The organism is Wenyingzhuangia sp. 2_MG-2023, assembly GCF_030548295.1.
In the GTDB taxonomy this organism is placed as follows: domain Bacteria; phylum Bacteroidota; class Bacteroidia; order Flavobacteriales; family Flavobacteriaceae; genus Wenyingzhuangia.
The window spans coordinates 1-57254 of record NZ_JAUOSB010000009.1 but is presented as its reverse complement, the minus strand read 5'-3'; the positions used below and the strand labels follow the sequence as shown (position 1 = coordinate 57254).

Genomic DNA, 57254 nt, shown 5'->3' with positions numbered 1-57254 from the left:
AATTTTAAAAAGTTTGAAAGCAAGCTTCATGAAAATTTATTTTTTGCGGGTGAAATTTTAAATATTGATGCCGTAACAGGTGGTTTTAATTTTCAGAACGCTTGGACTGGTGGTTGGATTGTCTCTGAAGCAATTACTCAAAAACAATCGTAAAAGAATGGATGCTTATTTTGATGAACAGGTTTTTAAGAATCAAAACTACACAGAAAAGGAGTTTCCCAAAGGGGAATACGAGCAATGTACGTTTGTAAATATAGATTTTACAAATGCTTCGTTATCCAAAGCACTGTTTTTAGACTGTGAGTTTGTAGATTGTAATTTGAGTAATGCAAAGGTAAGAGATGCCTCTTTTCAGAATGTAACCTTTCAAAATTGCAAAATGTTGGGAATCCTTTTTCATGAATGCAATACGTTTGGTTTTTCTGTAGGTTTTGAAGGATGTCAGTTGAATCATTCTTCTTTTTATCAAGTAAAAATGAAAAACACTCGTTTTCAAGATACCAAATTGATAGGAGTAGATTTTTCTGAAGCCGATTTGACCAATGCTGTTTTTTCAGCTTGTGATTTTTCAACAGCTACTTTTGAACAAACATTGTTAGAGAAATCAGATTTTAGAACTTCTGAAAACTATGAATTTTCCCCAGAAAATAATTTTATCAAAGGAGCTAAATTTTCGTTGAATTCAGTTTCTGGTTTGCTAAAAGAATATCAAATTACAATTGATTAGAAATGTCTTCAAACACTTCACCCCTGTGAGGTTTTAAAGCATCTCTGTAGGTTTTCATGTCGGTTTCGTCAACTACAATAAAAGCTGTAGCCCACATTTCATTCACTTCAGAATGATCAATTAGGTGGTAATTTAGTTTTTCTGCTTCCGCAAATTCTTTCAGATGAATACAATGGTGTTTTGCGGTTCCTAAACCAGTAACACCTCTAAAATCCCAAATTAGTTTTAGTTTTCTCATAACGCAAATATAATTTATCAAACATCCAAATTGCAATAGATGTTCTTTAAATTTTTCAAGTAGACAACATAAAACTATATTTGTAGCAAATTGAAAACATGGATATGGAGCAAAGTTTTATTCCACAAAAAATAGAGATTTTTAAAGAGTCGGGTCAAGTTACTTGGCAAACACCTAGCAATATTGCTTTGGTAAAATATTGGGGTAAAAGAGAACCTCAGTTGCCAGAAAACACATCCATTAGTTTTACATTGTCCAACTGTTGTACTACAACTACGTTGCAATATAAAAAAAGAGAAAATAAGCAAGATGGTTTTGACTTTGATGTAATTTTTGAAGGAAAAAAGAACGAAGCTTTTAAGCCTAAAATAGAAACGTTTTTTAAGAGAATAGAAGTTTATGTTCCTTTTTTGAAAGACTATTACTTTACCATTGAATCTTCTAATTCTTTTCCTCACAGTAGTGGAATTGCTTCATCCGCAAGTGGAATGAGTGCCATTGCGATGTGTTTGATGAGTTTGGAAAAAGAATTAACTCCAGACTTAACAGAAGAATTTTTTTATCAAAAAGCTTCTTTTTTAGCTCGTTTAGGTTCTGGGAGCGCTTGTAGAAGTGTAAAGGGAGAGATGGTTGTATGGGGAGAACATCCTGAAATTAAAGGAAGTTCAGATTTGTATGGTGTTGAGTTTTTGGATGAGGTAGCTCCGGTTTTTAAAAATTACCAAGACACTATTTTGTTGGTAGATAAAGGTGAAAAACAAGTGAGTAGTACTGTTGGACACGGGTTGATGCATGGACATCCTTTTGCAACACAACGTTTTGCACAGGCTCAAGAAAATATCAGTAGTATAAAGAACATTTTTACAACAGGAGAAATTGATGCTTTTATTACTTTGGTAGAGAGTGAAGCATTGACATTGCATGCAATGATGATGACAAGCCAACCTTATTTTATATTGATGAAACCAAATACTTTAGAAGTAATCAATAAAGTATGGAAGTATAGAAAGGATACTGATAGCAAATTGTGTTTTACGTTAGATGCAGGAGCCAATGTTCATTTGCTGTATCCTGAAGCAGAAAAAGAAACCGTTCAACAATTTATTTCTAAAGAATTAGCGGTGTTTTGTAAAAATGGTGAGTTTATCCACGATCAGGTGGGAATGGGAGCTAAAATGTTAGTTGACAAGCCGTAAATATTTCTATCTTTGCATTAGTTAAGATTATAAGCTTATGAAAGGACCTCTGTTTTATGCCAAAATACTGTTGTTTGGAGAATATGGAATTATCAAAGATTCCAAAGGCTTGGCCATTCCTTACAATTCATACAAAGGAGCTTTTAAACAAGCTGAAGTCTTAGAGGGAATTGCTTTAAAATCTAATGGATATTTAGCGGATTACTTAGCCTATTTAAAAGGATTAAAAACGGATATTGTTCGTTTTAATTTGGAGCAATTAGAGCAAGATATTGCTGATGGAATGTATTTTGATTCTAGCATTCCTCAAGGATATGGTGTAGGGAGTTCAGGTGCAATTGTTGCTGCTGTGTATGATAAATACGCTCAAGACAAAATCACAGTTTTAGAAAACCTAACCAAAGAAAAACTTTTAAAATTAAAAACTGTTTTTGGATTGATGGAATCTTATTTCCATGGAACTAGTTCTGGTTTGGATCCATTAAATAGTTATTTAAGTTTGCCAATTTTAATTCAATCAAAAAATGATATAGAATCTGTAGGAATTCCCTACCAGCAAAATGGAAAAGGAGCTGTGTTTTTATTAGATTCTAAAATGATTGGAGAAACACAACCGATGGTGAACATTTTTATGGAGAAAATGAAAAATGAAGGTTTTCGTAAAATGTTAAGCAATGAGTTTGTTATTTATTCAGATGCTTGTGTTGATGATTTTTTACATGGAAACGCAAAATCTTTGTTTGGAAATGTGAAAAAATTATCTAAAGTAGTGTTGGAAAATTTCAAACCGATGATTCCAAATCAATTTCATTCTTTGTGGAAAAAAGGAATTGAATCTAATGACTACTATCTCAAACTTTGTGGTTCTGGTGGTGGAGGTTATATTTTAGGGTTTGCACCAGATTTTGAAAAAGCAAAAGCATCTTTAGTAGGTCATGAGTTAGAGTTGGTTTATAGATTCTAATAAAAATTGATAGCTATAGATGGCGGCAACAAAAAAGCATAAATTTTTAGGGTTGTTTTCTGTGGTAAGGGGTTACAATGTAATATTGTTAACCATTGCTCAGTATTTGTCAGCTGTTTTTGTGTTTGATGTTGAAGCTACGTTAAAAGAAACCTTGTTAGATTGGCATTTGCATTTGGTGGTGTTGGCAACTATTTGCGTGGTTTCTGCAGGCTATATTATCAATGACTTTTACGATGCAAATATTGATGCAATCAACAAGCCTGTAAAGACTAAAATTGGGAATTGGATCAGTCAAAAAACCAAGTTGCATACTTATTTTACATTAAATTTTATTGCATTTGTTCTGGGGATATTTGTTTCTTGGAAAGCAGCAGTTTTTTTTTCATCGTATATTTTTCTTATTTGGTTGTATTCTCATAAACTTCAAAAAGACCCAGTTGTTAGGGTTTTGGCAGTTACTATTTTAGATTTACTTCCGTTTTTTGTGATTTTTGTTTATTACGAGAATATTTCTGGATTGATTATTACACACGGAGTTTATTTGTATTTGTTGGTGGTTCTAAAAGAACTAATCAAAGATTTTGAAAGAGCAAAAGGAGCTGTTTTAATGAATAGAAAAACTTTGGTTTTAAGGTATGGAGAACGCAAAATAAAAAACAGTATTTGTGTTTTTTTAAGTTTGTTGAGTATTCCCACTTACTATTTGTTAAGCTTGCCAGAAGTAGGATTGATGAGGTATTATTTTTTCACAAGTTTTGTGTGGATTCCAGTATTTGTTTTTTTCCTTTTTAGAGCCAAACAGAATAGAGATTATTTCTTATTGCACAATTTAATTAGAATTGTGTTGGTAATAGGGGTGTTTAGTCTTTGTTTTATTGATACTTCGGTCTTGTTAATCAGAATCTTAAAAGAAGTTAGGATATAATATTTTATTGAAGATTGTTTCGTAATTTTGCTGCTCAATAATTATTTATAAAATGAATAAAAGTAATCACTCGTCGGGAAGACGACAACAAGCGCAAGGAGGTAAGGGAAAATCTTTTGGAACTTCTAAATTTTCTAAAAAGAATACGTTTTCAAAACCCAAAGAAGAGGCCGAAAAATCTTCGAAAAATGGAGCAAAACCATTTTCTAAAAAAAAGCCATACAATGTTAGTGGATCAGCACCTAAAAAAGCAGTTGTGCCTAGCAATCCTACGACTCAAACAGGAATTCGTTTGAACAAATATATTTCCAATGCAGGAATTTGTTCTCGTAGAGATGCAGATACCTATATTCAAACAGGAAGTGCGACTGTAAATGGTAAGATTATCACAGAAATGGGATATAGAGTTCAACCAACGGATGAGGTTCGTTTTGACAATGTATTGATCAATCCAGAGACCAAAAGATACGTGCTTTTGAACAAACCTAAGAATTACATCACTACAATGGAAGATGAGCGTGGTAGAAAAACGGTGATGGAAATTGTGAACAAAGCTTGTAAAGAACGTATTTACCCTGTAGGACGTTTGGATAGAGATACTACTGGTTTGTTATTGTTTACCAATGATGGTGAATTGGCAAAACAATTGACACATCCAAAACACAACAAACGTAAATTGTACCATGCTACTTTAGATAAAAAAATAGCATTGAAAGATTTACAAGCCATTGCTGAAGGGCCTGAAATTGAAGGTAAAAAAGTTTGGGTAGATGATGTTTCTTATGTACAAGGACAATCTAAGAATGAGGTAGGAATTGAAATTCACTCAGGACGTAATAGAATCGTTCGTAAGATTTTTGCTCATTTTGGTTATACTGTTGTAAAATTAGATAGAGTCATTTTTGCGGAATTGACCAAAAGAGATTTGCCAAGAGGTCATTACAGACATTTAACTGCTCAAGAAGTTATCAATCTTAAGAATAGTATTTAAAATTAAGAAAGGATAATTTTAGATACCCCCAAAATAGAAATTTCTATTTTGGGGGTATTTTTGTTTAAAAAGAAAAATCTCTAATAGTGTTTTCAAAAAGAGGAGATAATAGTTTTTTGTTTTTTTGAGTAGCTATTTTTTCAATAGCATACAAATGTCTCAAGTGATGAGTATCAGTTCCTACATAAGTATACATTCCTTTTTTTAAGAGTTGCATTGCTACTTTTGTAACTCCTTTTCCGTAATGATTGGCCAAGGCATATAGATTCAGTTGAAACAAACAACCAGCAGCTATTAATTTTTCATATTTAGAAAAATCATCATGATAATAAATATATCGTTCAGGATGAGCCAAAACAGGCTTGTAACCTTTTACCTGAATCTGAAAAATAATATCAGACAAGTTAAAAGGAGGGTTTAGAAACGACATTTCTACAAGTAGGTAGTTGTCCTTTAGAGGGATGATGTCGTTTTTCATTAATAAATTGTAAAAATAATCATCCATCATGTATTCTGCCGAAGCATAAAGTTGAATAGAATCCATTCCTTTTGCTTTCAATTCAGCCTTTAATAAGGCTTCTTTTTCTTTGATAGTGGTAGAACTATTTTCCCAAACACCTCCTAAAACGTGTGGAGTTGTTCTAAAATTAGAAATTCCTAAGGCCTGCATTTTCTGAATGATTTCTATAGAGGTTTCAATATTTTTGGCTCCATCATCTATTCCTGGTAGTAAGTGTGAGTGAATGTCTACAAATCCAGGAGGAAAAAGCTCAGAAGGTTTTATTTTTTTATCGAAAAAACTCATAAAGAAAAATTTGTTTGAAATTCAAAATTACAGAATTTTCTGCCTAAGTAAAATTTAGTCAAGGGTTATTGTTAATTAAAAATTAAATAAAACCAATACTTAATTAATCGAAGTTAGTATATTTGCCTTCAGCCAAAATTTATAACGATGGAATACTTGGATTTTGAATTGCCGATAAAGGAGTTAGAAGAACAATTACAAAAATGCGCTACAATTGGTGAGGAAAGTGAAGTAGATGTAACAAATACATGCAAAGAGATTGAAGATAAAATCATCAATCTTAAAAAAGATATTTACGGAAATTTAACGCCTTGGCAAAGAGTTCAGTTGTCAAGACATCCTAATAGACCTTATACATTAGATTATATCAAAGCATTGGCGGGTGATACTTTTATGGAGTTGCATGGTGACAGAACTGTAAAAGATGACAAAGCGATTGTTGGTGGTTTAGGTAAAATTGGAGATCAGAGTTTTATGTTTATAGGACAGCAAAAAGGTATCAATACTAAAATGCGTCAATACAGAAACTTTGGAATGGCCAATCCAGAAGGATATCGTAAAGCACTACGTTTGATGCGTATGGCTGAGAAGTTTGGGATTCCTGTTGTAACGTTTGTAGATACTCCTGGAGCATATCCTGGTTTGGAAGCTGAAGAACGTGGTCAAGGAGAAGCTATTGCTCGTAATATTTTTGAAATGTGTGTGTTAAAAACACCTATTATCACAGTTATTATTGGAGAAGGAGCTTCTGGAGGAGCCTTAGGGATTGGAGTTGGAGATAGAGTGTTAATGATGGAAAATTCTTGGTACTCTGTAATTTCTCCTGAAAACTGTTCGTCTATTTTATGGAGATCTTGGGAATACAAAGAGAAAGCAGCAGCAGCTTTAAAATTGACTTCTAAAGATATGAGTGCTTTAAAATTGGTTGATGGAGTAATTCCAGAACCTTTAGGGGGAGCGCATTCTGACAGAGAAACGACTTTTAATACTGTAAGAGAAACTATTTTAAATTCATTAAAAGAGTTATTGAGTAAAGAAGAAAGTATTATGGTAAATGAGCGTATTGAGAAATATGCAAACATGGGAGTTTACGAAGAGAATTAAAATAATTAGTTATATATATAAATCCCGAGTTTTTACTCGGGATTTTTTTTGCTTATTTTTTAGTGTCTATAGCAAAACTATTGTTTTCTATATGGCTAATTAGAAAATAGAAAAAGAGTGCATAAACCATTTGTGTAGCAGCCCAATCCCAGTTTTCTACCATACAAGAACCAAAAATTAGAATTATAATAATCAAAGCACCAGCTAGGGTTGCTCTAAAGGTTTGCCATCCTATAATTAACAAAAAACCAATAGCGAATTCTAGAAAAGGGAGTACACTTGCCCACGCATATACAGACCAATCGGGAAGAATACTTTTAGAAAAAGCATTGAGCATCCAGTCTCTAAAACTATTCAATTTTGGTAGTCTAACCAATCCGTGTGCTAAAAAATTAACACCCATAGTTATGCGTAATATTGCGTAGGCAGTTTGTTGATGTTTTTTCATTTTTGAGTAGTTTTTATAATTTGTTGAATGCGGTTTCTTAAATAAAAAAGATTGTCTTTTTCAAACCAATCGTTCTTTTTTAACCAAATATTATTTCTAGGAGAAGGATGTGGTAGTACGATGTACTTGGGTGTATATTCTTGGTAATTTTTTACAGTTTCGGTTAATGTTTTTTTAGCGTTGGTCAAGTAATAATTTTGAGCATAATGACCGATTAAAAGAATGAGTTCAACATTTTTTAGCTGTTCAAAAAGTAAAGAATGCCATGTAGGAGCACATTCTTTTCTAGGAGGTAAATCTCCTGTTTTTCCTTTTCCAGGGTAACAAAATCCCATAGGAATGATGGCGAAAATTTCGGAATCGTAAAAGGTTTTTTTGTCAATATCTAGCCAGTTTCTTAATCGTTCTCCACTTTTATCATCCCAAGGAATTCCCGTATTGTGAACAATGCTTCCAGGTGCTTGGCCAATGATGACAATTTTACTGTCTAAACTAGCTGTTAAAACAGGACGAACACCGTTGCTGAGGTAAGGTGAACATAATGTGCATTTGTGGATTTTTTCTAGTAAATCTTTCATAGGGGAAAATAAAAATTTAAGATATGAAATTTTAAAATGTTGTTGATAAGTTGTGGATAGAATTTAAGCTTTCTAGACAGGTTCTTTTGTCAGAAGATGTATTTTTAAGAGTAACCATAAATGTGTAGTATATGCGTATAGAATATGATATTAAGTTAGGTTTTAAAGATGTAATGATTAGACCTAAAAGATCTACATTAAAAAGTAGGGCTCAAGTAGATTTGGAACGTGAGTTTAAGTTTTTACACAGCACAGCAACATGGAAAGGAGTTCCGGTTATGGCAGCAAATATGGATACTGTTGGTACTTTTGAAATGGCATTGGCTTTGTCTCAGCAAAAAATATTTACAGCAATACACAAACATTATTCTATAGAAGAATGGAAAGATTTTTTAGAAAGTTCTCCCAAAGATATTATTGAATACATTGCTGTTAGTACTGGCACAGGAAAGTTAGATGCTGAGAAATTAGAACATGTTTTGAAACTGAATGCTGATTTAAAATTTATTTGCATTGATGTTGCAAATGGATATTCTGAATATTTTGTAAATTTTGTACAAGAAACTAGAAATAAATATCCAGACAAAGTAATTATAGCAGGTAATGTAGTTACTGGGGAAATGGTAGAGGAGTTGTTGCTTTCTGGAGCTGATATCATCAAGGTAGGAATAGGTCCAGGTTCTGTATGTACCACAAGGGTGAAAACAGGAGTAGGTTATCCGCAATTGTCTGCAATTATAGAATGCGCAGATGCTGCTCATGGTTTAGGAGGGCAGATAATTAGTGACGGAGGTTGTGCTGTTCCAGGAGATGTAGCCAAAGCCTTTGGGGCAGGTGCAGATTTTGTAATGCTTGGTGGAATGCTGGCAGGTCATGATGAAAGTGGAGGGCAACTTGTTGAAAAAAACGGAGAAAAATATAAGGAGTTCTATGGGATGAGTTCTGAAAGAGCAATGGAGAAACATGTAGGCGGTGTTGCAGAGTACAGGGCAAGTGAAGGAAAAGCCGTTCAAGTTCCTTACAAAGGAGGAGTGTTAAAAACGGTTCAAGATATTTTAGGAGGAATTAGAAGTACCTGTACGTATGTAGGTGCTCAACGGTTGAAAGAATTGACCAAAAGAACAACTTTTATAAGAGTAGCGGAACAAGAAAATAGAGTTTATACCAAATAATTTGTAGTACAGTTTCGTTTTTTTTATTGAGAATTGAGATTTTTAGTCTTTTAAAATGTTGTAAATCATCTGATATTCTGCTCTTTGATAGCTTTGGTTTTATTTAATGGAAGTTTAACACAACTCTTGGTATTTGTACTAACTTCTGATAAAAAGATTTATATATTTGTTGGGTGAATGACATATGTTAATTGTGTTTTGAAAGCTTCTAATGAGACTGATGTTGTTACTGGTTGTAAATGTTTTTTAAGAGAAAAGTAAATTAAGAGAAATGAAATCTAGACAGGTTATATTGGGAATATTAATGATGATGATATCTCTATTTGTTTCTTCTCAAGAGAAAGACAAAGTAATGGTGCTTCAGAGCATACAGCAATCTTTAGATACAAAAGATCAAAGAGTGCTTTTGGGAATTCATTCCTTAATTGAAAAAAAGGAATATGTGAAAGCCAAAAAAAGAATGTCAGAATATATAGTAGGACATGAAAAAGATGCTCAAATTAATTGGCTATATGCTTATGTGTTACATTTAAATAAAAATTACACAGCTTCATCAGAATCTTATGAAAGAGCTATATTGTTATCATCTAAAGACAACAATATCAAATTGGACTATGCTAGAAAACTTTACGAAAGAGGAAAAATAAACAAAGCTGAAGATTTAATTTACGGATTGAAAAATTTAGATCCAGCATCAAAAGCAGAAGGTTTGGTGATGTTGGCAAATATCAATTATTGGCAAGGAGATATTAGCAATAGCAAGCGATTGATTAAAGACTTTAGAAGTGAATTTCCTAATTCTGACAAATTGGATGAATTGTCTGCAAAAATATCTAGGGAAACTGCTTTTTATATAAAAGCGAGTTATGAAATGCAAACAGATACACAGCCTTTAGAATATTCGGCTCAAAAGGCAGAAGCTGGAATTTATAAGTCTATGTATCTTAATCCTAAATTAGAAATAGAAAATTATAGCTTTACTCCCAGTGCTACAGCTTTGATAGCAAAAGTAAGCAACCAGTTTTATTTTTCGAGTATCGATTTGTCTGTAATAGCAGCATTGGGAACATATGGTAATACAGAGGGGAGTGGTTTTATAGGAGGAGTGACTGTAGCTAAAAAACTTCCGTTCAATACCAAAGTGACTCTTGGGTACAACATACATCCTGTACTAGGAACAATAGCTAGCACAACTACAAATATTACAGAAACTACTGTTTCTGGAGCTTTAGATTACAGCAATAAATTATTGCTAACAAACCTTACTTACAATCAACAATTGTTTGATAATAATACCATTAAAAATTTAGTTTTTTGGATCATAACACAACCCATAAAAATATCTAACGTAGCCATTCAATTTGGGTATAGTTTTGGTTATTCTGATTCTGAAAATGTCTTTTTTGTAGAAGATGAAGAAAATAGTACTAGTGATGCAATAGTAGGTATTTACGATCCTTATTTTACACCTAAAGAATTAGAATCAAATTCTTTTTTATTAAAGTTTAATTATCAGATGTTTCGCTTTTTGGAAATAGGAGGGGCAACCAATTATGCCGTAAAAGCGAAAGCATTAAGTCCTTATCTTTATTCTGATGGAACTTCTATAGTATTAGATTTTCCAGATGAAAAAACAATTTTTTATCCTTCAGAATCATCAGTCTTTATTAAATACGATATCAACGAAAAACTTTCTGTTAAAGGAACTTATACATATCAAGAAACGTTTTTTTATAGTAGAGATAATATAAACTTTGGAGTGAATTATAGATTTTAATGGATTCAAGATTGCGAAACGATTTATGGGAGTTTAAGGAAGCAAAAAAAGTAACTGGCTTAGATAAAGTTGTTTTTTTAGGACTGACATTTGCAGGTGTATTAAGTATTCTTAATCTAGCAGAGTGGTGGTTTAAAGGAGAGCATATTTCAAATCTATTTTTGTTTATTGTTTTGAGTCTTTTCTTTTGGTACGGAATCGTAAGAGTGGTGTTGATTTGGGTAAATTATCTACGAATTAAAAAACCAGATGAAGTTCCTGTTCCAGAAGAAAATATGAGTGTAGCTGTATACACAACTTCTGCTCCTGGAGAACCTTTATCAATGTTTGAAAACACGTTCAAAGCCTTACAGAATTTAAACTATCCACATACCACTTATTTGTTAGATAGTACTGAAGATATTGCATTTAGAAAGTTGGCAGAAGAGTATGGAGTTGTTTGGTTAGATTTGGCCAATTTGCCAGGAGCCAAAGCAGGAAAAATTAACGAAACATTAAAGAGAACAAAAGAAGAGTTTATTTTAATATTAGATCCTGATCACATTGTTTTTCCAAATTTTTTAGATCAAACCTTAGGCTTTTTTAAAGATAAAAGTATTGGTTTTGTACAAGTGAGTCAAGGTTATTACAATATGTATCGTTCTTTTACCGCAAAAGGAGCTGCAGAACAAACATATACTTTTTACGGACCTACACAAATGGGGTTGTATGGATATGGTGGTGCAGTAGCCATTGGTGCCAATTGCACATTTAGAAGAGAGGCTTTGGAAAGTATTGGAGGCCATGCTCAAGGTTTGGCAGAAGATTTACAAACATCAATAAGAATTCATGCAAAAGGATGGAAATCTGTCTACAATCCTGTTATTGTAAGTCGCGGTTTGGTTCCAGAAGATTTTGCTTCTTTTTGCAAACAACAATTAAAGTGGGCACGAGGTGTTTTTGAATTGTTGTTTGATGAAATGCCAAATGTCTTAAAGGATTTGACCTTTTGGCAAAAAATAACTTATTTGTCTATTGGAACTTACTATTTGTTTGGGGCCATTACTGCTTTTTTTATATTCATTCCTTTGCTGTTTTTTGTAACAAAGATTACTCCAGCTATTATGGATTTTACAGAGTTTTTTATACATGGATCCATTGTCTTGTTAATTGCAGTGTTGATTTATGCGTATGCCCAACGATTTTTATGTGATAGAAAAACAGAAAAAGGATTTCATTGGAGAGGTATGGTGTTAAAATATTCATGCTGGCCTGTATTTGCCTATGCATTTTATCTAACATTGATCAATAAAAAAATACCTTACATTCCTACAGCTAAAATTGCTGTTAAAGGTTTTATGAATCCCTTTGTAAAGCCATTATTGATGTATTGTGTCTTGTTTTTATTGATGCTAATTGGAGTTTATGTGGAAAGAAGGTATTATATTTCAGAAAGCGAACTGATATTTACAGCAGAAAGAACGTGGGCTATGATTGGTTTTTCAATGATTGCACTCGTACAATCTATTGGTGGAATAGGGGCGGCTTATCAGTCTATGTACATCAAAGCAGAGAATGCTTGGAACAGAATAAATATATCTTCGGATAAAAAAATAAATATTAAAAAGAAAAACTAAAATATATGAAAGTACTATTACTCGCAGGTGGATTTGGATCTCGTTTTAGTGAAGCCACAAACAAAATACCTAAACCAATGATTCCAATTGGTGGTGAACCCGTACTGTGGCACATTATGAAGTTGTATTCCACATATGGATTTCATGAATTTGTAGTGCTTTTAGGATATAAAGGACATGTGATTAAAGAATATTTTGCGAATTATTTTCTTCACAATAGTGATGTGACTATTGATTTGACGAATAATGAAATGAAAATATTGAACAATTCATCTGAACCTTGGAAAATAACGTTGCTAAACACAGGGTTACATAGCATGACAGGCGGTAGAGTTTTACAGGCAAAAGAAGTTGTTGGAGATGAAACTTTTATGCTTTCTTATGGAGATGGTGTTGGGAATATTGACATTCAAAAATTGGTGGATTTTCATAAAAGCCACGGTAAATCTGCAACCATGTCTACGTATCAACCAAGTGGACGTTTTGGAGGGGTTTCTATGGATGATGAAAGTGGAAACATTACTGAATTTATAGAAAAACCTAAAGGAGACGGACGATGGATCAATATTGGTTTTTTTGTTTGTGAACCTAAAGTGTTTGATTACATCACCAACGGATTTGAAACTATATGGGAAAACGAACCTTTGGAAAATTTAGCCAAAGACGGAGAACTGTTTGCTTATAAACACTATGGTTTTTGGAAACCTATGGATACTTTGAAAGACAATTTAGAGTTGAATGAAATGTGGAAGAAAAACGAAGCGTTATGGAAAATATGGTAAATTTTGAATCTCTTTTTGAAGGTGTATACAAAGGAAAAAATGTTCTTTTAACAGGTCACACAGGTTTTAAAGGATCTTGGTTGGCTCTTTGGTTAGAGCAAATGGGAGCTAATGTTTATGGATATTCTTTAAAAAACAAAGATGAAAAGAATCATTTAGATTTGTTGAGTTTAAATATTGTTGATAAGATTGGAGATATTAGAGATGCAGATGTTTTACAAAATTATTTTGATGAAGTACAACCAGACATTGTTTTTCATTTGGCAGCACAAGCTTTGGTAAGACCTTCTTATGAAGATCCGGTTGAGACTTTTTCTACCAATGTAATGGGAACTTTAAATGTGTACGAAGCATGTAGAAAAACACCTTCTGTAAAGGCAGTTGTAAATGTTACTAGTGACAAGTGTTATGAAAATAAAGAATGGAATTGGGGATATAGAGAAAATGAACCGATGGGGGGATACGATCCGTACAGTGCTTCTAAAGGTTGTTCAGAATTGTTAACATCATCGTATAGAAATTCTTATTTTAATAACAATGATTTTGGTAAGAAACATCAAGTTTTGTTAGGAAGTGGTCGTGCAGGAAATGTAATAGGTGGTGGTGATTGGGCTGTAGATAGATTGATTCCAGATATTGTGAAAGCAACGTCAATTGGTGATGCTGTGTTGATTAGAAATCCAAAAGCAACCAGACCTTGGCAACATGTTTTAGAGCCTTTAAGTGGTTATTTAACGTTGGGATGGAGGTTGTTAAAAGAAGACGTTTCTGTTGCAGAAGGATGGAATTTTGGTCCAGACAATCACAGCAATTTACAAGTTGGAGATATTGTAAAGTTGTCTCATGAATATTGGAACAACATTCAAGTGGAGTTTGGTAAAAATACGGATGAACATCATGAAGCAAATTTGTTAATGTTGGATTGTTCCAAAGCAAACAAAGTATTGAAATGGAAAGCTGTTTGGGGAATAGATAAAACCATTGATAAAACCATCAATTGGTACAAAGAGTATTACGAAAAAGATCAGATTTTGTCTTTTACAGATTTGACAGATTATGTATCGGATGCAAAGGCAGCAAAAATTTTATGGGCATTATAAGTTTAAAAAATAAAAGAGTTTTAGTAATAGGTGGTCATGGTTATTTAGGACGTTTTTTGGTAAACGCTTTAAAAACTAAGGAAGCTCAAGTGTTTGTAATGTCAAGAAATTGCACAGAAAGTGATACTGAATTTCCTGTAGACATCACCAATTACAATGAAACAAACCAAGTAATTCAAAAAATAAAACCTGATGTTGTCTATCATTTGGCTGCTAATATTAGTAGAGACAGAGATTTTTCTATTTTTCAGAAAATGGCAGAAATAAATGTGCAGGGGACTTTAAATGTATTGAAATCTTTGGAATCGTTGAACGCTCATTTTATTTTTACTTCGTCTAGTGAAGTTTACGGAAATAATGTGTCTCCTTTTCATGAAAATCAAATTCCCATGCCTGTTTCTCCTTATTCTTTGAGTAAGACTAATGCAGAAACTTTAATTCAGACGTATTGTAACAATCATGGTAAAAAATTTACCAATTTAAGAGTGTTTAATTTTTATGGAGAATACATGCCTGAAGAATTTTTCATTCCACAAATGATACAATCCTTAAAAAGAGGAGAAGATTTTCTGATGACTAAAGGAGAACAAGTTCGTGACTTTTTATACGTTGGAGATGTGGTGAATGCCTTGTTGATGACTGCTGAGAATACAGATTCTTATGGAGAAACAATGAATGTATGTAGCGGGCAAGGAACAAAGTTAAGTCAATTAGCAACAGCTGTAAATGCAACAATGAAGACCAAAGCTAAAATTATTTTAGGAGCAATTCCTTATAGAAATAATGAGGTTTGGGAAATGATTGGAGACAATTCAAAAATAAAACAAAGAATAGGTTTTGAGCCTACAACAAGTATAGAACAAGGTATAGAAGCCGTAATAAATCATTCTTAAGTATGTCAGTATTCAAAAAATTCTCTCGACTTTTTTACGTAATCATCGCTTTGGTATTGGGTTATTTTGTGGTTTATGGACTGGCTGCTATCAGCAAAAGATCCAAAGGACCCATAGGAGCATTGTTAGAGAATGCAAGTGATTTAGTTCAAAGCCTAGAACATAGAGTTATCTTAGAAGAAAGAGAAGTGCTAAGAGAAGATAAATTGACATGGTTTGAAAATCAAAGAAAAAATAAAGATTCTTTGATCAATTCTAAAATCATACTTTTTGGTGCTTCAGATGATAGTCAAAGAGAATCGTATGAGAATATTTTTAAGTTAGAAGATTCTTTAGCATTAACATTCCCCATCATTCATATTTACAAAGCTTGGGGAGAAAAGCCAGAGCACAAGTTTCCTGAAAATGAAATTGATGCCATTTATAGAATTGGTTCTATTCCAATGATAACTTGGGAGCCTTGGTTGAATAAATTTACACAAGAAAATTTTCCAAAAATTGATGAAGTAGATCAGAGAGATAAGCATGGAATGACAACAATTGCAAATGGATATTATGATTCTTTCTTGAAGGAATGGGCTAATGACGTTAAAAAAGTAGAACATCCTGTTTATTTAAGATTAGGGCATGAGATGAATGACCCTTATCGTTATCCGTGGGGACCTCAAAATAGCGATCCGTCTGAATACATTGATGCATGGAAGCATGTACATGATGTATTTGATAAAGAAGGAGTGAAAAATGTAATTTGGGTTTGGAGTCCGCATTTGGCTTATGGAAAATTTAAAGAATACTATCCTGGAGACGAGTATGTAGATGTAGTAGCAACAGGAGCATTGAATTACGGTACTAGTACAGGATGGAGTAAATGGTGGTCTTTCAAACAGATTTTTGGTAATTTTTACAAAGATTTGGCCTTTTTTAACAAGCCAATTATGATTGCAGAGTTTGGTTCTTTAAAACCAGGTGGAAATAGAGCAGAATGGTTTGGTGATGCATTTCATGATTTTCATGAAAAATATCCGTTGGTTAATACCATTGTGTTTTTCCATTATTCTAACGATGGAACCACTACCTACAAATCTGTAAGTTGGTATATTAGAGAAGATGAAGAAGTAACCAATGAAATAAAAAAACAATTGAAAAGTTGGGATGCCAAGATCAAGCAACCAGATATTCAATAAAACAAAAAGAGCAACCATGTGGGTTGCTCTTTTTGTTTGTGTGGCTAAAGTCTATTTGATTTGAGATAAAAAAACAAATAACTTTAGTTTTTTATTTTACACAATCTTGGTTGTAAAAACCTCCTTTGTTTTCTTTACGATCTATAGAAGATTGAATGATAAGATATGCATTGGTAATCAAGTTTCTCAATTCACAAATAGGAGCAGAAAGTTTTGCCGTTCGGTACAATTCTTTGTTTTCTTGGTACAATATTTCCAATCTGTTGGCAGCTTTCTGTAAACGGATGTCTGAGCGTACGATCCCGACGTAATTACTCATTATTTTCTGAATGTCTCTTCTATCGTGTGTAATTAAAATATGTTCTTTATTTTGAGAAGTGTTGGTGTCATCCCATGCAGGAATATCATTTCTAAACGTTAATTTGTCTAAAATAGATGAAGCATGTACAGAACTTCTATGTGCATACACAACAGCTTCTATCAATGAATTTGAAGCAAGTCTATTGGCACCGTGTAATCCTGTTCTAGAACATTCTCCACAAGCATACAAGTTTTCAATAGAGGTTTGTCCATTTTTATCCACTGCAATTCCTCCACAAATATAATGAGCAGCTGGGGTGATGGGAATGTAGTCCTTATGAACATCAATTCCTAAAGATTTACATTTTTGAGTGATGTTGGGAAAGTGATTCAAAAAGTGATCTGGATCAATATGCGTACAGTCTAAGTACGCAAAATCTTCTCCTGTAATTTTTAATTCGGTGTCAATGGCTCTTGCAACAATGTCTCTTGGAGCTAATTCCAAACGATCGTCGTATTTTTCCATAAAACGCTCTCCGTTTACATTTCTAAGAATTCCTCCTTCACCTCTTACGGCTTCGGTAATTAAAAATGCGGGAGATTGTCCAGGTTCCTGATGCAAAGCAGTTGGGTGAAATTGAATGAATTCAATATCTTGAACTTTGGCTTTTGCTCTATATGCCATGGCAATTCCATCACCAGTTGCTATTTTAGGGTTTGTAGTTGTTCTATAAACTTGACCACTTCCACCAGCAGCTAGTAAAGTAATTTTAGCTTGTATCGTTTTTATTTCTTGGGTTATTTCATCCAAAACATAAGCACCATAACAAGTAATATGATCTCTATGAGTTACTGTTTTTTCGTGACCTTGAGCTCTTAAAATATGATGGTCTGTAATAAAATCTATTGTAAAATGATTTTCTAACAAAGTGATGTTCTCAGTGCCTTCTACCTTTTGAAGCAGTGCACGTGCAATTTCATAACCTGTAATGTCTTTATGGTGTAATATTCTGTTTTGAGAATGTCCACCTTCTCTTCCTAAGCTGTAATCACCTTTTGTAGTTTTGTCAAATTGTGCTCCCCAGGCAATCAATTCATCCAAACGTTCTGGGGCTTCTTCAACTACCATTCTAACTACTTCTTCGTCACACAAACCATCACCTGCTATTAAAGTATCTTGAATGTGTTGTTCAAAAGAATCTGTATTTGTATTGGTAACCGTAGCAATACCTCCTTGTGCATATTTGGTATTACTTTCTTCTTTTTCTGCTTTGGTTACAAGTGTTACGGAAGCATTTTTATGACGGCTAGCTACTTTTAAAGCGTAAGAAAGACCTGCAATTCCAGATCCAATTACTAAAAAATCAGTTTTTTTAATCATACAATTATTTAGAAAGCTCTAACATTCTTTCGATAGGAATTAATGCATCTGCAGCCAATTTTTCAGGTACTTCAATGGCTGGTAATTCATGTTCTAAGCACAAAAATAGTTTTTTCATGGTGTTCATTCTCATGTAAAAACATTCACTACAAGCACAAGTGTTGTCTTCTTCTGCAGGAGCAGGAATCAACGTTTTTTCAGGTACTTGTTTTATCATTTCGTGCAATATACCAGCTTCTGTAGCTACAATAAATTTATTGTTTTTACTTTCTCTAGCGTATTTTAACAATCCAGCTGTAGATCCAATATAACTAGCTGTTTTTAAAATATGTGATGGAGATTCGGGATGTGCTATAATTTCTGCATCTGGGTGATCTGCGGCAATATCTAACAATTTTTCAATAGAAAAAGCTTCGTGTACCATGCAAGCACCGTCCCACAAAACCATATTTCTACCTGTTTGTTTGTTTAAATAGTCTCCTAAGTTTTTATCAGGAGCAAAAATTATTTTCTGATCTATAGGAAACGAGTTGATGATTTTTACAGCATTGGATGATGTACAAACAATATCACTCATCGTTTTTATTTCTGCAGAACAGTTGATGTAGGTAACTACTTTGTGATCGGGATATTTTTCTTTGAATTTTTTAAAATCCTCAGGAGGACAAGAGTCCGCTAAAGAACAACCCGCTTTTAAATCGGGTAGCAAAACTTTTTTCTTTGGATTTAAAATTTTAGCAGTTTCTGCCATAAAATGCACTCCTGCAAACACAATGATATCGGCACTAGTTTTAGCAGCTTCTTGTGCCAATTGTAAACTATCTCCTACAAAATCAGCAATGTCTTGAATGGCTTCTTCTTGGTAGTAATGCGCTAAAATAACAGCATTTTTCTCTTTTTTCAATCGATTGATTTCAGCCACATAATCTGTCGCATCTTTTGTTTCGATATCTAAAAAACCTTTATTATTTAAGTTTTCTTTTGCTTGGGCTAAAGTATCCATAGGAATAATTTTAAGGTACAAATTTACAAAAAAAGAGCCTAAGTAGGCTCTTTTGATTTTATGTCGTTCTTATTTAGATAGATCTAACAGCATATTTCCAACCGAAAGTATCTTCTGCTTTCCCTGTTTGAATGTCTGTAATCATCTTTTTAATTTGAGATGCATAACCGTTTTCTAATGTAGGAAGTTTGTAATCTGTTCCCTTAAAGTTAAAACTTACAATAGGATTGATAACAGCTGCTGTTCCTGCTCCAAACATTTCTAACAATGCTCCGTTTTTTGCAGCTTCTTCAATTTCGTAAACAGATACGTTTCTAACTTCAACGTTGATTCCTTCTCTTTCTGCAATAGCAAGTACACTTTTACGAGTAATACCATCTAAAATTCTATCCGAAGTTGGTGCCGTAACTAAAGTATCGTTGATTCTAAAGAAAACGTTCATGGTTCCTGCTTCTTCTAAATTTTCGTGCGTACTAGAATCAGTCCAAACTACTTGTTGATATCCAGCTTCGTTTGCCAATTTTGTTGGGTAAAATTGTCCAGCGTAGTTTCCTGCACATTTTGCAAATCCTACACCTCCACTAGCAGATCTACTGTATTTATCAGCAAATAATACGCTTACTTTACCGCTGTAATATGCTTGAGCAGGAGACAATATAAACATAAATTTATATTTCTTTGCCGGTGAAGCAGATACTCCAGGTTCTGTAGCAATGATAAATGGACGGATGTACATAGAACTTCCTTCTGTGGTTTGAATCCATTCTTTATCAATGTTTAACAACAATTCCATCCCGTCAAAAAACAAGTCTTTAGGGAATGCTGGAATTGCCAAACGTTCAGAAGATTTATTCAAACGATTAAAGTTCTCTTCAGGTCTGAATAACCAGACGACGTTGTCTAATGATTTGTAGGCTTTCATACCTTCAAATACAGCTTGACCGTAGTGAAATACTTTAGCAGATGGATCTAGAGAAATGGGACCATAAGGCCTGATTTGTGCATTTGTCCATTTTCCATCTATATAATCACATTCAAACATGTGATCTGTAAAGTTTTCTCCAAACGATAAATTGCTAAAATCTACCTCATTGATCTTAGAGGTAGTAGACTTGTTAATCGTGATGTTCTGGTTGTTTATTCCCATGATTTCGTTTGTAAAAAATATATAATGTAGAGACAAAAGTAAATATAAAAATTGTAATCATTGCTATAAAAACACTTTTTAACAAACTATAATAATACCTATATTTGCCAAAACAAACGAACAGTTTTGAAAAGAAAAATTATCATAACTTCTGATGGGTCTACCACCATACATCTACCTAGCTGGAATGAGAGCTATCATTCCACCCATGGAGCTATTCAGGAGGCTTACCATGTATTTATAGAACATGGATACAAAGCAACAGAAAAAGATGATTTTTCTATTTTAGAAATTGGTTTTGGTACAGGCTTAAATGCTTTTATCACGTTGTTAGAGACAGCAAAAGACCAACGTAAGGTGGATTATGTAGGGATTGAGGCTTATCCTGTAAGAGAAGATGAATTGTTGGCATTGAATTATGTATCAGAATTGGATACCAGAAATATGTCACACAAATTTGAGGAAATGCATCTTACTCCGTGGAACAAACCACAGCAAGTTACGGGGAATTTTTCCTTAACCAAACGTCAGATGTTTTTTCACAACCTTCAAGATGTTGAAACTTATGATTTGATTTATTTTGATGCTTTTGGAGCAAGGGTACAACCTGAACTGTGGACAGAAGAAATTTTTGAGCTGATGTTCAAAGCATTAAAGCCAGAAGGTAAAATAGTAACATATGCTGCTAAAGGAAGCGTGCGTAGAGCAATGCAGACCGTAGGTTTTCAAATAGAAAGACTGCCTGGGCCTCCGGGTAAAAGAGAAATGTTAAGAGGAACTAAAAAATAATTCCATGACTGAGTTTTCAAGAACGAAAAGGAAAAAACCGAATCGAGTTAGAGTAATTGTACTTGTAGTTGTATTGTTTGTTGTCTTGTATTTGTTGAAAAATGCAGATACTTTGGTCTCTCAATTTTTTGGGAAGTAAAGACTTTGTTTGGAACTTAGAATCGAATTCTAATCTTTTACTTTTCACTACCTTCGTTATCATCCTTAAACCACAAGTATTGGCATTAGAAAGAATCATATTAGGAATAGATCCAGGAACCACTATTATGGGGTTTGGGGTAATCAAGGTTGTAGGTAAAAAAATGGAATTTGTTCAAATGAACGAATTGCTGTTGAGTAAATACAGGGATCCTTATGTAAAACTTAAATTGATTTTTGAACGTACCATTGAATTAATAGATACCTATCATCCTGATGAATTGGCTATTGAAGCTCCTTTTTACGGCAAAAACGTACAATCTATGCTGAAATTAGGAAGAGCACAAGGAGTTGCCATGGCTGCGGCTTTGTCTAGAGACATTCCTGTAACGGAATATTTGCCCAAAAAAATAAAAATGGCCATTACCGGAAACGGAAATGCAAGTAAAGAACAAGTGGCTTTAATGCTTAAAAGTTTGTTAGATTTAAAAACGCTGCCTAAAAATTTAGATGCTACTGATGGATTGGCTGCTGCTGTCTGCCACTATTTTAACAGCGGAGTAAAAGTAGGAGGAAAGAACTATACAGGTTGGGCAAGTTTTGTAAGTCAGAACGAAAGTAAAATTGTAAAATAAAATGGCAGGTTTGTATCTACACATTCCGTTTTGTAAAAAAGCGTGTCATTATTGTGATTTTCACTTTTCCACTTCGTTAAAACACAAAACTTCTTTTTTAACTGCTTTAGAGCAAGAAATTGTTTTAAGAGCTGATGAGTTTAAAAATATTATTGTTGAAACCATTTATTTTGGTGGAGGAACTCCAAGTATTTTAGAGGTTGATGAAATTAAATCCATCATTGCAATTATAAGAAGCCATTACGATGTTATTGTTTTGCCAGAAATTACCTTAGAAGCCAATCCAGATGATTTGTCTGATGAAAAAATAAAAGAATTAGCCACTACAGAAATTAATAGGTTGAGTATTGGTGTGCAATCTTTTGGTGATAAGGAATTGCAAATGATGAATAGAGCACACTCGGCACAAGAAGTAAAACAATCTTTAAAAACTGCTACTCAATATTTTGACAATATTACTATTGATTTGATGTACGGAATTCCAGGTTTGTCCGTAGAAGAATGGAAACAAAATATAAAAGAAGCTTTGAGTTTTGGAGTTGATCATATCTCTTCTTATGCTTTAACGGTGGAAGAAGGAACAGCATTGCATCATTTTATCAAAGAGGGAAAATATCCGGCTTTAGATGAAAATTTAGCAGCTTCTCATTTTGATGTTTTAGTGGCAGAACTACAACAGGCAGGCTTTGATCATTACGAAATTTCAAATTTTGGAAAACCTGATTTTTACTCTAAGCACAATACGTCTTATTGGTTGGGTAAATTTTATTTAGGGTTTGGACCATCTGCACATAGTTATAGAGGGAGTGTAAGGAGTTGGAATGTGGCGAATAATGTAAAATATATAAAAGCTTTATCGGAAAATAGATTGCCGTCAACTCAAGAAATTTTGTCTATAAAAGATCGATATAACGAATATATCATGACAGGTTTGCGAACTATATGGGGTGTTTCTTTTGCTAAAGTTGAACAAGATTTTGGTGTTGAAACATTGGCTGTTTTAAAAAATCAAATACTTCCTTTTTTAAAACAGGGAACATTAGAAATTGAAAAAAATCAGCTAAAAACCACTCAGAAAGGTAAGTTCTTAGCTGATGGAATTGCCTCTGAATTGTTTTGGGTTTAAAACAATAGATTTACTGTTTTTTACAAAGCAATTGTTTTTGCATTTAAAAAAGTCTTAAATCCGTCTTCTCCTAATTCCTTTCCGTATCCTGATTTTTTAATACCTCCAAAAGGATATTTTACATCAGATTTTACAATTTTATTGATACTTACATAGCCTGTTTCAATTTGAGCAGCCCAGTTTTTTGCTTTTAAAATATCACGTGACCAAATAGCAGTACCCAAACCATAGTCTGTGTTGTTAATATCTTTGAGCAAAGTGGTTTCGTCTTTGTAGGGAATCAAACAGATTACAGGTCCAAAAATCTCTTCTTTTAAAATTTCATTATCAGTGTTTAAAATCAAGATTGTAGGTTCAAAAAAAGGTGATTTTATGTTTCCTCCAGTTAATAGTTGAGCTCCTAAATCAACAGCTTTCTCTACTTGATCTTTTAGAATGGGTAAAAATTCTGCTTTAGAAATGGGACCCATAGTTGTTTTGAGATCTAAAGGGTTTCCTAAAATCAATTCATCAATTTTAGTTTTAAATACATCAACTACATCATTTAGCTTGCCGTGGGGAATAAAAATCCTTTTAGGAGCAATACATACTTGTCCTGCATTTGCCATTCTAGAATTAAAGGTGGCGGTTAGAGCTGTTTCAAAATCTGCATCGTTCAACAAAACACAAGCATCTGTACCTCCTAATTCTAATACAGATTTTTTTAAATACTTGCCTGCTAAACTTGCCACGGAACTACCAGCTTTGGCACTTCCGGTAACACAAACCCCTTGCACTACGGAATGCGCTACGATTTGTTCTACTTGGGCAATGTCTACAATTACGTTGGTAAAGACATGCTTTGGGAAACCTGCTTCTAAAAATAATTCTTGAAGAAATTCTCCACAACCAAAAGTGTTTGGGGCATGTTTTAAAATGCTTACATTTCCGGCCATAATGTTTGGGAATACAAATCGGAATACTTGCCAAAGAGGGAAATTCCATGGCATAATTCCAAAAACAGCACCTGTAGGTGTATAGTGAATATAAGTGTTTTCGTCTATGGTTACATCACTTAAAAAAGTTTCAAAATTCTGAGTAAAATAATCTATTAAAGTTTTGCATTTTTCTACTTCTGCAATAGCTTCTTTAATAGGTTTTCCCATTTCAGTACTCACTAATGTGGCCAAAGCTTCTTTTTCGTTGATCAATAATTGACCAAGTTTTAAACCTAATTTCTGTTTCTTTGAATTTGATGTTTGTTTCCATTGGTCGTAACTATGATTGATGAAATTAAGTTCTAATTCCAATTCTTTATTTGATAAGAAAGAATATTGATTTATCTTGTCTTGATTGTATGGATTGATGGTAAAACTCATAAAAATCTTAGTTTTAATTGTAAACTTACAAAATAGAATAAGATCTCTTGTCCGGTTTTATAAGGAACTATAAATTTAAATAAAATATGAATATAGAAGATTTAAGAATGTATTGTCTTTTAAAATTACACGTTACAGAAAGTTTTCCTTTTGATGAATCTACGTTGGTTTTTAAAGTGGTTGATAAAATGTTTGCATTGACAGGGTTGGATAAACTACCGCATGCTGTAAATTTAAAATGCGATCCAGAACAAGCTTTAGTATTAAGAGAAAATTACAATGCAGTGGCTCCAGGATATCATATGAGCAAAAAACATTGGAATACCATTTTGTTAGAAGATGATATGTCTAGTCATGATTTAAAAAAGTGGGTAGATCATTCTTACGATTTGGTTGTGGCTAGTTTTTCTAAGAAGAAACAGAAGGAATTAGGGTTTGTAAAGTAGTTAAATAACAGATGTTTAGAATTCTAAAGTGTTTTTTTGATTAACTTTGCACCTCTATTTTTAAAAGATTACGAAGATGTTTTGGTACAATGAAGAAATAAATAGGCTAGAAAAAGAAAAAAAAGCGTTGACTTACGTTCCTGAAATGGTTTTTTACGGAAGTTCATCGTTTAATTTGTGGGATGATTTGACAGTCTTCTTCAAAGAATACAAGCCGATTAATTTGGCTTTTGGAGGTTCTACCATGGCAGCATGTTCATGGTTTTATAAAAATAATTTTGAAGGTTTGCATCCAAAAGCAATCATGATTTATGCTGGGGATAATGATTTAGGAGACGGAAGACACCCTGAGGAAGTGGTGTTGTTTTTTAAGACATTGTTAACACAGATTAGAGAAGATTATGGAAATATACCCGTTACATTTGTGTCTATAAAACCAAGTCCTAGTAGATGGTATTTGGCAGGAAGCATACGATACACAAATAGTAAAATAAAAGAATTGGCAGAGTCGGAAGAAAACCTTTATTTTATAGATATTTATGAAGCAATGTTGAATGAAAAAGGAGAACCAAATGGCGATTATTTTATAGAAGATGGTCTGCACTTGAATAAAAAAGGGTATCAGGTTTGGTTTAATATTATTTCTGCTCATTCAGAATCGTTCGCTACATTGCAAAATAGTTAAACGGTGTATAATATATAGCTATGAAAAGAGAATACCACAAGTGGTATAGTCCCAATTTAGAAAGAGATATGGAGTTGCTTGTCTTTGGACATGCTGGTGCCAAAGTTCTTTTTTTTCCGCCTAGAATGGGACGCTTTTATGATTATGAAAACTGGAGAGTGATTAAGGCTCTAGAAGAAAAAATTGAAAACGGTTATTTGCAGATTTATTGTTTAGACAGCATAGATACAGAAACTTTTTACAACAATTTTGTACATCCAGGACATAGAATATATAGACACAATCAGTATGAAAACTACATTCTGAGTGAGGTATTTCCTTTGATGGAAGAGTTGAATAACAATCCTAATATCATTTCTGCTGGATGTAGTTTGGGTTCCTATCACGCAGTAAATATTGCCATGAGACATCCTGAATTGTTTTGCAAAGTTGTGGGAATGAGTGGTCGTTATGATTTGACAATTTCCAAAGGTTACTATGGTGATTTACTTGAGGGTTACCATAATGACTATGTGTATTTTAACATGCCAAATCAATATTTGAAAAATGTAAATGATGAGGTTTTAATTGAAAATATTGCCAAGCTAGATATCATTTTAGCAGTAGGAAAAGAAGATTTATTTTTAGAAAGCAATTATCATTTACGAACTATTTTTGACGAAAAACAAATTCCATATCAGTTTTACGAGTGGGATGGAGAAGCACATAGAGCTAAATATTGGCGAAAAATGGTGGCAATTTATCTTTAGTTGCTAATTTTTGGAAGGTATTTTATCTTAAAATTGCACGATCTTGCAATAAAACAATATTCGTTAGCTTGTTCAAACAACAAAACTACTTTTTTTAAATTTTCTTCATATGTCTTGATGTTGGGTTGTAAAATAACCTCTTCAAATTGACCACTTCCATTTGCGTTTACTTTTAAAAAACCAATGGGTTCGTCTTGATAGGATTCAATTTTTATTTTCTCTTTGCTACACAAATAAAAAAAGGACATCATATGACAAGATGCCAAAGCCGATAATAAAAGTTCTTCGGGATTGTAAAGATTGGCATCTCCATGAAAAGTTGCATCCGCAGAACCTATAATAGCGGGCTTGTTTTCAAAACTTAATTGATAGGTTTTGCTATATCGATAGTTTTTATTCAAATCGATAGCACCTTGCCATAAGAGTCCTATTTTGTACTTGTGTGTGTTACGCATTTTTAGTGTATAGTTCCGTAAAGTGTTTGTAAAAATAAGGTATAGTTTCTATCCCTTTGTAAAAGTTAAACACTCCAAAATGCTCGTTAGGAGAGTGAATGGCATCGCTGTTAAGTCCAAACCCCATCAAAATAGCATGACTTTTAAAAACATCACTAAACAAAGAAACAATAGGGATACTTCCTCCTGAAGGTTGTGGAACCGGAGCTTTGTCAAAAGTTTCAGAATAGGCTTTGTGAGCAGCTTGGTAACCTATAGAGTCTAGTGGAGTTCTGTAAGCTTTTCCACCGTGATGTGGTTTTACTTTTACTTTTACAGATTTTGGAGCTAAGCTTAAAAAGTAATCTGTAAATAGTTGGGTAATCTTATCAGGATCTTGACCCGCTACCAATCGCATAGAAATTTTTGCAAAAGCTTTGGATGGCAATACTGTTTTGGCTCCTTCACCAATGTATCCTCCCCAAATTCCATTTACGTCCAAAGTAGGTCTAACAGAACTTCTTTCTAGCGTAGTGTATCCTTTTTCTCCCTCTTCTTTAGCTATGTTTAAGGCTTTGTTGTATTCAGTCTGATCAAAAGGAGCTTTGGCCATTTCAGATCTTTCTTCCGCAGACAATTCATAAACATCGTCGTAAAAACCAGGAATGGTAATGTGGTTGTTTTCGTCTTGTAATTTTGCAATCATTTGACTCAATATGTTGATAGGATTCGCTACAGCACCTCCAAAAAAACCTGAATGCAAATCTTTGTTGGGTCCTGTTACTTCTACTTCTACATAACTCAAACCTCTCAAGCCTGTAGTGATAGAAGGTTGTGTATTAGAGATCATTCCTGTGTCAGAAATTAAAATCACATCGTTTTTAAACAATTCAGCATGTTCCTTAATAAAAGGAGCAAGGCTTGGAGAGCCTATTTCTTCCTCTCCTTCAATCATAAATTTTACGTTACAAGGTAGTTGTTCTGTAGCAATTAAAAATTCCAGTGCTTTAATGTGCATAAACATTTGCCCTTTGTCATCGCAAGCACCTCTGGCAAAAATGGCTCCCTCAGGATGGATTTCAGTTTGTTTTACAATGGGCTCAAAAGGTGGAGTATCCCAAAGTTCTAAAGGATCCGAAGGTTGTACGTCATAATGTCCATAAACCAAAACGGTAGGAAGATTGCTGTCTATGATTTTGTCAGCATACACTACAGGATTACCTTGGGTTGTTAATTGCTGAATGTTTTCGCAACCTATTTTTTCTAATGCATCTGCAACGGCTTGTGCAGTTTGTAATATTTGTGGATTGTATTCTGAATCTGCACTAATAGATGGAATTTTTAACAATTCAAAAAGTTCATTTAAGAAACGATTTTCGTGTTGTTTTATGTAAGAATGTATGTTTTTCATGATGCTAATTAAATGGTAGTACTAAAATATAATATTTCTCTTTGCAAATTGCAAGTATTGTGTATATTTGCATTCGTTAAAGATTTTAACAGCGGGCGTGGTGGAATTGGTAGACACGCTAGACTTAGGATCTAGTGCCTCGCGGTGTGAGAGTTCGAGTCTCTCCGCCCGTACAAAAAAACTTCTGTGAAAACAGAAGTTTTTTTCGTTTATGGAGTTTATCCAGACATAAAAAAGCCTTCACAATTTGTAAAGGCTTTTTTTTATGTGTAAAGTGAAAATTATAAAAGTTGTTCTTTAACTTTTTTGAAAATGATTCCCATTTCTCCAGCAATTAATTTAGAGGTGTTTAGATAGGTTTCACTTTTATTTGTAGAGTTTTCTTCAGTTTTAGGGTCTGTATATGGCAAATGAAAACGTGAAGACGCTTCTAAAATAACAGGACAATTTTGTTCAGCATGATCACAAGTTGTAATGGCTATAAAAGGAGTTTCGTTAATAGGATGTTCAATAAGTTTAGAAAAACCTAAGACTTCCTTTTGAGAACCAAAATAATTTATAATATATTTTGAGTTTTTATGGCTGAATTCTTCTAAGCTAAATTTAAAACCACAAGCTTCTAATGCTTTTATGGTATTGTTGTGGAAAGAGGTTGTTTCGATACCACTAGAAAAACTATATCCAGTATGAATGTGGTAATGCTCCATGGCATAATAAGCCCATAATTGAGTAAGTTGACTTCTTCTAGAGTTGTGTGTGCAAATAAAATTTATATTTACAATTCCTGTTTTATTGATTGTCTCAGCAATTTTATTAGCAATATTTTGTATTAAAATTTCTCTTTGAATTCCTAACTTTGTGTTTTTTATTGCTTTTTCAAATACATCTTTAATGTTGTTTTTGGGGATAGTAGTCATCAGCGCTTTTTTTTCATGCTAAGAGACAAATATAATAGGATGTGTATGATCATATGTTAATATAAAATTAAGTAAAAATGAAACTTAAAATAGGTGACAAGGTATTGGTCAAGGACACAATTGTTAGAGGTAAAGTTGCAAACATTACAAAAGGAAAAATATTTGTTTTGGATGAAGATGGTTTTGAATTGCCTTACGATGAAAGTCAGTTGATTTTAGTAAATATTGAGCAGTCTAAATTGTCTATGTATACAGACATCAATAACAAAATGCTAAGGCAGAAAGAAAATTTGACAGAAGTACCTAAACGTAGTGCTAAAAAATCCAAACAAGAAAAGTATGGGGTGGTGATGGAGGTGGATTTGCATATAGAAAGATTGGTGAAATCTAAATCGGGAATGTCTAATGCAGATATTTTAAACAAACAATTGGATACTGCTAAACATAAAGTAGAATTTGCTCTCAAAAACAGAATTCCTAAAATTGTATTCATTCACGGCGTGGGGGAAGGTGTTTTGAAAGATGAATTGTATCGAATTTTTAACAGATACTCCCTGCGGTATGAGGAAGCATCTTATCAAAAATATGGTTTGGGAGCTACAGAGGTTAGTTTTTAAAACAAAAGAGTGAGAAATTGATTTGTGCAAAGCCTTTTTTCTACATCTCGACTCCATTTGATGATCCTAATAGTTGACTTTAGAGTATTAAACCTTGAGCTATTCTGACTCCGATTGATGAGCGTAATCGGAAACCTTGAAACTTGCCTAATATAATCATGTTCTAATGTAAATGGTCACTGAATGTAGTCCAAGTGTTGTATCTGTTTTTTGATGTTATGCTTCTAAAGATTGCATGTTTACCAAATTGTAATAGTTCCCTTTCAACGCTAATAAATCTTCGTGTTTTCCTTGTTCTATAATTTCTCCTTTTTTAAGCACTACAATCACATCTGCATTTTGAATGGTAGACAATCGATGGGCAATAACAATAGAAGTTCTATTTTCCATCATGTTTTCTAAGGCTTGTTGTACCAAGTGTTCAGATTCTGTATCCAAAGCAGAAGTAGCTTCGTCTAAAATCATAATTGGTGGATTTTTAAAAACGGCACGCGCAATAGCAATACGTTGTTTTTGACCTCCAGACAACAATCCGCCACTATCACCTACAGGGCTTTCGTATTTTAATGGCAAATCTTTAATGAACTCATGTGCATTGGCAACTTTAGCTGCTTGTATTACAACCTCATCTGTAGCGGTAGGAACTCCTAAAGCAATGTTGTTTTTGATAGTGTCATTAAAAAGTAAAGCTTCTTGAGCTACAATTCCCATTTGGGCTCTTAAAGACAAGGTATCTATGTTTTTAATGTCAATCCCATCAATAGTAATTTTTCCTTTGTTTACATCCCAAAAACGAGTAATTAAATTTGCTAAGGTAGATTTTCCACTACCAGATTGTCCAACCAAGGCTACTGTTTTTCCTTTCGGAATGGTCAATGAAAAGTTTTTCAGTACATATTCTTGATCGTATTTGAATGAGATATTATCAAACACAATTTCTTTTTCAAAACCAGTAATCTTAATTGCATTTTTCTGATCTGCCAAAGGATTGGTAGAGTCTAAAATTTCTATAACTCTTTCTCCTGCAGCATTCCCATTTCTAAGGTTGTTGTTTGCTTTTGAAATTGTTTTAGCAGGTGTTAGAATATTGTAAGAAAGAGCCATAAAAACAATGAAAGCACTAGAACTGATGGATTCTCCTGCTAAAACCATTCTTCCTCCAAACCACAACAAACAGGAGATGGTTGCAATTCCTAAAAATTCAGAAGTTGGACTAGACAAGGCAGCTCTTTTTCCCATCTTATTACTAAGCATTCTAACATTTTCACTCAGCTTGTGGTATTTTTGGGTGATAAAATCTTCGGCATTAAATGCTTTTATAATTTTTAATCCGGTGATAGATTCTTCAATACTGCTTAAAATTTCACCTCCTTGACTAAAGATTGATTTGGCTTGTTCTTTTATTTTTTTGGTAATACGAGAAATTACGAATCCAGAAACTGGAATAAAAGTGAACATAAATAAAGATAGTTCCCAACTCATGCTAAACATGATGATCAATGTGAAAACAATATTCAAGGGTTCTCTAATAAATACAATAACCAAATCTAAATAAGTGGAGTTTACAATACCAATATCGTTGGTAGCTCTGGCAATAACATCTCCTTTTCTTTTTTCGGAAAAGTAGGAAACTGGTAAGGAAATTATTTTTTCAAATACACGATCTCGGATGTCTTTAAGCACATTGTTTTTTAAAAAAGTCATGTACAGGTTTCCTAAATATCCAAATATGTTTTTTAGTAAAAAGACAAAAACAATAATGAATACAAGATACCCTAAAGTACTGTCTGTACCGTTTAGATTTGTGTTGTGGGTAACAAAGTAATTTAGATAATTTTCTAAATATTCTTTGTTCAAATGAAAAAGACCAGGGAATTCTGGTAATGTGGTTCTTTTTTTTGTTTCTCCAAACAACACGCTTAATGTTGGCATTAATGCAACATAGGACAATGCTGTAAAAAGTGCATAAAACACGTTAAATGTAATGGCAAAAAAACCTTGCCATTTGTATGGCAAGGCAAAGGATAAAAATCTTTTAAAGTTTTTCATTAAAAATTAGTTAAGGCTTAATTCCTTAATAACATCTTGTATTTTTTGATCTAATTGAGCTTCTACTTTTTCAGCATCTTCAATTTTACTTAAAGCACCTTTTACTCCAAAGTAAAATTTGATTTTTGGTTCTGTACCACTAGGTCTTACACAAACTTTAGTTCCGTCTTCTGTATGATAAATCAATACGTTAGATTTAGGAATGTCCATTGTAGTTTCTTCTCCAGTGATGATGTTTTTCTTGATGGAAGATTCATAATCACAAACGTATGCTACTTTAGAACCTAAAATTTCCTTCATAGGATTGTTACGGTATTCTACGAGCATTTGTTGGATTTGAGCAGCACCATCCATTCCTTTTTTAGTAATAGAAATTAACGACTCTTTGTAAAAACCATGCTTAACATAAATATCTAGCAATTGTTGGTACAACGTAGTTCCATTTGCTTTTGCATGAGCAGCCATTTCACAAGCTAATAAACAAGAGGTAACAGCATCTTTATCACGTACAAAGTCACCAATCATGTATCCAAAACTTTCTTCACCACCACCAATAAATTCCTTTTCAGGATAGTCGGCGATAGATTTACCAATCCATTTGAATCCTGTTAAGGTAATTACGGTTTCAATTCCGTAATAGTCTGCCAATACTTTTACCATTTCGCTTGAAACAATGGTAGTTGCGGTAAATTGATTTCCATTTAATTTTCCTGCAGCTTCTTTTTGTTTGATTAAGAAATCAGTCATTAAAATCATGGTTTGGTTACCATTCAACAACTTCATGTTTCCTTCTAAATCTCTAACAGCAATTCCTAAACGGTCACTATCAGGATCACATCCCATTAAAATATCAGCTCCAATTTTGTTAGACAATGCTGTAGCCATTGCCAATGCTTCTGGTTCTTCTGGGTTTGGGGACTTTACGGTAGGGAAATCACCATTTGGAACGGCTTGTTCTTCTACCAAAGTAACATCACTAAAACCTGCTTTCTCTAACACTTGAGGAACCGATTTTATAGACGTTCCGTGTAATGAAGTAAATACAACTTTTAAGGCAGATCTATCAATATCTCCAAAGGTTCCTTTGGCAACAGATATTTCGTTAAAAGCATTGTCAACGTCTTCTCCAATATAAGTTAACAAACTATCGTTCGCTTCAAATTTAATGGTATCAAAAGAAACTTTGTTTACTTCATTAATAATCAATCCATCATTTGGAGGAGTTACTTGGCAACCATCTGCACCGTAAACTTTGTATCCATTATATTCTGGTGGGTTGTGAGAAGCGGTTAGTACAATTCCTGTATCAGCTCCTAAATGACGAACAGCAAAAGACAATTCTGGAGTGGTTCTTAAATCATCAAATAGAAAAACTTTAATACCATTTGCTGTAAAAACGTCTGCTACAACTTTGGCAAACTCTTTACTGTTGTGACGACAATCGTAAGCAATAACAGCACTAATTTCTTTGTTAGCATTGTTAGCTATTAAAAAATTAGAAAGTCCTTGGGTTGCTTTTCCTAGTGTATATTTATTAATTCTGTTGGTTCCAGCTCCCATAACTCCACGCATTCCTCCCGTTCCAAATTCCATGTTTTTATAGAATCGGTCTGTTAATTCTTCTGGGTTATTGTCTATTAAATCTTGGATTTCTTTTTGAGTTTCTGCATCAAATGTAGAACTTAACCATTGCTTTGAAGCTTCAATAATTTCAGGAGTTACCATGTGTAATTAATAAGTTTAATTAATATTTTAGTTGATATAAATATAGAAAATCTAGTTTAGATTTCTTTTTCTATATAGTATAAATTGTTTGTTTTTCTGTTTTTTAATATCATCTCTCCAATAAAGCCTGCAATGAAGAGTTGAGTCCCTAAAATCATAGTGATTAAAGCGATGTAAAATAAAGGGTTATCTGTAATTAAGCTTGCTTTTTGATGGTGGTAAAATACGGTGATAAGTTTGTTAATACCAATGTATGCGGTGACAAAAAAACCAAAAACAAACATAAATGTTCCCATCAAACCAAAGAAATGCATAGGACGTTTGCCAAATTTTGACAAAAACCAAAGGGTAATCAAGTCTAAGAAGCCGTTGGTAAAACGATCGATTCCAAATTTAGTTTCTCCATATTTTCTGGCTTGGTGCTGAACGGCTTTTTCTCCAATATTTTTAAAACCAACATTTTTTGCAAGTATGGGAATGTAACGGTGCATTTCTCCAGTTACATCAACACTTTTAATGACTTGATTTTTATAAGCTTTTAATCCACAATTAAAATCATTTAGTTCAATTCCAGATGTTTTTCTAGCTGCCCAATTGAACAATTTAGAAGGAATGTTTTTTCTTATTTTAGAATCGTAACGTTTCTTTTTCCATCCGCTGACCAAATCATAGCCGTCTTCGGAAATCATTTTGTACATGTCAGGAATCTCTTCAGGACTATCTTGCAAATCAGCATCCATAGTTACAATAACATCACCTTGGGCTTTTTTAAACCCAGCATTCAAACCTTGCGATTTTCCAAAATTTTTCAGGAATTTAATTCCTTTTACATGTGGGTTTTCTAATTGCAAAGTGTTGATGACTTTCCAAGAATTGTCTGTGCTTCCGTCGTCAATAAATATAAGTTCGTAACTATAGTTGTTTTGTTCCATTACGGTTACAATCCACTGATGTAGCTCCCGTAAGGAACCTTCTTCATTTAATAATGGAATTACAATAGATAGTTGCATGTTTTTATTATTTATTTCGAACAAATATAGCAGTAATGATGGCAGTAATAAAGCCAATAAATAAATTGATGGCAATGCTAAACAAAATAGTTCCTGGTAAAAAAGCATTGTTTGCCAATTGTACAGCATTGTTTAAATCTTCAGTTTTGTCAAACTGACCAGAAGCTAACAAACGTTCTCTGTTGATTTGCTCAAATTTTGCCATGGTGTCTGGTTCTATGTTGTAAACAAACAAAAGCGTGTAAATAATGTAAACCAATGCGGTTAAAAACCCAACAATCAATCCTGGTTTGATGATTTCTCCAAAACTGTTAAAAGTGCCGTGTTTCTTTAAATAAACCAACGTGATAACAACTAATATGATAGGGATCAATAGTCCTAATAACGAAAAGAAAGAGGTTCTTTCTCCAATATAAGGGTTGGTGTTGGTTGCGTAATACAAGATCAACTCGTTTAAAACTAATAGAAAACCAGAAATCAATCCGAATTTTATAACTGGTTTTGTGCTGAAAAATGAATTCATGAGAACTATTTTTATTTAAAATTTATGGGCAAATATAGTTATTTATTAGGCTAAAGTACCTAGTTGCAACAAGATGAATTCTATGTTAAAAAATGATGTGTTAAATGTTGTGAGAATTGTAATAAGGTTGTAGATTTGCAGTCGGGTAAGTCCTACACAACTAGCTCCCTCGGAATTCCCCCAGGGCGGGAACGCAGCAAGGGTACTTGGTCGTAGCGGTGTGATGTAGTTCGCTTACCCTTTTTCAACGAAACATTAGTAAGTTTATTTATACAGAAATCCAGTCTTAACGACTGGATTTTGTGTTTTAGGTTAGTTTTGAAGAAAACAACCAATCAAATTTTTTAGGTGTTTCTTTGGAGATTAATAGTTTTTCTCGTGTGTACGGATGTTTAAATTCTAACGACTTCGCATGTAGAAACAAACCTTTTCCTGTAAGTATTTTTCCTTCTATACCATAAGTTGTGTCTCCTAGAATAGGATTTCCTATATGTGCACAATGAATTCTTAATTGATGTCTTCTTCCTGTTTTTGGTGATAGTTTTACCAAATTTAAAAAATCGTATTTTTCAGAAACAATAGTTTTTAGTACGTTATAGTTGGAGAGACTTTCTTTGTCATCAATAAATGTATCAATAGCTCCTTCTTGTTTTTCCATTGTACCTATGGTAACTGCTATGTAATTTTTCTGAATTTTTTTTTCTTCAAATAGCTTACCTAATATGGCAATGCTATCCGCAGTTTTGCCAATTAATAGAAGACCGCTGGTTGCAAAATCCAAACGATGTACTGGTTGAGGTTTTACAGCGTTGGGCAAGTTGCTTGGTTGTAAGTTAAAGGCTAGTGCATTGGTAACTGTTTTTGCTTTGTTCCCGCTAACTAAAAGTCCAGCAGGTTTGTAAATAACAGCCAAATAATCGTCTTCCCAAATAACATCAAGTTTTAGGTCAATGTTTTTTTTAGCAACAGTTTCATCCTCTATAAGTTCTATAGTTTCTCCACCGCAGATAAATTCTCCAGAAATTCCTCTGTGTTTGTTCACTAGAATCAAACCTTTTTTTAGAGCTTTTTTAATTCCTGCTTTGCTAGGTATGCTTTGGAATATACCCACAGCATAATCAGACAATCTTTTTGGGGTAGATAAGCTAGGAGGGATGTGTTTTTCTAAAATGTTCATTTATTTTTTTTAAAATGATGATTTGTCAAATGTCAAACAAATAGCTATTGACAATAAAGTGTTACTTTAGTCAGCGTTTTGTGGCAAAGGTAAACTATAACTAAGAATGAAGATTAAAGCGTTAAGAATAGAAAGTGTATTTGTTGTAATAGCGCTGTGTTACTTGTTGTTTCCTACCAATAATTCTTCTTTAGATGGGTATAGCTATGCGGCCAATATTAAATATGGAGAACATTTGTTTAGGCCACATCACTTGTTGTACAATGTTTTTATGTATGTTGTTCTAAAACCTTTTTATTTTTTCAATGCTAATCCCAACGTGTTATTGATTGCTAAATACGTCAATTCAATTTTGGTTTTAGGCACGTTGTTGGTGTTGAATTCAGTGTTTAAAAGATTGTGTTTAGCTAAAAAAGAAAGAAGTATTTTGATACTTGTTGTTGCGTTTAGTTATAATTTTTTGAGATTTGGTACGGAGAATGAAGCTTATATAGTACCGCTATTTTTTTCTATGTTGGCCAGTCTTTATTTTTTGATCTTTTCAGAAAAGCTAACCTATAAGGATGTTTTTATAAGTGGTTTTTTTGCAACCGTAGCGTGTTTGTTTCATCAAATACATTTTTTTTGGTGGTTAGGTTTGTTGCTTGGAGTGGCAGTAGGTTTTAAAAAAATAAAATACCTACTTCTATTTGGTTCGTCTGCAATACTTATTCCGATTGTTTATGCTATGGTGGTTTTTTACACAGAAGAAGCACTGACTGTAGCTAGTTTTCTAAGGTTTGTATTTCAAGATTATTACTTAGGAAGCGCAAAATCTGAAATGGGAATTATGAATTTTGTGATGCTTGTAATAAGTAGTATTAGAGCATTTATTCAAGTCCATCCTACTGTTTTATTTTTGATTAAAAAATCATATTGGTATTGTATTCCCTTGCTTTTAGGTGTGCTATTGTTGGTTTCTGTTGTTAGACGTATGATTCAGAAAAAAACATTTGTGAAACGAGAAAGAGTTCACAAGGTGTTTTTTTACACAACGTTAAGTGTTTTAGTTTTTCATTTCTTGTTTGCTTTTTATGCGGTGGGCAATGTTGAGTTTTTGGTGATGTTACCTATTTTAACAGTGATGACTTTGTTTTATTATTACAAGTTTCCTTATCAAATAGGTTGGTCAGTAGCTATTTTTTTAGGAGTGTGGAATTTTTTTTACGGCTTGTATCCCAATCACAACTATAATTACGACAATAATTTAGCATTGATAAATTTTATCAAAAAACATCCAGAAGCAATTTTTATTGTTAAGAATTTAGATGTTAGAGAACATTATTATTACGAAACAGGTATCAATAACTATGAGCATATTTTACGAAGTAAAGATGTAAAATCACCCAAAGAATGGGATGAACTTATCTTAGAAAATCAATTTGTTTATACCGATGTTTTAGACAAACCACAAATATTGTCGAGAGCAACACTCATGAAAAAAAATGATTTTAAAATAGATGTTTCAAAATATCAAACAGAAATAGTCTTAAAATACAATTCACTTTATGGAGTATCTTCTATTTGTAAAATAAGTAAGAAGTAATTGTTGGCTATCTGTCTCATAATCAACAATACAAAAAATATAGGGTATATCATTTATTTAGTAGTATCTTTGCTCCCTCGACAGAATCAACTAAAGTGTTGATTCTTAAATTTTATTTATGACATTTGAATCTTTAGGATTATCGGAGGCTATTGTAAAAGCCATCCAAAAAAAGGGATATACAAAACCATCTCCCATTCAGCTAAAAGCAATTCCACCCATTTTAGAAAGAAGAGATGTATTAGCATCTGCACAGACAGGAACAGGAAAAACAGCAGGATTTACCTTGCCATTGTTACATATTTTATCAACTCAAAATAAGTGGAAACGCAGGCCTTTAAGAGCCTTGGTGTTAACACCAACAAGAGAATTGGCTGCTCAGGTTTACGAAAACGTAAGAGAATATAGTGAGTTTTTAGACATGCGATCAGCAGTGATTTTTGGAGGAGTAAAACCAAAACCACAAATTACGACCTTAAAAAGAGGTGTAGATGTGTTGGTTGCTACACCAGGTAGATTGTTAGATTTGATAAGTCAAGATGCGTTGTCTTTGTCTAAAATTGAAGTTTTGGTGTTGGACGAAGCAGACCGTATGTTAGACATGGGGTTTTTAAGAGACATTAAAAAGATTTTAGCATTGATGCCGTCTGAACGTCAAAACTTATTGTTTTCTGCAACATTTTCAGAAGATATAAAGGCTTTGGCAAATACGTTTATGCACAATCCTATTTCTGTAGCTTCTGCACCACAAAATTCTACAGCACAAAAAGTGACACAAACTTTTTACAATGTAAACAAAGAAGACAAAGCAGAAGCGGTGATTGGAATGGTGAAAAAAGGAAACTGGAGTCAGGTTTTAATTTTTACAAGAACCAAGCACGGAGCAAATCGTTTGGCAGAAAAACTGGCAAAATCTGGAGTTACAGCTGCGGCTATTCACGGAAACAAAAGTCAAGCTGCTAGAACCAAAGCATTGGATGGATTTAAGAAAAATTCAGTAAGAGTATTGGTGGCTACAGATATTGCAGCTCGTGGTTTGGACATTCCTTTGTTGCCTCACGTTATCAATTATGAATTGCCAAATATTCCTGAAGATTATGTACACCGAATTGGTCGTACAGGTAGAGCAGGAGCTAGTGGAGAAGCTATTTCTCTAGTAAGCGGTGAAGAAGTTAAGTATGCAATTGATATTGAAAAATTGTTGAAATTAAAATTGCCTTTACAAAATTTAGAAGGTTATGCTTTTAAAGCTCCTACAGCAGATGAGCTAAAAGCTTTGAAAAAAGGTCCTTCTAGAACAAGTTCTCCCAAAGCAGCACAAAAGCCAAGAACTGCAAAAAAGAAAGTAAAAGCTGGAGAAGCTCCAAAATGGGTACAGAATAAAAAAAGTGCTGAATCTAAATTGGGAAGAAAAAGGAATTTTAGATAATCATTTTATTAATTAAGTGATAGGTTGTATCTTTGCACCTCAATTTTAGGATTATAGTTAATTTAAATTCAGTAACATGTCTGATATTACCATAAAAATTAAAGATAGAGAAGGAGTCGTTCATGAGTTGCAAGCTCCTACGGATATGGCAATGAACATCATGGAGCTTTGTAAAGCTTATGAGTTGCCTGTAGAAGGAACTTGTGGAGGTATGGCCATGTGTGCTTCTTGCCAGTGTTATGTGTTGTCGGATCATGAGTTGCCAGAAAAACAAGATGCAGAAGAAGATATGTTAGATCAGGCTTTTTATGTAGAAGACAATTCTCGTTTGGGATGTCAAATTCCAATTACAGAAGCGTTGGATGGATTGGAAATAGAATTAGCTCCAGAGTCTGAAGTGTAAATTTTACAATATAAAAGTATCAAAATCCTTCTTCGTACAGTAAGAAGGATTTTTTGTGTTATATAAGGAATGGTTGATTGTAAAATGCAATTTGTAATTGTATCTTTGCAAACCTTTAAATCAAGATGTTATGGTGAAAATTGGTGATATAGAATTGTGTGATTTTCCTTTGTTGTTAGCTCCTATGGAAGATGTAAGTGATCCTCCTTTTAGAGCCTTGTGTAAAGAACAAGGTGCTGACTTGGTATACACTGAGTTTATTTCTTCGGAAGGATTGATTCGTGATGCTGCAAAAAGTGTAAAGAAATTGGATATTTATGAAAAAGAACGTCCTGTAGGAATTCAGATTTTTGGAGCCAATTTAGAGTCTATGTTACGAACGGTAGAAATTGTAGAGCAATCGAAACCAGATATTATTGACATCAATTTTGGTTGTCCTGTAAAAAAAGTGGTCAGCAAAGGAGCTGGGGCTGGAATTTTAAAGGATATTGATTTGATGGTTTCTTTGACCAAAGCCATGGTAAAACACACGAATTTACCTATTACAGTAAAAACACGTTTGGGCTGGGATGAAAACTCTATCATGATAGAAGAAGTTGCAGAACGTTTGCAAGATGTAGGTTGTGCAGCCATTTCTATTCACGGACGTACACGTGCTCAAATGTACAAAGGAGATGCAGATTGGACGAGAATTGCAGCGGTAAAAAACAATCAGAGAATGCACATTCCTGTATTTGGAAACGGAGATGTAACCACACCAGAACGAGCCATAGAAATGCGTGACGATTACGGATTAGATGGTTGTATGATTGGTCGTGCAAGCATTGGTAATCCTTGGTTTTTTAAAGAAGTGAAACATTTTATGGCCACAGGTGAGCATTTACCTATTGCTTCTATTCAAGATAGAGTAGAGGTAGCACGTAGACATTTAGAAATGGAAATTGCTTGGAAAGAAAATGAAAGACAGGCTGTTATGGAGACTCGTAGACATTATGCCAACTATTTTAAAGGAATTCGTGATTTTAAAGATTACAGATCAAAATTAGTAACCGAAGATACTGCTCAGAGAGTGTACGATGTGATGAACGAAATTTTGGATAAATTTGGGAATGTAGAAAACTTGATGCAGAAGTAGTTTTTGTATTGGTTTTTAACGCAAAAGTTAGCAATGCAGTTTTATTGATGAGTACTAGATTTATTTTTACTAGTTGACAAATCTTTTGGAAATTCTACCACTAGCTAACAAACTAGCCAAGGCACCAAAAATAACAATGGTTAGGCAAACAACCCATACATTTTGCCATTCAAAAGAAACAGGATAGGCAATGGTAGGGGTTATCATAATAAGTTCGTATGTGATTTGTAAATAGATCAAAACAATTCCTAAAACCAAACCAATGCACATACCAACCACGTTTAATAAAAAGCCATAAAGGGCAAAAATACGTCTCACTTTTTTGAGCGTTGCCCCCATGTTTATAAGCGTTTTGATGTTGTTTTTCTTATCTACAATTACCATAATTATGGTTCCGCTAGTGTTAGATAGAACCATCATTACTACCAATAAAGAAACCAAGTAAGCAATTAGTTTTTCAGAATTTAATATTTTGTAAAATGAACTATTGATTTCTTCACTTTTTGCGATGTTGAAATCTGGAAGTTCCTTTTTTAGATAAGCAATTGTACGGTTTAGCTGAGTTGCTTTTACATCAATATAACTGATCTCATTGTCTTTTTTTCCAAGTAGTTCTTGGCTCAAAGAAAGTGGTATATAAGTGTATTTGCTGTCTTCTTGGTTGGGAGAAGTAACCACACCAATAACCTGAGGCAATATTGCACGAAAAGCATTTTTAGGATTGCTAATGTATCCTTTTCCTGCTTTTGGAACGTACGTATTTAGTCGGTCAGTATAAACGTTCAAATCCAATTGACGAGACAATCGGTAACTAACAACACACGTATTGGTGCTGTTGGGGGCAAACCATTCTCCTAGAATAATTAAAGAATCTACAGGAGTTACATAGTTAAATAGGCTGTCTACACCTTTTATATAAGCTATTTCTTCTTTATCGTCTTTCTTAAAAAAAGCACGTTCTTCAATAACTTTGGTATAAGTAATTTTATCCGGACTGTTGGTTAAAATAGCATTCAGTTTTGCATCTAAAAGAAACGTTTTTCCTTGTTTGGGACTAATTCTAATATCTGGAGTGTTGCTTTCTAAAACATCAAGACTAAAATCTTTGATTCCAGAAAACACAGAAAGTACAATGAACAAGGCCATGGTACCAGCAATAACTCCTAAACAAGCTAATAAAGTAACAATATTGATGATATTGTTACCGCTTTTAGATTTTAGATACCGTTTGGCTATATACAGCGGAAAATTCAAAAGATTATGATTTTTTTCTTTTTTCTAAAATTTCAGGATTGTGAATAGGATTTGTATCTTTTCCTTTCAACGAAGCATCAATATTCTCAATATAATCTAAGGTGTCATCTCCATAAAACAACAAGTTGGGCATGCGTCTCAATTGGTGTTTGGTACGTTGAGCCAGTTCGTGTCTAATTGCAACAGTATTTTCTGTAATCGCTTTAATGATTCCTTCTCTTTTGTCTGAAGGAAACACGCTTAAATAGGCTTTTGCTTGTCCTAAATCTGCAGTAACATTTACTTTAGATACAGATATAATCACACCACGCAAGCCATTTCTTGCATCAGCCTGTAAAATTTCAGCCAAGTCTTTTTGAATAACTCCAGCAATCTTCTTTTGTCTATTAGTTTCTTCCATGATGCAAAGATACAACAATTTAGTAGTGTTAAAAGAGAAATAAGTGTTGAGTATAAAGAAGTAAAGCAACAAAGAATTGAACGGTAGAAAAGCATGTCATGGCTTATGTTTGTTGACAAAACAGATGGAATTAAGATTCTGAAAATAGACAAATGAAGAGAAGTAAATTAACCAATGACAAATTTCAGTTTTTAATTTTTTGATAGTACCTTGCACAAACCAAAATGTGATATTATTTTATGTCAAAATCTTTTGAAAAGTATCAGAAAAGACGATTAAGAGCTTCTTATTTATCCGTAGTGTTGAGCATTACGTTGGTGTTGTTGTTGGTTGGTTTTTTGGGCTTAACGGTTTTGAAATACACAAAGTTGAGCGGTTATTTTAAAGAGAAAGTATCTATTACGTTGTTTTTAAAAAACAACATGAAAGGATCTGAAAAAACAGGGTTGGAAAAGTATTTGAAAGAAAAAGAATACGTTAAAAAAATTCACTTTGTTTCTAGAGATCAAGCCGCCAAAGAATTTAGCAAAGATATTGGAGAAGATTTTTTAACTTTTTTAGGAGACAATCCTTTAAAAAGTTATTTTGAATTGGGATTGAAAGCCGATTTTGTTAGTCCAGCTCAGCTAATCTACATTGCCAAAGAGTTAGAAAAAAATGCTTTTATAGAAGAGGTTTCTTACGATGCTCCTTTGGTAGATTTATTGACAAGAAATATAAAAACCATTGGTTTTTGGTTGCTTATTGGAGCTTCGGTATTGTCTTTCATTGCTATTTTGTTGTTAAACAGTTCTATCCGATTGTCTATCTATTCCAAAAGATTTACCATTAAAACCATGCAAATGGTGGGAGCTACCAAATCATTTATTAGAAAACCTTTTATTTGGGCAAGTGTTCGTTTGGGCTTGGTAGGAGCTTTTTTAGCGTCAGCAATGTTGTTAACATTTTGTTACAAAGTAGATAGTAAATTGCCAGCATTGGCTTTGTTAGAAGATATAGAAGTTTTGGCAATGGTAGTAAGCGGAGTATTTGCTGTAGCTTTTGTCATAACTGCTTTGAGTTCATTTTTTGCAACACAAAGATTTTTACGTTTAAAAACAGATCAACTTTATTTTTAATTTATGAAAGGAAAATTTGCACCAGATTTTTTGTTTGGGAAAAAGAATTACCAATTGATGATTGTTGGCTTATTAGTCATAGGAGTTGGTTTTATATTGATGTCTGGGGGAGGTTCTGAAGATCCAGAAGTTTTTAACGATGCAATGTATAATTTTAGAAGAATCAGAATTGCACCAGCTTTGGTGTTGATAGGATTTGGAATTGAAATTTGGGCTATTTTAACAAAACCAACTAAATAAATATGGGATTAATTCAAGCTATTATTTTAGCTATTATTGAAGGATTGACGGAGTACTTACCCGTTTCTTCAACAGGACACATGATCATTGCATCTTCGTTTATGCACATTGCCAATGACGATTTTACCAAATTGTTTACTATTGTCATTCAACTAGGGGCAATTTTATCTGTAGTAATTTTGTATTGGAAACGATTTTTTCAAACATTTGATTTTTACTTAAAATTATTAGTTGCCTTTATTCCTGCAGTAGTTTTAGGTTTGTTGCTAAATGATGTGATTGATTCGTTATTAGAAAGTCCTGTTACAGTGGCTATTTCATTAATTTTAGGAGGATTTATTTTGCTAAAAGTAGATGAATGGTTCAAAGAAAATGAAGTAGAAGATGAAGAAAATCCAGAAGCTCATACAGAAATTAGTTACATGACTGCTTTAAAAATTGGTTTCTTTCAGTGTTTGGCTATGATTCCAGGAACATCAAGAAGTGGAGCAAGTATCATTGGAGGTATGACTCAGAAATTAAATAGAAAAACAGCAGCAGAGTTTTCTTTCTTTTTAGCAGTACCAACCATGTTGGGGGCAACGGCTAAAAAAAGTTACGATTATTATAAGGCTGGATTTGAATTGACTGGAGATCAAATTAATTATTTGATTTTAGGAAATGTAATTGCTTTTGTTGTAGGATTGGTAGCGATCAAATCTTTTATTGATTTTTTGAGTAAAAAAGGATTTAAGGTCTTTGGATATTATAGAATTGTATTGGGAATTTCCTTATTGGTGATTCATTATTTTGTGTTTAGTTTGACAACTATTTAAGAATGAAAAGTCTAGAGGAGTATAAAGAAGGGCAGGTGTTGTTGATAGACAAACCTCTACATTGGACATCTTTTCAGGTGGTAAATAAGCTACGTTGGGTAATTAAACAACATTACGGAATTAAAAATATCAAAGTTGGTCATGCAGGAACCTTAGATCCTTTGGCTACGGGTTTGTTGATTTTATGTACAGGAAAGTTTACCAAAAAGATAGAAACCTATCAGGCACAACATAAAGAATATACAGGGACCATTACTTTGGGAGCCACAACTCCTAGTTACGATTTGGAAACTGAAATTGATGAAAATTTTCCAACAGAACATATCACCGAGAACATGATTCATGAAACCACAAAGCAATTTGTAGGTGAAATAGATCAAGTTCCTCCAATTTTTTCTGCTATTAAAAAAGAAGGAAAGAGATTGTATGAATTGGCAAGAGAAGGAAAGACTACAGAAATAAAATCTAGAAAAATTACCATTTCTGAATTTGAAATCACTCAAATAGATTTTCCAAACGTGCATTTTAGAGTAGCTTGTAGCAAAGGAACATACATTCGTTCTCTAGCTTTTGATTTTGGTAAATCGTTAAACTCAGGCTCTTATTTATCTGCTTTAAGAAGAACTAAAATTGGAGATTTTAATGTAGACAATGCAATGTCTGTAAATGAATTTTTACAAGATTTTGGCTTAGAAGAGTTAGAAGAAAATAAGTAGTAAAAATACTATATTTATAAAATAATGTCAGGGTTATTGGATTTTATTCAATAACCCTTTTTTTATTTTTAGGAGTTGGGTATTTTGGGCAAAAATTAATGCTATGAAAAAGAATGTTCTATTTGCTTTGACCTTTATCGGTTTGTCTTGTTCTTACGGGCAAGAGTTAAATGTTAAAAAAGTGAAAGAGAAAGTTGTTGTTGCTAAAAATATTAAAAAAGTATATTATGTTCTTAAATACAATACGGATAAGAGGCATGGTAGTTATGAGGAGTTTTTAGGCAAAAAGAAAGTTGTTAGCGGGAGCTATGATTTGGGCTTAAAAGATGGAGATTGGTTATATACGGACGGAACAGGAAAATATCTTCAGAAAGGTCGTTTTAATAAAGGATTAGAAGTAGGAGAGTGGGAATATAGAAATTTTAAAGGTTTCTACAAACGTGCTTTTTTTTCTAACAAAGGAAGATTGGATAGTGCATATTCATATGATGTTAACAAAGAATTGGTTTACAAGTATGTATTTGATCAAGAAAAAAACGAAGGAATTTCAGAAACCTATTTAACAGATGGTTTTAAAGAAGTAACAATTACAAAAGATTCTTTAAAAAGCGTTTCTATATATTATCCTAATAATCAATTGTTTTTTGAAAAGAAAAAGGCAGGAAGTAAATTGATATCAACTTCTAATTATTATAAGAAAAATGGAGATTTGTTTAGGAGTTCCAATTTTGTAGATGGTACGGGGATGGTTCTAAATTTTCATCTAGATAAATTAGTGTCTACAGGACAATTAGTAGGTTCAAGCTCTGTTACTTATAAAAATGGAGAGCCTTTAGGTGTGTACGTTAGTTATGACAAAAAGGGAACGTTTTTAGAAAGAGGAGTGTTGGTGAAAAGTATAAGAGTAGGGAAATGGATGCTTTGGTCTTCTCAAAAGAATCAATATGTTGAAAAAGATTATGGTCCTTACAATCCAAAGAAAAAAAAGACTTCCAAAAGGATGTCACTAAATAATGTCAGTGATGTTTCTTTTAAAGCAATACAAAATCCACCGTTGCTAATGAGTAATAATGATTACTCTGACAATTTACAAGATGCTAAAAAAAGTTTGGTGAAATGGTTAACAAGAACTTAATGTATAATTTAGATACTGGTAGTTTAGAACGTTACTGTGACAGTGATGATGGTGTTTGTAGAATTTATGCCATATTTACAATTAATGCTTATGGAGAGGTTTCTAATATAAAAGTTAGAGCTAAGCATAAAGAAATAGAATCTGAAGTAGCGAAGGTTTTGACAAAACTGCCAACATTTGTTCCGGCTTATCAAAATGGAAAAAATGTAAATTTAATTTTTCAACTGCCCATCGTGTTTAGAGTTAAAAAAAGAGACCCTTTTGCAGATCTAGATAAATCTTAAGCCTTTTAAATAATTAAAACATCCTACCGTACCAAGTGTCTTCTGCGGGTAATTCCCAGTCAGAATCTAGTTCTTCTTTGGTATTGATCAAATTGTCAAAAACAATAGTGTTGGTGTTTACACTCTTGTTTTTGATTAGTTTTTTAAACTCTTTTACATCTTTGTATTGTACAAACTCACCTTGTTTAAAACAGACGTTTAATTTGTCTAACAATTCAATGTCAAAATCTAACTGAAGTTTAAAAATAAAGCTAACAAGTTCATCAATAATATGAGTAGTAATGGGTTTGGTAGGATTGATAGCAATGATGATAAAACGCTGATATTTTATTTCGTAACCTGCTTCAATCTCATTTATCTCTGTCCATTGTTGTACAAAATCATCAACCCTTGTTTTTATTTGTTCCAATAATTCTGGGTAGAATTTTTTACTGCTAGGATATAAAAATATTTTAGCATTATTTTCAAGTTGATTAAAATCTACTAACATCTTTGGATTTGTTTGTCACAAAGATATTAGCAATCCATGAAATATTTATGATTATTTTTCTAAAATTAAATTCTCATTTTTGATTAAGACATTTAGTAAGAGCACATTTAAGTCGTTTAGAGTGTCTGCTCCTTTGTTTTTGTTGTACCAATTTTGCAATTCTTCTTTAAACTCAGGTGTTAAAGAACCGTGTTTGCTTTTGTAATTGTCTACCATTATTGTGGCAGAGCTAGGTCTTGGTCCCCAATCTGCTAGCACTTCATTTTTGTTGTTAATCATTATTAATTTAGGAATAGCAGCTCCTCCATTGGTTAAAAAGTGATCCATCAATTCCATATTTTCATCTCTATATGCAACTCTTAAATCAATATTTTTTGAGCTGTTTGCTATTTTGTGAATAAATGGTATTGTTTGAGCAGCATCTCCACACCAGGTCTCTGTCAAAAGAATCCACGTATAGTTTTGATTCAGTAATTTTAATGTTTTCAAAGTCAAGTCGTCTATTCTTTGAGTTTTGTTCAAACGTTTCATTCTTGCATAGTTCAATTTGGTGTAATTGGTCAAAAGATCAGACTGTATTTCTCCAGAACTTTTTTTGTTGGCTACCAAATTAGTTACTTGTTCCATGTACTCTTCGTATGTGAAAGAGTTTTGCAATGCGTTTTGAATTTTATCTTGTAAATTATCCATTGTTTATTTTGTGTGGTTTTTTAGACGATACTATTTTAGATACTTACATCTTGTTATCTTTGTGTCTATGAAAAAAATGGCTTTATATATTTTATTGACGGGGTTGTTGATTGCTTGTCAAGAATCAAAAGAAAAATCATCAGAAGAAGTTGTGGTGAATGATGATCGTAAATATTTCAATCCCAAAGATGAATTTATACAATTTGATACTTTGGTGACAGAAGGTACCGTTTATAAAGATTCTATTTCTAGTTGGAAAGGATATCAAAAAGTAAAAGAAACTTTAGAAAAGCTAAAGAAAAACACACCCAATGATGTTTTAAATATTTCTGATGAGTTGGTGGGAAATGTTGTGTTGATGCGAGATTCTATTACGGTAGATTTGTTGAAAATAAAGGGGATGAGAGCTAGAATACATACGTTATACAATCAATCTTTACGTTTGCAAGAAATGAAAGATATTCCAGCTATTACTGTTCCAGAAATTAAAAAACAGACACAAGGACTATTTGTGATTTTTAGAATGATCAATCGTAAAATAACTGCAATTTACCAACAGGTTGATTTTGAAAATGAATTGGAAAACGATGAGTTCTTCTTTTCTAAAATAGATTCTATAAGATAATTTGGCATTTAAGTATTGAAATCATTTAGAGCAGCGTATATTAAATTAGATTCATATCCTTTACGCAGTAAAAAATCAGCTACTTTTTTTTTCTTTTTGTAAAAATTAGATTCTTTTGTGTTTTCCCATTTTTGATGAACAAGTTTATAGAACATGTTTGTATATTCTTCTTCATCTATTTCTTTCAATGCAGTTTTGATGTTGTAGTCAGAAATGTTTCTGAATTTTAGTTCTTGAGTAATTCGTACTTTTCCATATTTCTTAATTCTAAATTTTCCTCTTGCAAAACTTTTAGCAAAACGTTCTTCGTTTAAAAAGTTATGTTCCATTAAATGAAGCATAACAACTTCACAAGCCTGTGGAATCATACCCATTTTGAACAGCTTTTCTTCCACTTCTTTATGACATCTATCTTGATATATACAATAGTTTTCTAAAGCTCTTTTGGCTTCTTCTACCGTATATGTTTTTTGATTTTGCTTAGAGAAGTTCATAAAACAAAATTAGGAATAATTTAATTGAGTTAATGTTTATTGCGTTAAGGATTGAGCGGCTTGTTTTAAAAAGTGAGTAGTGAAAGTCTGACGCTATGGGGAATTTCCAAATGCAAAAAAGGCTATTTGATTCATTCAAATAGCCTTTTTTTATAAAATGTAATAGAGATTATCTATTCTTAACTCTCACTTTAATTCTGTGTAGTAAATAAAACATTACTGGTACAATAATTAAGGTAAGGAAGGTGGCAAAGGTCAATCCGAAGATTACTGTCCACGCTAATGGTCCCCAGAAAATTACGTTATCACCTCCCATGTATATGTTAGGGTTTCCTGTGTTGAACAATGCAAAGAAATCTATGTTAAACCCAATAGCTAAAGGTATTAAACCTAATACGGTAGTAATAGCGGTTAGCATTACAGGTCTTAAACGAGCTTTACCTCCTTGAACAATCGCTTCGTATGCGTGTTCTACAGAAATAATTTCTCCTTCAGGAAGGTCTAACTCTTCAGCTTTTCTATCGAATAACAACTGAGTATAATCTAACAATACGACTCCATTGTTTACTACAATACCTGCTAGAGAAATAATTCCCATCATGGTCATCATAATTACAAAACTCATTCCTATTCCAATAATTCCAAAGAATACACCTGTAAAACTTAAGAAAATAGCCACCATAATAATAGCCGGTTTGGTTACCGAGTTGAATTGGAAAACCAAGATGAACATAATTAAACCTAAACCAGTCATTAATGCTCCCATTAAGAAACTCATTTGCTTGTTTTGTTCTTCAATTTGTCCTGTAAAGTCAAAGGTAATTCCTTTTGGAGCATCAAAATCAGCCATTTCTAACTCAATCAATTTTACTACAGCAGCTGCATCTTTATATCCAGGAGCCAAAGCAGAATAAACCACTACGGTTCTATTTCCGTTTTTGTGTTTAATAGCACTAAACGATGAAGTGTTTCTACGAGAGATTAAAGCTGAAATTGGCACTTCTTTTAATTGTCCGTCTATTGGACTACGGAATACTACATTTTGATTGAATAATAAACTGGTGTTGGTTCTGTCTTCTGAATTAAAACGAACATACATGTCATAATCTTCACCATCTTCTTTATAAACGCTTGCTTTTTCACCAAAAATAGAACGTCTAAGTTGGTTGGCAACCATGACTACAGGAACTCCTAAAGCTCCCGCTTTTTTTCTGTCAACATAAACTTCCATAGCAGGTTTCGCTCTGTTTACATCTACCTTTAATTCATCAATACCAGGAATGTTACGATCTGATATGAATTTTTGCATTCTGTTTGCTACGTTGATTAATTCAGTATAATCATTTCCTTGAATTTCGATGTTGATTGGGTATCCTGCAGGAGGTCCAGCAGCATCTTTTTCAACAGAAATAGAAAGTCCAGGGAATTTGTTCTTTAAATCTTCTTGAACCTTAAGTCTTAGCTCTTCAGAATCTGCACCTTTACGGTATTTGTATTCTCGCATGGTAGCGGTAATTTTACCCCTGTGTGGCATTTCAGAATCCCCACTGTCCGTGTTAGGGTTACCAGCTCCCATACCTACTTGAGAAACAGCAGATTCTACTAAAAAGTTATATCCATTGTCCATATATACATCCTCGTTTAAGATGTTAAAGACACGTTTTTCTATCTTTTTGGTGATGGCATTTGTTTTCTCAATATCTGTTCCTTGAGGATATTCTAAGTATATAATAATTTGGTTAGGCTTGTTGTCTGGAAAGAATTCCACTTGTGTTTTTCCAGAAGCAACAGAAGCACCAAAGACCATAAAAGAAGCTACTAACAAAATAAAAGTACCTACTAAAAAAACGTAAGGTCTCCAGCTAGTTAAAGAAAAACGGATGGCTTTTTCATAACTGTTTTCAAAGGCTGTTAATGTTTTTTCTTGAAAATATATAGCTCCTCTTTTGATAAAAAGTCTGTACAACCAAAATAACAAACAAGTAACAATCATTAAACTTCCTAATCCATGAACAGCTCCTCCAAATAACAAAATTGGAATTCCAAATCCGCAAAGAATAATGGTCAATCTAATTAATTGTTTGTAGGTAAGTTTTTTCTCTCCAATAGTCATGAACTGAGAAACTAGTACGGAGTTAAAGAAAATGGCTACGAATAATGAAGAACCTAATACAATGGATAATGTAATAGGGAAATATTTCATGAATTGTCCCATAATTCCAGGCCATAAACCAAGAGGAATAAAGGCTGCTACTGTAGTGGCTGTTGAAATAATAATTGGGAAAGCAATTTCTCCAATTCCTTTTTTAGCAGCTTCCTTTCTAGACATTCCCTCTTCATCCATCAAACGGAACACGTTTTCTACAACTACAATTCCATTATCTACTAGCATTCCAAGTCCCATAATCAATCCAAAAAGAATCATGGTATTCATCGTGTATCCTAATAGATCAATAATCCAAAAAGACATAAACATAGACATAGGAATGGCAAAACCAACAAACAGTGCATTTCTAAATCCTAAGAAAAACATTAGGACCATAATAACTAATAAAATACCAAAGATGATGTTGTTTACCAAATCATCTACTTGGTTTAGTGTGTTAGAAGATTGGTCGTTACTAATGGTAACTTTTAAATCACTAGGCAAATAAGAAATTTCTGCATTATGTACTATTTCTTTTATTTTATCTGCAGCTTCTACCATGTTTTTACCACTACGTTTTTTAACGTCTAGCATTACCACGGTTTTACCCCATTCACGTGCATAGGTGGTTTTTTCTTTTTCTTGGAAAAAAACATCAGCAACGTCTTTAAGGTATACTATACCTCCTTGTCTTTTGATGACAAAGTCTTTAAGTTGATTAGGATTCTCTATTTCTCCTAAAATTCTAATAGTTCTACGTTGTCCGCTAGTTATTAAGTTTCCGGCAGACATGGTAATGTTTTCTTGTTTGATGGCATTGATAATGTCATCAAAACTAACCTGAGCAGCAGACATTTTGTATATATCTACAGCAATCTCAACTTCTTTTTCTTGAGCTCCTCTAATGTCTACTTTTTTAATTTCTGATAACTCTTCAATTTCATCCTCTAGACGTTCTGCAAAGGTTTTTAGTTTTTCTACAGTATAATCTCCGGTAAGGTTGATGTTTAAAATAGGCATTTCTTCTGAAATGTTTAAATCAAAAACAGCGGGATCTACTTTGGCACCGTTAAAAGTAGGCCAATCTTCTCCTGCTTTTACACCATCAACTTCATCTTTTACTTTTTGTTTAGCTGCTTCAACAGAAATTTTTTCATCAAATTCAATAACAATAATTCCGTAATCTTCCTGAGATGTAGAAGTAACTTCGGTTACGTTGCTAACATTCTCCAATTCATCTTCTAACGGATCTATAATTAAACGCTCTATATCTTCGGCAGTGTTACCAGGATACATTGCGTTGATATATATTTTAGTTTCCTTAACTTCAGGAAAACTTTCTCTAGGCAAATTATTGTAGGCAGAGACACCCAATATCAGCATTAAACCTGCCAATACATACATGGTGGTTCTATTGTTAATAGCCCACGATGACCATGCAAATTCTTTAATGGTATTTTTTTTCTTTTCGGACATGATAAGCTTAGTTTAAAATAGTTACTTCTTGACCTTCTTTTACAGATCTTGCACCTTCTACAATTACATGTGTGTTTGGAGTTAAACCTTTGGTAACTTCAATATCATTTTTACTGGTTTTACCCAATTCCACAAAAGTTTTTTTAGCTACATATGCACTTCCTTTCTTAACGGCAGTAAATACATACTCTTCGTTGTATTCGTTTTCAGAAATAATGCTTTGAGGAATTAAAATAGCTGTTTCGTTATGGTAATCATTAATACTTAAACGAACAGACATGTTTGGTTTGGCTTCTATGTTATTTGGAACGTTCATTTCTACCTTAAACTTTCTGTTGTTTGGGTTGATGTAATTTCCTGTTTGAGTGATGATAGTTTCAGCTTTGGCATCTAATACTGGAATGTATAAATCTACTTTTTTTCCTTTTTTAACATATTTAATGAATGTTTCTGGGATTTCTGCACTAATGGTCATATCACTTAAGTTGACCAAACGAATAATTGGAGATTGTCCTGGCATTACATATGAACCTTGGTCGGTAATAATATCGTCAACAATTCCGCCATACGGAGCTTTTAATTGTGTTTTAGCTATTTGTTTTTTTAGATTATCAACCGCCTTAGATTTTGCAGCATAAGCAGTTTTAGCTTGTAAAAACTGAATTTCAGACCCAATTTTCTGATTCCACAAACGCTCCTGTCTTTCAAAAGTTGTTTTTGCCAAACCAGCATCTGCTTCCAATTGTGCCAATTGATCGCTCAAACCAGAATCATCTATAATAGCAATGGTTTGTCCTTTGCTTACTTTTTGTCCTTCTTTTACCAAAATAGATTTTAAAGCTCCTCCAATTTCTGGATAAAGAATAAGGTTTTGTTTGGTTTCTACATTTCCTTGAATTTCTACATAATGATAAAAATCTGAAACTTCTGTAGTTAAAGTAGACACCAAAGCAGCTCTTTTAATAGTATCTAGTGTTGCTATGGCATTTTCTAATTCCTTCACATCACTTAGTAAGCTGTTTCTTTTAGCTTTGATTTCTTTTATATTTTTGTTTGCAATAATATCAGCAACGGTTTGTTCATTTTTTGATCCACACGCAATCATGGTAATTGCAGAAATGGTTAATACTATTTTTTTCATAATTCTGTTTTTGAGAGCGATTTAATTTTGTAATACGTTTAATTCTGCTTTTTTGTTGATAACATTTACCATGGCTTGTAAATATTCTTGTTGACTACTGTATAGTTGCATTTGAGCTTGTCTTAAGTCAAAACTACTAGAAATTCCTTCCTTGTATTTAATGTTGTTTTTATGCTCTATACGTTCTGCCAATTCTAAATTTCTTTTTTTATTATCTAAAGTATTGATAGCCAATTCTAGGTCAGATTTTATGGTTTGATAGTTTATTTCTATCTGTTCCTCGGTATCTATCAATTTGTTTTGAGATATTTGCCAATCTATTTTAGCTCTTTTACGTTTTGCATTACTTGCAAACGATGAAAAAATAGGAATGTCTATAGTAACTCCAAGCATTGCAGTACCAATCCAGTTTTGAGATTTATCGAAAAAAGTAAATTCGCTACTGTTACCAATATAGTTACCTGTTAAAAAACTGCTAACTGTAGGGAGCAGTTTAGCTTGTTCTAATTTGTAAAGCAGCTTTTTTGAGTTTACCTCGTTCTCTGCAATTTGATAATCTATGTTTTTAAACACAGAAAAATCAGTAAAAGAAGTTGCTTGTTGTTTGGTTTGGCTTATCAACGTTTGCAAATCTTCTGTAAGTGTAATGGCTACATCATCTGTAAAACCTAAAGTCAATCTTAAAAGTTTTAAAGAAATAGTATGCATTCTTTCTAAGCTATTTAAGTTGTTTTCTAGGTTGTTTAATGTAATTTGAAGTTGTTCTATATCTTCTTCTTCAATAAAACCATTGGTTAGCATTGCTTTAGATTCAAATAAATTACTTTTTATACTTGCAATGTTTTTTTGAATCAGATTTATGCTTTCTTGGGTTAATAAAACATTGTTATATGCGCTAGTAACTCCTTTTGTGATTTCATTGTCTGTTTTTGCTTTGGCATTTTTAGTAATGTCTAAAAACACTTTGGCAGATTGTAAACCTACAATGTAAGATCCATCAAAAAGCAATTGAGTTAAAGTTACACTTGGGGTTAAACTTTGTTTTGGAAATATAAAATTGATAAAAGAATCTTCACCACCTTCAACTCCTGTAAGTGGATATTTTACATAGTTTTTATATTCTGCTTTAGCGTTGATTTGTGGCAAACCAATAGCAGTAGTTTCCCATTTTTGCTGTTTGGCAGCTTGAATGCTTAGTGCTGCATTTTTTACGGTTCTATTGTTTTTGAGTGCGTAGTCTACGGCTTCTTTTAGTGATAGTTTGTAGGTCTTGGAATCTTGTGCATTGGCACCAATTCCTAGGATGATACAAACAAGTAGGAGTGTTTTTTTCATAGTTAATTTTTATGGTTTGTTAGTTGTTTTAATATTTGAATTCCTTCTTCTGTTGCAATGGCTCTAATGTGATAATCTAAAACATACTCCATTAATTGTTGTTTGGTGTACATTTCTTTTGGGAAAGTTTCTTCATCTTTAATACCAGTAATTCCAATAAAATACATTCTTGAAACAAAGTGCTTGTCGATATTTTCTCTATAAATTCCCGAAGCTATTCCCTTTTCAATATTTTTAACAATAGAATTATTTACAGTGGTTAAATGCTTGTTTTTAAAACGGGCATGAATATCTGGGAAAAATTTTTGCAATTGATGTTGAGGAGAACTGTCTTCGTTTCTTAATACAGTCAAAACAAATTGTTTAATTTCAAATAGCTCTTCAATAGCGTTTAATTTGTTAGCACATATTTTTTCAATTCCACTTTGGATACGTTCAAATACATAGCAAGTAGACTCATTAACCAATTCTGTTTTATTTCTAAAATGCGTATAGATGGTTTTTTTAGAGATTCCTAAATCTTTAGAGATGTCATCCATCGTAACACTTTTAAAACCGAGATTTAAAAACATCTCTGTAGCTTTTTCCAGGATTTTACATTTTAACATCGTTACTTTTTTTGTGCAAATATAAGAATGGAAACTAAAGAAACAAAAAAAGTTTCCTTGGTTTTGTATAAATTTTAAGTTAGGTTTTTGTAAAGTCTAGTATTGTTCTATTTTTACTAAAAAAACAATTCATTGGATTTATCAGTTTACAGAGATTCTTTTCTGTCTTTTTTAGAAAAAGAAGTAGAGATTAAAGAGCCTATTAATTTGTATCAACCTATTGATTACATTTTAAATTTGGGTGGAAAGAGAATGAGACCTTTATTAGTGTTGATGAGTATAGATGCGTTGGAAAAAGATTTTCATCAAGGTATGCATGCGGCTTTGGCTATTGAGGTTTTTCATAATTTTACTTTATTGCACGATGATATTATGGACGATGCACCTCTGAGAAGAGGACAACAAACCGTACATGAAAAATGGGGTGTAAGCACAGCAATTCTTTCTGGTGATGCCATGATGATTCTAGCAAATCAGGCATTGGAGGTTTATGAAGGAACTATTTATAAAAAATTAATGCAATTATTTCAACAAACAGCCATAGAAGTTTGCGAAGGTCAGCAATATGATATGGATTTTGAGATAAGAATGGATGTTACCGTGCCAGAATACATAGAAATGATTCGTTTAAAAACTTCTGTTTTGGTTGCTGCAGCCTTAAAAATGGGAGCGATTATAGCCAAAGCCACCGAAAAAGATGCCGATGCTTTCTATCAATTTGGGTTGAATTTAGGTTTAGCATTTCAGTTGCAAGACGATTATTTGGATGCTTTTGGAAATCCAGAAACGTTTGGAAAGCAAATAGGAGGAGATATTATAGAAAATAAAAAAACGTTTTTGGTTTTAAAAGCAAAAGAATTGCTAAAAGGAGATGACTTGGTTGAATTTGAAAAGTATTACACCAACGAAACTTTTGAGGAAGCGAAAAAAATAGAAGAGGTGAAAGCTTTTTTTGAAAAAAGTGGTGCTGTATCCAAAATAAAAGAAGAAATTAAGTCTTATACAGATAAAGCTTTTAAAATTTTAGAGCAAATAGAAATGTCTGAATTGTCTAAAAATCAGTTGGTTGATTTTGGTAATTATTTAATGGGAAGAACTGTATAAGTTTAAAATCAAAAAATATTTGTCAGATAGCAAAAAAATCCTAAATTTGCCACCGCTTTAGGTCCCATAGCTCAGCTGGTTAGAGCATCTGACTCATAATCAGAGGGTCCTTGGTTCGAGCCCAAGTGGGACCACTACTTAAAGCCTAAAACCATCTCAGTCCGAGATGGTTTTTTTGTGCTTTGTGTTTACTGGGGTCTCTATTATTACGGATCAAGACAAATTGTTGTTTTTAGGCAAAAATATTGGTTAATCTAAAAAGGAAGAATTCTAGATTTCTAACGCCTCTAAATTGCGCTCTAAAAGCTTTAATTTTAGCATTGAAAGATTCAGCCGCAGCATTGGTACTTCTATTTATAAAGTAATTTAGGATTGATCTGTAGTTTAGAGTAATTGTATTTACTATAGATTTAAATTGATTAAACCCTGAGTTTTCTACTTGTTTATACCAATGCGCTAGTTTTGTATAAGCAATTTGTAGGGTTGTTTTTAGGTTGAATATCTCTCT

At 33.0% G+C, this 57254-nt stretch carries 59 protein-coding genes, 2 tRNA genes and 1 other RNA gene (1 of these 62 running past the window's edge); 36 read left to right on the top strand and 26 right to left on the bottom strand.

Going from position 1 to position 57254, the window contains the following annotated elements; all coding sequences use genetic code 11:
* Both Q4548_RS10985 and Q4548_RS10980 read left to right on the top strand, forming a co-directional pair.
* Positions 1-153: the 3' end of an NAD(P)/FAD-dependent oxidoreductase gene (locus Q4548_RS10985; protein ID WP_303454889.1), read on the top strand. It extends 1074 nt beyond the left edge of the window; the window shows 153 of its 1227 coding nt (coding positions 1075-1227); its start codon lies beyond the left edge, outside the window; it ends in the stop codon at positions 151-153.
* Between the two features lie 4 nt (positions 154-157).
* On the top strand, positions 158-727 hold the full coding sequence (locus Q4548_RS10980) for a pentapeptide repeat-containing protein (RefSeq protein WP_303454887.1): 570 nt from the start codon (positions 158-160) through the stop codon (positions 725-727).
* On the opposite strand, the gene Q4548_RS10975 is transcribed toward Q4548_RS10980, so the two are convergent.
* Positions 714-965, bottom strand: coding sequence for a hypothetical protein (locus tag Q4548_RS10975; protein WP_303454885.1), 252 nt, complete (start codon positions 963-965; stop codon positions 714-716). The two genes, Q4548_RS10980 and Q4548_RS10975, sit on opposite strands and share 14 nt — an antisense overlap.
* Positions 966-1069: 104 nt before the next feature.
* Here Q4548_RS10975 and Q4548_RS10970 point away from each other — a divergent pair, with 104 nt between their 5' ends.
* Genes Q4548_RS10970 through Q4548_RS10955 form a run of 4 tightly spaced genes read left to right on the top strand, consistent with a single transcriptional unit; the run spans position 1070 to position 5044 of the window.
* Positions 1070-2161, top strand: a complete 1092-nt coding sequence (locus Q4548_RS10970) for a diphosphomevalonate/mevalonate 3,5-bisphosphate decarboxylase family protein (RefSeq protein WP_408068634.1) — start codon at positions 1070-1072, stop codon at positions 2159-2161.
* Positions 2162-2198: 37 nt separating this feature from the next.
* Positions 2199-3125, top strand: a complete 927-nt coding sequence (locus tag Q4548_RS10965; RefSeq protein ID WP_303454877.1) for a mevalonate kinase — start codon at positions 2199-2201, stop codon at positions 3123-3125.
* 19 nt (positions 3126-3144) lie between these two features.
* Positions 3145-4053, top strand: a complete 909-nt coding sequence (locus Q4548_RS10960; protein ID WP_303454875.1) for a geranylgeranylglycerol-phosphate geranylgeranyltransferase — start codon at positions 3145-3147, stop codon at positions 4051-4053.
* Between the two features lie 52 nt (positions 4054-4105).
* Positions 4106-5044: a pseudouridine synthase gene (locus Q4548_RS10955; RefSeq protein ID WP_303454873.1), complete on the top strand. Its 939-nt coding sequence runs from the start codon at positions 4106-4108 to the stop codon at positions 5042-5044.
* A 64-nt stretch (positions 5045-5108) separates the two neighbouring features.
* Here the strand turns inward: Q4548_RS10955 and Q4548_RS10950 are convergent, their stop codons facing one another.
* Positions 5109-5849 (bottom strand): tyrosine-protein phosphatase, encoded by a 741-nt coding sequence (locus Q4548_RS10950; RefSeq protein ID WP_303454870.1) that lies wholly within the window; start codon positions 5847-5849, stop codon positions 5109-5111.
* 147 nt (positions 5850-5996) lie between these two features.
* Between Q4548_RS10950 and Q4548_RS10945 the strand changes: the two genes are divergently transcribed.
* Positions 5997-6953, top strand: coding sequence for an acetyl-CoA carboxylase carboxyltransferase subunit alpha (locus Q4548_RS10945; protein ID WP_303454867.1), 957 nt, complete (start codon positions 5997-5999; stop codon positions 6951-6953).
* Between the two features lie 52 nt (positions 6954-7005).
* On the opposite strand, the gene Q4548_RS10940 is transcribed toward Q4548_RS10945, so the two are convergent.
* Together Q4548_RS10940 and Q4548_RS10935 are read right to left on the bottom strand one after the other, a co-directional pair.
* On the bottom strand, positions 7006-7401 hold the full coding sequence (locus Q4548_RS10940) for a DoxX family membrane protein (RefSeq protein ID WP_303454865.1): 396 nt from the start codon (positions 7399-7401) through the stop codon (positions 7006-7008).
* The gene (locus Q4548_RS10935; RefSeq protein ID WP_303454863.1) at positions 7398-7979 is read right to left on the bottom strand and encodes a uracil-DNA glycosylase family protein; all 582 of its coding nucleotides are present in this window, start codon (positions 7977-7979) and stop codon (positions 7398-7400) included. The genes Q4548_RS10940 and Q4548_RS10935 overlap by 4 nt, the downstream gene beginning before the upstream one ends.
* 131 nt (positions 7980-8110) lie before the next feature.
* On the opposite strand from Q4548_RS10935, the gene Q4548_RS10930 reads away from it, so the two are divergent.
* The 7 genes from Q4548_RS10930 to Q4548_RS10900 all read left to right on the top strand — a co-directional run bounded on the left by Q4548_RS10930 (position 8111) and on the right by Q4548_RS10900 (position 16503).
* Complete coding sequence (locus Q4548_RS10930) at positions 8111-9151, top strand: GMP reductase (protein WP_303454861.1); 1041 nt, start codon at positions 8111-8113, stop codon at positions 9149-9151.
* Positions 9152-9422: 271 nt separating this feature from the next.
* The gene (locus Q4548_RS10925) at positions 9423-10928 is read left to right on the top strand and encodes a hypothetical protein (protein ID WP_303454858.1); all 1506 of its coding nucleotides are present in this window, start codon (positions 9423-9425) and stop codon (positions 10926-10928) included.
* On the top strand, positions 10928-12544 hold the full coding sequence (locus Q4548_RS10920) for a glycosyltransferase family 2 protein (protein ID WP_303454856.1): 1617 nt from the start codon (positions 10928-10930) through the stop codon (positions 12542-12544). Before Q4548_RS10925 ends, Q4548_RS10920 begins: the two co-directional genes overlap by 1 nt.
* A gap of 5 nt (positions 12545-12549) precedes the next feature.
* Positions 12550-13326: a glucose-1-phosphate cytidylyltransferase gene (gene rfbF / locus Q4548_RS10915; protein ID WP_303454853.1), complete on the top strand. Its 777-nt coding sequence runs from the start codon at positions 12550-12552 to the stop codon at positions 13324-13326.
* Positions 13311-14426 (top strand): CDP-glucose 4,6-dehydratase, encoded by a 1116-nt coding sequence (gene rfbG, locus Q4548_RS10910; protein WP_303454850.1) that lies wholly within the window; start codon positions 13311-13313, stop codon positions 14424-14426. Before rfbF ends, rfbG begins: the two co-directional genes overlap by 16 nt.
* Positions 14414-15319 carry an NAD(P)-dependent oxidoreductase gene (locus Q4548_RS10905; RefSeq protein ID WP_303454847.1) on the top strand — a complete coding sequence of 302 codons (906 nt, stop codon included), beginning with the start codon at positions 14414-14416 and terminating at the stop codon, positions 15317-15319. The genes rfbG and Q4548_RS10905 overlap by 13 nt, the downstream gene beginning before the upstream one ends.
* A gap of 2 nt (positions 15320-15321) precedes the next feature.
* On the top strand, positions 15322-16503 hold the full coding sequence (locus tag Q4548_RS10900) for a glycoside hydrolase family 26 protein (protein WP_303454845.1): 1182 nt from the start codon (positions 15322-15324) through the stop codon (positions 16501-16503).
* Between the two features lie 91 nt (positions 16504-16594).
* Here the strand turns inward: Q4548_RS10900 and nadB are convergent, their stop codons facing one another.
* The 3 genes from nadB to Q4548_RS10885 form a co-directional block, all read right to left on the bottom strand.
* Positions 16595-18184: an L-aspartate oxidase gene (gene nadB / locus Q4548_RS10895; protein WP_303454843.1), complete on the bottom strand. Its 1590-nt coding sequence runs from the start codon at positions 18182-18184 to the stop codon at positions 16595-16597.
* Between the two features lie 4 nt (positions 18185-18188).
* Positions 18189-19187, bottom strand: a complete 999-nt coding sequence (nadA, locus tag Q4548_RS10890) for a quinolinate synthase NadA (protein WP_303454840.1) — start codon at positions 19185-19187, stop codon at positions 18189-18191.
* 73 nt (positions 19188-19260) lie between these two features.
* The gene (locus Q4548_RS10885) at positions 19261-20334 is read right to left on the bottom strand and encodes a branched-chain amino acid aminotransferase (RefSeq protein WP_303454838.1); all 1074 of its coding nucleotides are present in this window, start codon (positions 20332-20334) and stop codon (positions 19261-19263) included.
* Positions 20335-20460: 126 nt separating this feature from the next.
* Between Q4548_RS10885 and mnmD the strand changes: the two genes are divergently transcribed.
* From mnmD to hemW, 3 genes are all read left to right on the top strand, one after another.
* Entirely contained in the window at positions 20461-21123 is a 663-nt protein-coding gene (gene mnmD / locus Q4548_RS10880) for a tRNA (5-methylaminomethyl-2-thiouridine)(34)-methyltransferase MnmD (RefSeq protein ID WP_303454836.1), read from the top strand.
* A gap of 218 nt (positions 21124-21341) precedes the next feature.
* Complete coding sequence (gene ruvC / locus Q4548_RS10875) at positions 21342-21896, top strand: crossover junction endodeoxyribonuclease RuvC (protein WP_303454834.1); 555 nt, start codon at positions 21342-21344, stop codon at positions 21894-21896.
* A gap of 1 nt (position 21897) precedes the next feature.
* The gene (gene hemW, locus Q4548_RS10870) at positions 21898-23022 is read left to right on the top strand and encodes a radical SAM family heme chaperone HemW (RefSeq protein WP_303454832.1); all 1125 of its coding nucleotides are present in this window, start codon (positions 21898-21900) and stop codon (positions 23020-23022) included.
* Between the two features lie 20 nt (positions 23023-23042).
* On the opposite strand, the gene Q4548_RS10865 is transcribed toward hemW, so the two are convergent.
* Complete coding sequence (locus Q4548_RS10865; RefSeq protein WP_303454826.1) at positions 23043-24380, bottom strand: aldehyde dehydrogenase family protein; 1338 nt, start codon at positions 24378-24380, stop codon at positions 23043-23045.
* A gap of 86 nt (positions 24381-24466) precedes the next feature.
* Here Q4548_RS10865 and Q4548_RS10860 point away from each other — a divergent pair, with 86 nt between their 5' ends.
* The 3 genes from Q4548_RS10860 (at position 24467) to Q4548_RS10850 (ending at position 26260) form a co-directional block, all read left to right on the top strand.
* Entirely contained in the window at positions 24467-24826 is a 360-nt protein-coding gene (locus tag Q4548_RS10860; RefSeq protein ID WP_303454824.1) for an MmcQ/YjbR family DNA-binding protein, read from the top strand.
* A 76-nt stretch (positions 24827-24902) separates the two neighbouring features.
* Positions 24903-25511, top strand: a complete 609-nt coding sequence (locus Q4548_RS10855) for a GDSL-type esterase/lipase family protein (RefSeq protein ID WP_303454821.1) — start codon at positions 24903-24905, stop codon at positions 25509-25511.
* Positions 25512-25531: 20 nt separating this feature from the next.
* Positions 25532-26260 carry an esterase family protein gene (locus tag Q4548_RS10850; RefSeq protein WP_303454819.1) on the top strand — a complete coding sequence of 243 codons (729 nt, stop codon included), beginning with the start codon at positions 25532-25534 and terminating at the stop codon, positions 26258-26260.
* Here Q4548_RS10850 and Q4548_RS10845 read toward each other — a convergent pair.
* Both Q4548_RS10845 and Q4548_RS10840 read right to left on the bottom strand, forming a co-directional pair.
* Positions 26257-26715 carry an OsmC family protein gene (locus Q4548_RS10845; RefSeq protein ID WP_303454818.1) on the bottom strand — a complete coding sequence of 153 codons (459 nt, stop codon included), beginning with the start codon at positions 26713-26715 and terminating at the stop codon, positions 26257-26259. The genes Q4548_RS10850 and Q4548_RS10845 overlap by 4 nt on opposite strands.
* On the bottom strand, positions 26708-28105 hold the full coding sequence (locus Q4548_RS10840) for a dipeptidase (RefSeq protein ID WP_303454815.1): 1398 nt from the start codon (positions 28103-28105) through the stop codon (positions 26708-26710). Before Q4548_RS10840 ends, Q4548_RS10845 begins: the two co-directional genes overlap by 8 nt.
* Before the next feature lie 91 nt (positions 28106-28196).
* On the opposite strand from Q4548_RS10840, the gene Q4548_RS10835 reads away from it, so the two are divergent.
* Positions 28197-28278: transfer RNA gene (locus tag Q4548_RS10835), tRNA-Leu, on the top strand.
* 108 nt (positions 28279-28386) lie between these two features.
* Here the strand turns inward: Q4548_RS10835 and Q4548_RS10830 are convergent.
* A complete protein-coding gene (locus tag Q4548_RS10830; protein ID WP_303454812.1) occupies positions 28387-29022 on the bottom strand; it encodes a hypothetical protein in 636 nt (211 codons plus the stop codon).
* A gap of 77 nt (positions 29023-29099) precedes the next feature.
* On the opposite strand from Q4548_RS10830, the gene Q4548_RS10825 reads away from it, so the two are divergent.
* A complete protein-coding gene (locus tag Q4548_RS10825; protein WP_303454810.1) occupies positions 29100-29639 on the top strand; it encodes a DNA mismatch repair protein MutS in 540 nt (179 codons plus the stop codon).
* A gap of 216 nt (positions 29640-29855) precedes the next feature.
* Here the strand turns inward: Q4548_RS10825 and Q4548_RS10820 are convergent, their stop codons facing one another.
* From Q4548_RS10820 to Q4548_RS10805, 4 genes are read right to left on the bottom strand one after another with little or no spacing between them, the layout of a single operon-like run.
* Positions 29856-31688, bottom strand: a complete 1833-nt coding sequence (locus Q4548_RS10820) for an ABC transporter ATP-binding protein (RefSeq protein ID WP_303454808.1) — start codon at positions 31686-31688, stop codon at positions 29856-29858.
* Between the two features lie 6 nt (positions 31689-31694).
* Complete coding sequence (locus Q4548_RS10815) at positions 31695-33413, bottom strand: phospho-sugar mutase (protein WP_303454806.1); 1719 nt, start codon at positions 33411-33413, stop codon at positions 31695-31697.
* 56 nt (positions 33414-33469) lie between these two features.
* Entirely contained in the window at positions 33470-34423 is a 954-nt protein-coding gene (locus Q4548_RS10810; RefSeq protein WP_303454804.1) for a glycosyltransferase family 2 protein, read from the bottom strand.
* A 7-nt stretch (positions 34424-34430) separates the two neighbouring features.
* Positions 34431-34946, bottom strand: coding sequence for a DUF4199 domain-containing protein (locus tag Q4548_RS10805; RefSeq protein ID WP_303454802.1), 516 nt, complete (start codon positions 34944-34946; stop codon positions 34431-34433).
* A gap of 143 nt (positions 34947-35089) precedes the next feature.
* Here Q4548_RS10805 and ffs point away from each other — a divergent pair.
* Positions 35090-35189: signal recognition particle sRNA small type (ffs, locus tag Q4548_RS10800), an RNA gene on the top strand.
* A gap of 64 nt (positions 35190-35253) precedes the next feature.
* Here ffs and Q4548_RS10795 read toward each other — a convergent pair.
* A complete protein-coding gene (locus Q4548_RS10795; RefSeq protein ID WP_303454799.1) occupies positions 35254-36123 on the bottom strand; it encodes an RluA family pseudouridine synthase in 870 nt (289 codons plus the stop codon).
* 106 nt (positions 36124-36229) lie between these two features.
* Here Q4548_RS10795 and Q4548_RS10790 point away from each other — a divergent pair, with 106 nt between their 5' ends.
* From Q4548_RS10790 to dusB, 4 genes are all read left to right on the top strand, one after another.
* Positions 36230-37708 (top strand): hypothetical protein, encoded by a 1479-nt coding sequence (locus tag Q4548_RS10790; protein ID WP_303454796.1) that lies wholly within the window; start codon positions 36230-36232, stop codon positions 37706-37708.
* A 118-nt stretch (positions 37709-37826) separates the two neighbouring features.
* Positions 37827-39137 carry a DEAD/DEAH box helicase gene (locus Q4548_RS10785; protein ID WP_303454794.1) on the top strand — a complete coding sequence of 437 codons (1311 nt, stop codon included), beginning with the start codon at positions 37827-37829 and terminating at the stop codon, positions 39135-39137.
* 76 nt (positions 39138-39213) lie between these two features.
* Positions 39214-39540: a 2Fe-2S iron-sulfur cluster-binding protein gene (locus Q4548_RS10780; protein WP_303454792.1), complete on the top strand. Its 327-nt coding sequence runs from the start codon at positions 39214-39216 to the stop codon at positions 39538-39540.
* Between the two features lie 130 nt (positions 39541-39670).
* Entirely contained in the window at positions 39671-40675 is a 1005-nt protein-coding gene (dusB, locus tag Q4548_RS10775; protein WP_303454790.1) for a tRNA dihydrouridine synthase DusB, read from the top strand.
* 69 nt (positions 40676-40744) lie between these two features.
* Here dusB and Q4548_RS10770 read toward each other — a convergent pair whose 3' ends face one another.
* Positions 40745-41929, bottom strand: a complete 1185-nt coding sequence (locus tag Q4548_RS10770; RefSeq protein ID WP_303454788.1) for an ABC transporter permease — start codon at positions 41927-41929, stop codon at positions 40745-40747.
* A gap of 4 nt (positions 41930-41933) precedes the next feature.
* Positions 41934-42329, bottom strand: a complete 396-nt coding sequence (gene rbfA, locus Q4548_RS10765) for a 30S ribosome-binding factor RbfA (RefSeq protein ID WP_303454785.1) — start codon at positions 42327-42329, stop codon at positions 41934-41936.
* Positions 42330-42568: 239 nt separating this feature from the next.
* Here rbfA and Q4548_RS10760 point away from each other — a divergent pair, with 239 nt between their 5' ends.
* The 6 genes from Q4548_RS10760 to Q4548_RS10735 all read left to right on the top strand — a co-directional run bounded on the left by Q4548_RS10760 (position 42569) and on the right by Q4548_RS10735 (position 46637).
* Entirely contained in the window at positions 42569-43447 is an 879-nt protein-coding gene (locus tag Q4548_RS10760; protein ID WP_303454782.1) for an ABC transporter permease, read from the top strand.
* Between the two features lie 3 nt (positions 43448-43450).
* Positions 43451-43687 (top strand): DUF3098 domain-containing protein, encoded by a 237-nt coding sequence (locus tag Q4548_RS10755; protein ID WP_303454779.1) that lies wholly within the window; start codon positions 43451-43453, stop codon positions 43685-43687.
* A 2-nt stretch (positions 43688-43689) separates the two neighbouring features.
* Positions 43690-44502 carry an undecaprenyl-diphosphate phosphatase gene (locus Q4548_RS10750; protein ID WP_303454777.1) on the top strand — a complete coding sequence of 271 codons (813 nt, stop codon included), beginning with the start codon at positions 43690-43692 and terminating at the stop codon, positions 44500-44502.
* A 2-nt stretch (positions 44503-44504) separates the two neighbouring features.
* Positions 44505-45218 carry a tRNA pseudouridine(55) synthase TruB gene (truB, locus tag Q4548_RS10745; protein WP_303454775.1) on the top strand — a complete coding sequence of 238 codons (714 nt, stop codon included), beginning with the start codon at positions 44505-44507 and terminating at the stop codon, positions 45216-45218.
* Positions 45219-45321: 103 nt separating this feature from the next.
* Complete coding sequence (locus Q4548_RS10740) at positions 45322-46353, top strand: hypothetical protein (protein WP_303454772.1); 1032 nt, start codon at positions 45322-45324, stop codon at positions 46351-46353.
* Positions 46335-46637: an energy transducer TonB gene (locus Q4548_RS10735; RefSeq protein ID WP_303454769.1), complete on the top strand. Its 303-nt coding sequence runs from the start codon at positions 46335-46337 to the stop codon at positions 46635-46637. The genes Q4548_RS10740 and Q4548_RS10735 overlap by 19 nt, the downstream gene beginning before the upstream one ends.
* Before the next feature lie 13 nt (positions 46638-46650).
* On the opposite strand, the gene Q4548_RS10730 is transcribed toward Q4548_RS10735, so the two are convergent.
* Complete coding sequence (locus tag Q4548_RS10730) at positions 46651-47127, bottom strand: ABC transporter ATPase (RefSeq protein ID WP_303454765.1); 477 nt, start codon at positions 47125-47127, stop codon at positions 46651-46653.
* A gap of 51 nt (positions 47128-47178) precedes the next feature.
* Positions 47179-47817: a thioredoxin family protein gene (locus Q4548_RS10725; protein ID WP_303454763.1), complete on the bottom strand. Its 639-nt coding sequence runs from the start codon at positions 47815-47817 to the stop codon at positions 47179-47181.
* 76 nt (positions 47818-47893) lie between these two features.
* Between Q4548_RS10725 and Q4548_RS10720 the strand changes: the two genes are divergently transcribed.
* On the top strand, positions 47894-48442 hold the full coding sequence (locus tag Q4548_RS10720) for a hypothetical protein (protein WP_303454761.1): 549 nt from the start codon (positions 47894-47896) through the stop codon (positions 48440-48442).
* 8 nt (positions 48443-48450) lie between these two features.
* Here Q4548_RS10720 and Q4548_RS10715 read toward each other — a convergent pair whose 3' ends face one another.
* The 5 genes from Q4548_RS10715 to Q4548_RS10695 all read right to left on the bottom strand — a co-directional run bounded on the left by Q4548_RS10715 (position 48451) and on the right by Q4548_RS10695 (position 55573).
* Complete coding sequence (locus Q4548_RS10715; protein WP_303454759.1) at positions 48451-48936, bottom strand: regulatory protein RecX; 486 nt, start codon at positions 48934-48936, stop codon at positions 48451-48453.
* Between the two features lie 169 nt (positions 48937-49105).
* Positions 49106-52558: an efflux RND transporter permease subunit gene (locus Q4548_RS10710; protein WP_303454757.1), complete on the bottom strand. Its 3453-nt coding sequence runs from the start codon at positions 52556-52558 to the stop codon at positions 49106-49108.
* A 7-nt stretch (positions 52559-52565) separates the two neighbouring features.
* Positions 52566-53699 carry an efflux RND transporter periplasmic adaptor subunit gene (locus Q4548_RS10705; protein ID WP_303454755.1) on the bottom strand — a complete coding sequence of 378 codons (1134 nt, stop codon included), beginning with the start codon at positions 53697-53699 and terminating at the stop codon, positions 52566-52568.
* Positions 53700-53720: 21 nt separating this feature from the next.
* On the bottom strand, positions 53721-55034 hold the full coding sequence (locus Q4548_RS10700; protein WP_303454753.1) for a TolC family protein: 1314 nt from the start codon (positions 55032-55034) through the stop codon (positions 53721-53723).
* A gap of 2 nt (positions 55035-55036) precedes the next feature.
* Positions 55037-55573, bottom strand: a complete 537-nt coding sequence (locus Q4548_RS10695; protein WP_408068633.1) for a TetR/AcrR family transcriptional regulator — start codon at positions 55571-55573, stop codon at positions 55037-55039.
* Between the two features lie 201 nt (positions 55574-55774).
* On the opposite strand from Q4548_RS10695, the gene Q4548_RS10690 reads away from it, so the two are divergent.
* Together Q4548_RS10690 and Q4548_RS10685 are read left to right on the top strand one after the other, a co-directional pair.
* A complete protein-coding gene (locus Q4548_RS10690; protein WP_303454749.1) occupies positions 55775-56746 on the top strand; it encodes a polyprenyl synthetase family protein in 972 nt (323 codons plus the stop codon).
* A gap of 60 nt (positions 56747-56806) precedes the next feature.
* A tRNA-Ile gene (locus tag Q4548_RS10685) sits at positions 56807-56880 on the top strand.
* Between the two features lie 98 nt (positions 56881-56978).
* On the opposite strand, the gene Q4548_RS10680 is transcribed toward Q4548_RS10685, so the two are convergent.
* The coding region (locus tag Q4548_RS10680; RefSeq protein WP_303454747.1) for a transposase at positions 56979-57254 on the bottom strand (276 nt) is incomplete at its 5' end.

Excerpts from the sequence above, each read along its gene's own strand:
- Q4548_RS10980 (WP_303454887.1), top strand. The coding sequence starts at position 158 with ATGGATGCTTATTTTGATGAACAGGTTTTTAAGAATCAAAACTACACA.
- Q4548_RS10975 (WP_303454885.1), bottom strand. The coding sequence starts at position 965 with ATGAGAAAACTAAAACTAATTTGGGATTTTAGAGGTGTTACTGGTTTA.
- Q4548_RS10970 (WP_408068634.1), top strand. The coding sequence starts at position 1,070 with ATGGAGCAAAGTTTTATTCCACAAAAAATAGAGATTTTTAAAGAGTCG.
- Q4548_RS10965 (WP_303454877.1), top strand. The coding sequence starts at position 2,199 with ATGAAAGGACCTCTGTTTTATGCCAAAATACTGTTGTTTGGAGAATAT.
- Q4548_RS10960 (WP_303454875.1), top strand. The coding sequence starts at position 3,145 with ATGGCGGCAACAAAAAAGCATAAATTTTTAGGGTTGTTTTCTGTGGTA.
- Q4548_RS10955 (WP_303454873.1), top strand. The coding sequence starts at position 4,106 with ATGAATAAAAGTAATCACTCGTCGGGAAGACGACAACAAGCGCAAGGA.
- Q4548_RS10950 (WP_303454870.1), bottom strand. The coding sequence starts at position 5,849 with ATGAGTTTTTTCGATAAAAAAATAAAACCTTCTGAGCTTTTTCCTCCT.
- Q4548_RS10945 (WP_303454867.1), top strand. The coding sequence starts at position 5,997 with ATGGAATACTTGGATTTTGAATTGCCGATAAAGGAGTTAGAAGAACAA.
- Q4548_RS10940 (WP_303454865.1), bottom strand. The coding sequence starts at position 7,401 with ATGAAAAAACATCAACAAACTGCCTACGCAATATTACGCATAACTATG.
- Q4548_RS10935 (WP_303454863.1), bottom strand. The coding sequence starts at position 7,979 with ATGAAAGATTTACTAGAAAAAATCCACAAATGCACATTATGTTCACCT.
- Q4548_RS10930 (WP_303454861.1), top strand. The coding sequence starts at position 8,111 with ATGCGTATAGAATATGATATTAAGTTAGGTTTTAAAGATGTAATGATT.
- Q4548_RS10925 (WP_303454858.1), top strand. The coding sequence starts at position 9,423 with ATGAAATCTAGACAGGTTATATTGGGAATATTAATGATGATGATATCT.
- Q4548_RS10920 (WP_303454856.1), top strand. The coding sequence starts at position 10,928 with ATGGATTCAAGATTGCGAAACGATTTATGGGAGTTTAAGGAAGCAAAA.
- rfbF (WP_303454853.1), top strand. The coding sequence starts at position 12,550 with ATGAAAGTACTATTACTCGCAGGTGGATTTGGATCTCGTTTTAGTGAA.
- rfbG (WP_303454850.1), top strand. The coding sequence starts at position 13,311 with ATGGAAAATATGGTAAATTTTGAATCTCTTTTTGAAGGTGTATACAAA.
- Q4548_RS10905 (WP_303454847.1), top strand. The coding sequence starts at position 14,414 with ATGGGCATTATAAGTTTAAAAAATAAAAGAGTTTTAGTAATAGGTGGT.
- Q4548_RS10900 (WP_303454845.1), top strand. The coding sequence starts at position 15,322 with ATGTCAGTATTCAAAAAATTCTCTCGACTTTTTTACGTAATCATCGCT.
- nadB (WP_303454843.1), bottom strand. The coding sequence starts at position 18,184 with ATGATTAAAAAAACTGATTTTTTAGTAATTGGATCTGGAATTGCAGGT.
- nadA (WP_303454840.1), bottom strand. The coding sequence starts at position 19,187 with ATGGATACTTTAGCCCAAGCAAAAGAAAACTTAAATAATAAAGGTTTT.
- Q4548_RS10885 (WP_303454838.1), bottom strand. The coding sequence starts at position 20,334 with ATGGGAATAAACAACCAGAACATCACGATTAACAAGTCTACTACCTCT.
- hemW (WP_303454832.1), top strand. The coding sequence starts at position 21,898 with ATGGCAGGTTTGTATCTACACATTCCGTTTTGTAAAAAAGCGTGTCAT.
- Q4548_RS10865 (WP_303454826.1), bottom strand. The coding sequence starts at position 24,380 with ATGAGTTTTACCATCAATCCATACAATCAAGACAAGATAAATCAATAT.
- Q4548_RS10860 (WP_303454824.1), top strand. The coding sequence starts at position 24,467 with ATGAATATAGAAGATTTAAGAATGTATTGTCTTTTAAAATTACACGTT.
- Q4548_RS10855 (WP_303454821.1), top strand. The coding sequence starts at position 24,903 with ATGTTTTGGTACAATGAAGAAATAAATAGGCTAGAAAAAGAAAAAAAA.
- Q4548_RS10850 (WP_303454819.1), top strand. The coding sequence starts at position 25,532 with ATGAAAAGAGAATACCACAAGTGGTATAGTCCCAATTTAGAAAGAGAT.
- Q4548_RS10845 (WP_303454818.1), bottom strand. The coding sequence starts at position 26,715 with ATGCGTAACACACACAAGTACAAAATAGGACTCTTATGGCAAGGTGCT.
- Q4548_RS10840 (WP_303454815.1), bottom strand. The coding sequence starts at position 28,105 with ATGAAAAACATACATTCTTACATAAAACAACACGAAAATCGTTTCTTA.
- Q4548_RS10830 (WP_303454812.1), bottom strand. The coding sequence starts at position 29,022 with ATGACTACTATCCCCAAAAACAACATTAAAGATGTATTTGAAAAAGCA.
- Q4548_RS10825 (WP_303454810.1), top strand. The coding sequence starts at position 29,100 with ATGAAACTTAAAATAGGTGACAAGGTATTGGTCAAGGACACAATTGTT.
- Q4548_RS10820 (WP_303454808.1), bottom strand. The coding sequence starts at position 31,688 with ATGAAAAACTTTAAAAGATTTTTATCCTTTGCCTTGCCATACAAATGG.
- Q4548_RS10815 (WP_303454806.1), bottom strand. The coding sequence starts at position 33,413 with ATGGTAACTCCTGAAATTATTGAAGCTTCAAAGCAATGGTTAAGTTCT.
- Q4548_RS10810 (WP_303454804.1), bottom strand. The coding sequence starts at position 34,423 with ATGCAACTATCTATTGTAATTCCATTATTAAATGAAGAAGGTTCCTTA.
- Q4548_RS10805 (WP_303454802.1), bottom strand. The coding sequence starts at position 34,946 with ATGAATTCATTTTTCAGCACAAAACCAGTTATAAAATTCGGATTGATT.
- Q4548_RS10795 (WP_303454799.1), bottom strand. The coding sequence starts at position 36,123 with ATGAACATTTTAGAAAAACACATCCCTCCTAGCTTATCTACCCCAAAA.
- Q4548_RS10790 (WP_303454796.1), top strand. The coding sequence starts at position 36,230 with ATGAAGATTAAAGCGTTAAGAATAGAAAGTGTATTTGTTGTAATAGCG.
- Q4548_RS10785 (WP_303454794.1), top strand. The coding sequence starts at position 37,827 with ATGACATTTGAATCTTTAGGATTATCGGAGGCTATTGTAAAAGCCATC.
- Q4548_RS10780 (WP_303454792.1), top strand. The coding sequence starts at position 39,214 with ATGTCTGATATTACCATAAAAATTAAAGATAGAGAAGGAGTCGTTCAT.
- dusB (WP_303454790.1), top strand. The coding sequence starts at position 39,671 with ATGGTGAAAATTGGTGATATAGAATTGTGTGATTTTCCTTTGTTGTTA.
- rbfA (WP_303454785.1), bottom strand. The coding sequence starts at position 42,329 with ATGGAAGAAACTAATAGACAAAAGAAGATTGCTGGAGTTATTCAAAAA.
- Q4548_RS10760 (WP_303454782.1), top strand. The coding sequence starts at position 42,569 with ATGTCAAAATCTTTTGAAAAGTATCAGAAAAGACGATTAAGAGCTTCT.
- Q4548_RS10755 (WP_303454779.1), top strand. The coding sequence starts at position 43,451 with ATGAAAGGAAAATTTGCACCAGATTTTTTGTTTGGGAAAAAGAATTAC.
- Q4548_RS10750 (WP_303454777.1), top strand. The coding sequence starts at position 43,690 with ATGGGATTAATTCAAGCTATTATTTTAGCTATTATTGAAGGATTGACG.
- truB (WP_303454775.1), top strand. The coding sequence starts at position 44,505 with ATGAAAAGTCTAGAGGAGTATAAAGAAGGGCAGGTGTTGTTGATAGAC.
- Q4548_RS10740 (WP_303454772.1), top strand. The coding sequence starts at position 45,322 with ATGAAAAAGAATGTTCTATTTGCTTTGACCTTTATCGGTTTGTCTTGT.
- Q4548_RS10735 (WP_303454769.1), top strand. The coding sequence starts at position 46,335 with ATGGTTAACAAGAACTTAATGTATAATTTAGATACTGGTAGTTTAGAA.
- Q4548_RS10730 (WP_303454765.1), bottom strand. The coding sequence starts at position 47,127 with ATGTTAGTAGATTTTAATCAACTTGAAAATAATGCTAAAATATTTTTA.
- Q4548_RS10725 (WP_303454763.1), bottom strand. The coding sequence starts at position 47,817 with ATGGATAATTTACAAGATAAAATTCAAAACGCATTGCAAAACTCTTTC.
- Q4548_RS10720 (WP_303454761.1), top strand. The coding sequence starts at position 47,894 with ATGGCTTTATATATTTTATTGACGGGGTTGTTGATTGCTTGTCAAGAA.
- Q4548_RS10715 (WP_303454759.1), bottom strand. The coding sequence starts at position 48,936 with ATGAACTTCTCTAAGCAAAATCAAAAAACATATACGGTAGAAGAAGCC.
- Q4548_RS10710 (WP_303454757.1), bottom strand. The coding sequence starts at position 52,558 with ATGTCCGAAAAGAAAAAAAATACCATTAAAGAATTTGCATGGTCATCG.
- Q4548_RS10705 (WP_303454755.1), bottom strand. The coding sequence starts at position 53,699 with ATGAAAAAAATAGTATTAACCATTTCTGCAATTACCATGATTGCGTGT.
- Q4548_RS10700 (WP_303454753.1), bottom strand. The coding sequence starts at position 55,034 with ATGAAAAAAACACTCCTACTTGTTTGTATCATCCTAGGAATTGGTGCC.
- Q4548_RS10695 (WP_408068633.1), bottom strand. The coding sequence starts at position 55,573 with ATGGATGACATCTCTAAAGATTTAGGAATCTCTAAAAAAACCATCTAT.